The organism is Phocaeicola barnesiae DSM 18169 = JCM 13652 (assembly GCF_000374585.1).
GTDB classification, from domain to species: domain Bacteria; phylum Bacteroidota; class Bacteroidia; order Bacteroidales; family Bacteroidaceae; genus Phocaeicola; species Phocaeicola barnesiae.
In genome coordinates this window covers 173015-214473 of record NZ_KB894649.1, presented here as the reverse complement: position 1 = coordinate 214473, position 41459 = coordinate 173015, and the positions used below count along the sequence as shown (strand labels likewise).

The 41459-nt window shown below is 45.7% G+C and carries 30 protein-coding genes and 1 rRNA gene (1 of these 31 cut by a window edge); 26 read left to right on the top strand and 5 right to left on the bottom strand.

Going from position 1 to position 41459, the window contains the following annotated elements:
• Positions 1–8: 8 nt before the first annotated feature.
• The 16 genes from rrf (at position 9) to C510_RS16915 (ending at position 19302) form a co-directional block, all read left to right on the top strand.
• Positions 9–117 (top strand): 5S ribosomal RNA (rrf, locus tag C510_RS0109035).
• Positions 118–573: 456 nt separating this feature from the next.
• Entirely contained in the window at positions 574–1164 is a 591-nt protein-coding gene (locus tag C510_RS0109025) for a hypothetical protein (RefSeq protein ID WP_018711021.1), read from the top strand.
• A 9-nt stretch (positions 1165–1173) separates the two neighbouring features.
• The gene (locus tag C510_RS0109020) at positions 1174–2013 is read left to right on the top strand and encodes a DUF2764 family protein (RefSeq protein WP_018711020.1); all 840 of its coding nucleotides are present in this window, start codon (positions 1174–1176) and stop codon (positions 2011–2013) included.
• A 15-nt stretch (positions 2014–2028) separates the two neighbouring features.
• Positions 2029–3786 carry a V-type ATP synthase subunit A gene (locus C510_RS0109015; RefSeq protein ID WP_018711019.1) on the top strand — a complete coding sequence of 586 codons (1758 nt, stop codon included), beginning with the start codon at positions 2029–2031 and terminating at the stop codon, positions 3784–3786.
• Positions 3787–3818: 32 nt separating this feature from the next.
• Positions 3819–5138, top strand: coding sequence for a V-type ATP synthase subunit B (locus C510_RS0109010; RefSeq protein WP_018711018.1), 1320 nt, complete (start codon positions 3819–3821; stop codon positions 5136–5138).
• A gap of 18 nt (positions 5139–5156) precedes the next feature.
• Positions 5157–5762 carry a V-type ATP synthase subunit D gene (locus C510_RS0109005; protein ID WP_018711017.1) on the top strand — a complete coding sequence of 202 codons (606 nt, stop codon included), beginning with the start codon at positions 5157–5159 and terminating at the stop codon, positions 5760–5762.
• Positions 5759–7564: a V-type ATP synthase subunit I gene (locus C510_RS0109000; RefSeq protein ID WP_018711016.1), complete on the top strand. Its 1806-nt coding sequence runs from the start codon at positions 5759–5761 to the stop codon at positions 7562–7564. The genes C510_RS0109005 and C510_RS0109000 overlap by 4 nt, the downstream gene beginning before the upstream one ends.
• Positions 7565–7684: 120 nt before the next feature.
• Positions 7685–8146 carry a V-type ATP synthase subunit K gene (locus C510_RS0108995; protein ID WP_018711015.1) on the top strand — a complete coding sequence of 154 codons (462 nt, stop codon included), beginning with the start codon at positions 7685–7687 and terminating at the stop codon, positions 8144–8146.
• Between the two features lie 323 nt (positions 8147–8469).
• A complete protein-coding gene (locus tag C510_RS0108990; protein WP_022339770.1) occupies positions 8470–10152 on the top strand; it encodes a glycosyltransferase in 1683 nt (560 codons plus the stop codon).
• Between the two features lie 13 nt (positions 10153–10165).
• A complete protein-coding gene (gene glgP / locus C510_RS0108985) occupies positions 10166–12733 on the top strand; it encodes an alpha-glucan family phosphorylase (protein WP_025892392.1) in 2568 nt (855 codons plus the stop codon).
• A gap of 173 nt (positions 12734–12906) precedes the next feature.
• Entirely contained in the window at positions 12907–13632 is a 726-nt protein-coding gene (locus tag C510_RS0108980; RefSeq protein ID WP_022339772.1) for a NigD1/NigD2 family lipoprotein, read from the top strand.
• 162 nt (positions 13633–13794) lie between these two features.
• Complete coding sequence (locus C510_RS0108975) at positions 13795–14472, top strand: response regulator transcription factor (RefSeq protein ID WP_018711011.1); 678 nt, start codon at positions 13795–13797, stop codon at positions 14470–14472.
• The gene (locus tag C510_RS0108970) at positions 14469–15737 is read left to right on the top strand and encodes a sensor histidine kinase (protein WP_018711010.1); all 1269 of its coding nucleotides are present in this window, start codon (positions 14469–14471) and stop codon (positions 15735–15737) included. Before C510_RS0108975 ends, C510_RS0108970 begins: the two co-directional genes overlap by 4 nt.
• A gap of 109 nt (positions 15738–15846) precedes the next feature.
• Positions 15847–16284 (top strand): PepSY-like domain-containing protein, encoded by a 438-nt coding sequence (locus C510_RS0108965; RefSeq protein ID WP_022339773.1) that lies wholly within the window; start codon positions 15847–15849, stop codon positions 16282–16284.
• A 218-nt stretch (positions 16285–16502) separates the two neighbouring features.
• Positions 16503–17879 carry an MATE family efflux transporter gene (locus tag C510_RS0108960; RefSeq protein WP_018711008.1) on the top strand — a complete coding sequence of 459 codons (1377 nt, stop codon included), beginning with the start codon at positions 16503–16505 and terminating at the stop codon, positions 17877–17879.
• Between the two features lie 160 nt (positions 17880–18039).
• Positions 18040–19302 carry a BspA family leucine-rich repeat surface protein gene (locus tag C510_RS16915; protein WP_018711007.1) on the top strand — a complete coding sequence of 421 codons (1263 nt, stop codon included), beginning with the start codon at positions 18040–18042 and terminating at the stop codon, positions 19300–19302.
• A gap of 141 nt (positions 19303–19443) precedes the next feature.
• On the opposite strand, the gene C510_RS0108950 is transcribed toward C510_RS16915, so the two are convergent.
• Positions 19444–20061, bottom strand: coding sequence for a YdeI/OmpD-associated family protein (locus tag C510_RS0108950; RefSeq protein ID WP_018711006.1), 618 nt, complete (start codon positions 20059–20061; stop codon positions 19444–19446).
• A 219-nt stretch (positions 20062–20280) separates the two neighbouring features.
• A complete protein-coding gene (guaA, locus tag C510_RS0108945) occupies positions 20281–21834 on the bottom strand; it encodes a glutamine-hydrolyzing GMP synthase (protein ID WP_018711005.1) in 1554 nt (517 codons plus the stop codon).
• Between the two features lie 364 nt (positions 21835–22198).
• On the opposite strand from guaA, the gene C510_RS0108940 reads away from it, so the two are divergent.
• From C510_RS0108940 to C510_RS0108920, 5 genes are all read left to right on the top strand, one after another.
• Positions 22199–23035: an SDR family oxidoreductase gene (locus tag C510_RS0108940; RefSeq protein ID WP_018711004.1), complete on the top strand. Its 837-nt coding sequence runs from the start codon at positions 22199–22201 to the stop codon at positions 23033–23035.
• 38 nt (positions 23036–23073) lie between these two features.
• On the top strand, positions 23074–23745 hold the full coding sequence (locus C510_RS0108935) for a dihydrofolate reductase family protein (protein ID WP_022339004.1): 672 nt from the start codon (positions 23074–23076) through the stop codon (positions 23743–23745).
• A gap of 6 nt (positions 23746–23751) precedes the next feature.
• Positions 23752–24387, top strand: a complete 636-nt coding sequence (locus C510_RS0108930) for a flavodoxin (protein ID WP_025892390.1) — start codon at positions 23752–23754, stop codon at positions 24385–24387.
• Between the two features lie 236 nt (positions 24388–24623).
• On the top strand, positions 24624–25112 hold the full coding sequence (locus C510_RS0108925; RefSeq protein WP_025892389.1) for a flavodoxin: 489 nt from the start codon (positions 24624–24626) through the stop codon (positions 25110–25112).
• A gap of 55 nt (positions 25113–25167) precedes the next feature.
• Positions 25168–27072 carry a TonB-dependent receptor gene (locus C510_RS0108920; RefSeq protein WP_018711000.1) on the top strand — a complete coding sequence of 635 codons (1905 nt, stop codon included), beginning with the start codon at positions 25168–25170 and terminating at the stop codon, positions 27070–27072.
• 80 nt (positions 27073–27152) lie between these two features.
• Here the strand turns inward: C510_RS0108920 and C510_RS0108915 are convergent, their stop codons facing one another.
• Positions 27153–28058 (bottom strand): helix-turn-helix domain-containing protein, encoded by a 906-nt coding sequence (locus tag C510_RS0108915; protein ID WP_018710999.1) that lies wholly within the window; start codon positions 28056–28058, stop codon positions 27153–27155.
• Between the two features lie 182 nt (positions 28059–28240).
• Between C510_RS0108915 and C510_RS0108910 the strand changes: the two genes are divergently transcribed.
• Positions 28241–29056, top strand: a complete 816-nt coding sequence (locus C510_RS0108910) for a carboxymuconolactone decarboxylase family protein (RefSeq protein ID WP_018710998.1) — start codon at positions 28241–28243, stop codon at positions 29054–29056.
• 32 nt (positions 29057–29088) lie between these two features.
• Here the strand turns inward: C510_RS0108910 and C510_RS0108905 are convergent, their stop codons facing one another.
• Together C510_RS0108905 and C510_RS0108900 are read right to left on the bottom strand one after the other, a co-directional pair.
• A complete protein-coding gene (locus C510_RS0108905) occupies positions 29089–29385 on the bottom strand; it encodes a hypothetical protein (RefSeq protein WP_018710997.1) in 297 nt (98 codons plus the stop codon).
• A gap of 194 nt (positions 29386–29579) precedes the next feature.
• On the bottom strand, positions 29580–31124 hold the full coding sequence (locus tag C510_RS0108900; protein ID WP_018710996.1) for a carbon-nitrogen hydrolase family protein: 1545 nt from the start codon (positions 31122–31124) through the stop codon (positions 29580–29582).
• Between the two features lie 318 nt (positions 31125–31442).
• On the opposite strand from C510_RS0108900, the gene C510_RS16910 reads away from it, so the two are divergent.
• The 4 genes from C510_RS16910 to C510_RS0108880 all read left to right on the top strand — a co-directional run.
• On the top strand, positions 31443–34154 hold the full coding sequence (locus tag C510_RS16910) for a metallophosphoesterase (protein WP_154651966.1): 2712 nt from the start codon (positions 31443–31445) through the stop codon (positions 34152–34154).
• A 210-nt stretch (positions 34155–34364) separates the two neighbouring features.
• Positions 34365–37535 carry a SusC/RagA family TonB-linked outer membrane protein gene (locus C510_RS0108890; protein ID WP_022338996.1) on the top strand — a complete coding sequence of 1057 codons (3171 nt, stop codon included), beginning with the start codon at positions 34365–34367 and terminating at the stop codon, positions 37533–37535.
• A gap of 20 nt (positions 37536–37555) precedes the next feature.
• Entirely contained in the window at positions 37556–39187 is a 1632-nt protein-coding gene (locus tag C510_RS0108885; protein ID WP_025892387.1) for a RagB/SusD family nutrient uptake outer membrane protein, read from the top strand.
• Positions 39188–39320: 133 nt separating this feature from the next.
• Positions 39321–41459 carry the 5' portion of a GH92 family glycosyl hydrolase gene (locus C510_RS0108880; protein ID WP_018710992.1) on the top strand. The gene runs 792 nt beyond the window's last position, so 2139 of the gene's 2931 nt are visible here — the first part of the coding sequence; its start codon is at positions 39321–39323; the stop codon falls past the right edge of the window.

Genomic DNA, 41459 nt, shown 5'->3' with positions numbered 1-41459 from the left:
AAAGGTATTCAGGTGACTATAGCACGAAGGTTCCACCTCTTCCCATTCCGAACAGAGAAGTTAAGCTTCGTCACGCCGATGGTACTGCGCAAGTGGGAGAGTAGGTAGTCGCCGTCTTGAGGCCCCGGATTCCGCAAGGAGGTCCGGGGCTTTTTTTGTGTCCCGTCGTGCCGTCGGTCCGCCGGACGCCCCGCACGGCCTTCCGCCGTGAATCCTCCCTCGCCGGGATTTATCCTTCACGGTGAAACATCCCCCTTCACCGAAAATGCCTTGTATACCAGGCTGCTGCCTGGCTTGTGAAGGCGTGAAGTCTGTTTCCGGAAACACTTCTGTAAGAAAATCTGTCTATACATGTTCATGTATTTCTTTAAAATTGGTTGTTCAGGAAAATTGAATGGCCTCCTTCGTATTTTGTGTTAGAATTTCATCGAAAAGACTCATGGAATATATAATATGTGAAAAATCGTTGGTTGTTGTGAATTTTCTGATGGAAAATGAATTGTTTTGTTAGGTTGTTTTAGTATATTTGAGGACCTTAAAAAAGGAAAACTAAATTTATTAATAGATTTAATCATGGAAAACAAGATTCAGGAGCTTACTGATAAGATTTATCGTGAGGGTGTAGAAAAAGGTAACGCAGAGGCACAGCGACTGGTCAGTGAAGCCCAAAAGGAGGCGCAACAAATGATTGAAGCGGCTCGTAAGGAGGCAGAAGCCATTCTTGCCGAGGCTCGGAAATCGGCTGATGAAATGAAAGAAAATACGCAGTCTGAGCTGAAGCTGTTTGCCGGACAAGCACTCAATGCCTTGAAGACAGAAGTGACCAACCTGCTGACGAATGAGACAGTTACAGAAGCTGTAAAGGGCTTTACTGCCAACAAGGATTATTTGAACAAGTTTATTGTAGCATTGGCTATCCGGTGGTCTGCCAATGAACCGATTGTCATTTCCGTACAGGATGCTGACGCTTTAACCAAGTACTTTACTGCAAACGCTAAAACATTATTGGATAAGGGTGTAAAAATTGAGCAGGTGAATGGTATCAAGACTTTGTTCTCCATCGCTCCTGCTGATGGCTCTTATAAGGTGAACTTTGGCGAAGAGGAATTTGAGAACTATTTCAAGGAATTCCTTCGTCCTCAGTTAGTAAAAATGTTGTTTTAACGTAGTGTTATGAGTACTTATTATTATCTGGTGGCCGGCTTGCCTGATATATCACTTGAGGATGGCAAGTTGAGCTATACAGTAGACAGCTTTAAAACGGAACTTTATCCTGAACTTTCGGTGAAGGACAGGCAGATTATCGACCTGTTCTATCTGAAGTTTGATAATGAAGACCTGCTGAAGTTGTTGAAAGACAAAGATGCACGGGTTTCTGGGCGCGGAAACTTTTCATCCGAGGAGTTGCTGCAGCTCATCGACGCGGTTCGGGAAGGTGATACTCCCGACAGCAGATTCCCTACTTATCTCTACGATTTCATTTCCCGCTATTTTACTTTGTCCCCTGATGAACTGTACAGTGCACAGGATTTGTTGGCGGCTGCATATTATGCTTATGCGATGCAGTGCAGCAATCGCTTTGTGTCGGGATGGTTTGAGTTCTCATTGAATCTCAACAATATTCTGGCAGCGTTGTCGGCCCGTAAATACAAGTTGGATGTCGACAATGTAGTGGTAGGCGATACAGAGGTGTGCGAGCAGTTGCGGACATCGAACGCCCGTGACTTCGGCTTGAACGAAATGCTGGATTATTTTGACAGCATCCAACGGGTGGCGGAAGTGGAAGAATTGGTGGAACGTGAAAAGAAGGTGGATTTGTTGAAGTGGAAATGGTTGGAGGATGAATCATTCTTCCATTATTTCACCATCGAACGTCTGTTTGTCTTCCTTCTGCAACTGGAAATGATTGAGCGTTGGATTGCATTGGATAAAGAAAAGGGTAATGAACTATTCCGTGAACTGATTCAGAACTTGAAGAATGAAGTTCAGATTCCTGAAGAATTTAGAAAATAGAAAAACAAGAATAGAATGGCAACAAAAGGAACTGTTTCAGGTGTAATCGCCAATATGGTTACACTGACTGTTGATGGTCCGGTAGCACAGAATGAAATATGCTACATCAAGACCGGAGGCGACCGTTTGATGGCTGAGGTAATCAAGGTTGTCGGCCAGAATGTATATGTTCAGGTGTTTGAAAGTACACGTGGACTGAAGGTCGGTGCCGAGGCTGAGTTTACGGGCCACATGCTGGAAGTAACATTGGGTCCGGGTATGCTTTCGAAGAACTATGATGGTTTGCAGAATGACCTGGACAAGATGGAAGGTGTCTTCCTGAAAAGAGGACAATATACCTATCCGTTGGATAAGGAGCGTAAATGGCTCTTCAAACCGTTGGTGAAAGCCGGCGATGAAGTGGGACCGTCTGCGTGGTTGGGTGAAGTGGAAGAGAATCACCAGTTACTGAAGATTATGGTACCTTTCCAGTTGACGGGCACTTATCGTGTGAAGTCCATCGTTGGAGAAGGAGAATATACCATCGAAGATACTGTCGTTGTCCTGACAGGAAAAGATGGGGCAGAGATTCCGGTGAATATGATTCAGAAATGGCCGGTAAAGAAGGCGATGACCAACTATCTGGAGAAACCCCGTCCCTATAAATTGCTGGAAACCGGTGTACGTGTCATCGATACAGTCAATCCGATTGTAGAAGGTGGTACCGGATTTATCCCGGGACCGTTCGGTACGGGTAAGACTGTGTTGCAGCATGCTATCTCCAAACAGGCTGAAGCGGACATTGTAATCATTGCTGCCTGTGGTGAGCGTGCCAACGAGGTTGTGGAAATCTTTACCGAATTCCCGGAACTGATTGACCCGCATACCGGACGTAAGTTGATGGAACGTACCATCATTGTCGCCAATACTTCAAACATGCCGGTTGCAGCTCGTGAAGCATCTGTATACACCGCTATGACTATGGCGGAATATTATCGTGCCATGGGGTTGAAGGTGTTGCTGATGGCCGACTCCACTTCCCGCTGGGCACAGGCTTTGCGTGAAATGTCCAACCGTATGGAGGAACTTCCGGGTCCGGATGCTTTCCCGATGGATATTTCTGCCATTATTTCCAACTTCTATGGCCGTGCAGGGTATGTGCAGCTGTATAATGGCCATACCGGTTCCATTACCTTTATCGGAACTGTATCGCCGGCGGGTGGTAACTTGAAGGAGCCTGTCACAGAAAACACAAAGAAAGTAGCCCGTTGCTTCTATGCATTGGAGCAGGAACGTGCAGACCGTAAACGTTATCCGGCTGTGAACCCGATTGATTCCTATTCCAAATACCTGGAATATCCGGAATTTGAAGAATACATTACAGAACGTATCAACAATGAATGGATTGGAAAGGTAAACGAATTGAAGACCCGTCTATTGAGAGGTAAGGAAATCGCCGAGCAGATCAACATTTTGGGTGATGACGGTGTACCGGTGGAATATCATGTCATTTTCTGGAAATCTGAATTGATTGACTTCGTTATCCTGCAGCAGGATGCCTTTGATGAAGTTGATTCAGTGACTCCGATGGAACGTCAGGAAGAGATTGTAAACCAGATTATCGATATCTGTCATACCGACTTCGAATTCGATAACTTTGTTGAGGTTATGGATTATTTCAAGAAGATGATCAATATCTGCAAGCAGATGAACTATTCGAAGTTCAGATCGGAACAGTATGTCGAGTTCCAGAAACAACTGAAAGATCTGGTTGCCGAACGGAGTGTGAAATAATCGGATTTGTTTAAACTATACACAGTACGATAATGGCAACAAAAGCATTTCAAAAGATATATACAAAAATCAGCCAGATTACAAAGGCTACCTGTTCGTTGAAAGCGACCGGGGTAGGTTATGATGAACTGGCTATGGTAAACGGCAAACTTGCCCAGGTGGTGAAGATTGCCGGTGATGAAGTGACACTTCAGGTGTTCGAGGGTACAGAAGGTATTCCTACCAATGCGGAAGTGACATTCTTGGGCAAGTCACCTACATTGAAGGTCAGTGAACAGTTGGCCGGACGTTTCTTCAACGCTTTCGGTGAACCGATTGACGGGGGACCGGAAATCGAAGGAACGGAAGTCGAAATCGGTGGTCCGTCTGTAAATCCGGTCCGTCGTAAACAGCCGTCCGAACTGATTGCTACCGGTATCGCGGGTATCGACTTGAATAATACACTGGTATCCGGTCAGAAGATTCCGTTCTTTGCCGACCCGGACCAGCCTTTCAACCAGGTAATGGCTAACGTAGCCTTGCGTGCAGAGACCGATAAGATCATCTTGGGTGGTATGGGTATGACGAACGACGACTACCTGTACTTCAAGAACGTGTTCTCGAATGCCGGTGCATTGGACCGTATCATCAGTTTTGTCAATACAACGGAAAATCCGCCGGTAGAACGTCTGTTGATTCCGGATATGGCATTGACTGCCGCAGAATATTTCGCTGTGGAGCATAACGAGAAGGTGTTGGTCTTGCTGACCGATATGACTTCTTATGCCGATGCCTTGGCCATCGTGTCAAACCGTATGGATCAGATTCCGTCGAAGGACTCCATGCCGGGTTCTTTGTATTCCGATTTGGCGAAAATCTACGAAAAGGCTGTGCAGTTCCCTTCAGGCGGTTCCATTACCATCATTGCCGTGACTACATTGTCTGGTGGAGATATTACTCACGCTGTACCGGATAACACAGGTTACATTACCGAAGGTCAGTTGTTCCTGCGTCGAGACAGCGATATCGGTAAGGTCATTGTCGATCCGTTCCGTTCATTGTCACGTCTGAAACAGCTGGTAAGCGGTAAGAAGACCCGTAAGGATCATCCGCAGGTTATGAATGCGGCTGTACGTCTGTATGCCGATGCGGCGAATGCGAAGACCAAGATGGAAAACGGTTTCGACCTGACGAATTATGACGAACGTGCTTTGGCTTTTGCCAAGGATTATGCTAACCAGTTGCTGGCTATCGATGTCAATCTGAATACGACTGAGATGCTTGATGTGACCTGGGGCTTGTTCAGCAAGTATTTCAAGCCGGAAGAGGTAAACATCAAGAAAGAGTTCGTAGACCAGTACTGGAAGAAGTAATATTTTATCATTAATGCGATGGCTATAAAATTTCAATATAATAAAACTTCGTTGCAGCAGCTTGAAAAGCAACTCAAGATTCGCGTGCGTACGCTTCCTATCATCAAGAACAAGGAAAGCGCGCTTCGTCTGGAGGTGAAGCGGTGTAAGACCGAGGCTGCTGAACTGGAGGAGCGTCTGGAGAAACAGATTCAGGCGTATGAGGCCATGTTCGCACTCTGGAATGAATTCGACGCTTCACTCATCCGGGTGAAGGATGTTCATTTGGGCGTCCGTAAGATAGCCGGAGTCCGGGTCCCTTTGTTGGAGACCGTGGACTTTGAAATCCGTCCTTACAGCGTTTTCTGCAGTCCGAAATGGTATGCCGATGGTATCCATATTCTGAAGAAGCTGGCAGAGACCGCTATCGAACGGGAGTTTACGCTCGCCAAATTGGGATTGTTGGAACATGCCCGCAAGAAAACGACTCAGAAGGTGAATCTTTTCGAGAAGGTACAGATTCCCGGTTATCAGGATGCTTTGAGAAAGATTAAACGTTTCATGGAAGACGAAGAGAACCTGTCGAAGTCTTCACAGAAGATTCTGAAGTCTATCCAGGAGAAGAGAAAGGAGGCTGAGGTATGATTGCGAAAATGAAAAAACTGACTTTCCTGGTCTACCACAAAGAGTATGAGACTTTCCTGACCAGCCTGCGTGATCTGGGATTGGTTCATGTGACCACACGTGCACAGGGAACCGCCGAAAATGCAGAACTTCAGGAAGCCATCCGTCTGACCGGCCGCTATTCGGCTGCCGGAAAATACCTGCAGCAGTTGATGGTGCCTGCCCAGCCGCACGAAGGAAATGTCCAGAAAGGTGTGGAGGCTTTGGAGACAATAGAACGTCTGCAGGCAGAACTCCAGCAGTTGTCACAGCGTATACAGGCTGTAGAAAAGGAGATTACTGTCATGGAACCGTGGGGAGACTTCGCTCCGGAGTCTGTCGACCGCTTGCGTGATGCCGGTTACCGCATTGATTTTTATCAGTGCTCGGAAAAACAGTTCTCCGAGGAATGGATAGACCTGTATCATGCTACTCTTATCAATCGGGAAGGATCGAAACTGTTTTTTGTAACGGTTACTCCGGTAGGTGAAGAGGTGGAACTGGAAGTGGAGGCTGTCAAGTTGCCTGCCGGTTCGTTGAGTGCGCTGAAAAATCGTCGACAAGAGATGTTGCGCCAACAGGAGGCATTGCAAGAGCAGCTGAAACAGTTGGCAGCAACGGCTTTGCCGGATTTACAGGCTGCACAGCATGATGTGCAGACCCGGATAGAGTTCTCTAAAGTCGTGTTGAGTTCGGATGCCGTGGCCGACAACAAACTGATGTTGCTGGAAGGTTGGGCACCGGTAAAGGCAATCGATGAAATCCAGCAGTTCTTGTCAGCCCAGGAAGCTTATTATGAAGTGAGCGATCCGACACCGGAAGACGATGTGCCAATCTGTTTGGATAACAAAGGCTTCTTCCGTTTGTTTGAACCGATTATGCGTCTGTATATGCTTCCGAAGTACAATGAATTGGATTTGACTCCGTTCTTTGCTCCTTTCTTCATGCTGTTCTTCGGCTTGTGTCTGGGGGATTCCGGATATGGTCTGTTCATGGTGCTTGCTGTAGCCGTATATCGGATGGTAGCAAAGAAGATTGAACCGTCCATGAAGTCCATCCTTACCTTGGTACAGATCCTGGGCTTATCGACGATGGTATGCGGTCTGCTGACTGGAACCTGTTTCGGTTTCAATCTCTATGATATCCACATACCTTTCTTCCAGCGCCTGAAGGATGCTGTTTATCTGGATAACCAGCAGATGTTCAACCTCTCGTTGATTCTAGGTGGTGTACAGATTATCTTTGGTATGATTCTGAAGGCCGTCAATCAGACAATCCAGTTCGGTTTCAAGTATGCGGTAGCTACGGTGGGCTGGCTGATTATTCTGGTAAGTACTGCCTTGGCATTCGCTGCTCCATCTGTTCTGCCGATGGGAGGTACTGTACACCTGGTTTTCCTGGCCATTGGTGCACTGATGGCTTATCTGTACAACAGCCCGGACAAGAATGTCTTTGTCAATTTCGGCCTGGGATTGTGGGATACTTACAACATGGCTACCGGTCTGTTGGGTGATATCCTTTCTTACGTCCGTCTGTTCGCTTTAGGCTTGTCTGGAGGTATTCTGGCCAGTGTGTTCAACAGTCTGGCTGTGGGAATGAGTCCGGATAACATCATCGCCGGTCCGATTGTGATGGTATTGATATTCCTTATCGGACATTCCATCAATATCTTCATGAATGTGCTGGGAGCGATGGTTCACCCGATGCGTCTGACCTTTGTGGAATTCTTCAAGAATGCCGGTTACGAAGGCGGAGGAAAAGAGTATAAACCTTTTAAGAATTAAAGGAAAATAATATCAATTGATCAAAAACAAGGGCATGCACCTTTCTCCGGGCTGTCCGCATCGCTTGACGATGTTGAAGGAGAGAACGAATACATTGTATAAAAATTAAAATTTATAATTATGGAAATGAATCTTTTGATTGCCTACATCGGCATCGCAATTATGGTAGGTTTGTCTGGTATCGGTAGTGCTTATGGTGTAACTATCGCAGGTAATGCTTCTATCGGCGCTTTGAAGAAGAACGATAGCGCTTTCGGTAATTTCTTGGTTCTGACAGCTCTTCCGGGTACACAGGGTCTGTATGGTTTCGCCGGTTACTTCATGTTCCAAAGTATCTTTAATGTATTGACTCCCGAAATCACCGGTATTCAGGCTTGTGCCGTATTGGGTTCCGGTATCGGTCTGGGCTTGGTAGCTCTTTTCTCTGCTATCCGTCAGGGTCAGGTTTGTGCCAACGGTATCGCTGCTATCGGTCAGGGTCATAATGTATTCGGTAATACGTTGATTCTTGCCGTATTCCCTGAATTGTATGCCATCGTTGCTTTGGCTGCAACCTTCTTGATGGGTTCTGCTTTGGCATAATCGTCTTTATTCATTCATATTGCGCCGGGAAGTCTGGAAAGACTTCCCGGCGTTGTTTGTCTGGAGGGGATGTTTGGGGAAGGTATTCTGTGGCTAGGACTTTATCGGTTTGTGGGGGTTCTGGCTGGATATAGAGACTTTAGGCTGTGCAGATTTGTGTAAATAAATTATGTTGATTCGTAAATAATGTTATTTGTGTAGTGTCTTACTTTTTTTTTAGAATCAGTACATACAAAATCTTTGTGTAAGAAAATCGTCTGAATTTCTTCTTGTATTTCAATGTTTTTTGTATCTTCGCAGCCGATTAGAAAATACTATAAATGATGATGAAACAGCTTTTGAAGCCTGATTATATCTTCGAATCAAGCTGGGAAGTCTGTAATAAGGTAGGAGGAATCTATACCGTTCTTTCTACACGTGCCAAGACACTGCAGGACAGTTATCCCGACAAGCTTTATTTTATTGGTCCGGATGTATGGTCAGGTAAGGAAAATCCTCTTTTCGTAGAGGATGATGCTTTGCTGAAAGCATGGCGCGAACACGCTTTACAAGAAAGTGGGCTGAAAGTGAGGGTCGGAAGGTGGCAGGTGCCTGGTTCTCCGATTGCGATTCTGGTAGATTTTACTCCCTTCTATGCACAAAAGAATGACATCTATACACAGGCGTGGATAGATTTTCAAGTTGATTCTCTGCATGCCTATGGAGATTATGATGAAGCGTCCATGTTTTCTTATGCTGCCGGAAGAGTAGTCGAGAGTTTCTACCGTTATCATTTTACCGCAAAAGATAAAGTCATTTATCAGGCGCATGAATGGATGACCGGTCTGGGAGCTCTGTATATCAAAAAACACGTACCTGAAATTGCTACCGTGTTTACTACTCATGCCACTTCTATTGGCCGTTCCATCGCTGGTAATAACAAACCTTTGTACGACTATTTATTTGCATACAATGGCGATCAGATGGCTCGTGAGCTGAACATGGAATCCAAACATTCCATCGAAAAACAGACCGCTCACAATGTAGATTGTTTCACCACTGTCAGTGAAATCACAAACAATGAATGTAAGGAATTGTTAGACAAACCGGTCGATGTCGTTTTGCCCAATGGCTTTGAGGATGATTTCGTACCGAAAGGTCCGGCCTTTATGGCTAAACGGAGAAAGGCCCGTAAGGCCATGCTGACATTGGCTAACAAACTTTTAGGTGAGGAATTTTCTGATGATACATTGGTGATCGGTACCAGTGGACGTTATGAATTCAAGAATAAAGGAATCAATGTCTACCTGGAAGCTTTGAACAGGCTGACACGTGACAAGAACTTGAACAAGAAAGTCTTGGCTTTCATCAACGTACCGGGATGGGTAGGTGATGCCCGCGAAGACCTGGTAGAACGCTTGAAGAGCAACAAGAAGTTCAATACTCCTCTTGAAGTACCTTTCATTACTCATTGGTTGCATAACATGAGTCATGACCAGGTATTGGATATGTTGAAATACCTGAACATGTCAAATGGCCCGGAATCGAAGGTGAAGGTGATTTTCGTTCCTTGCTATCTGGACGGTCGGGATGGAATCATCAATATCCCTTACTATGATCTGATTATCGGTAATGACTTGAGCGTATATCCGTCTTATTACGAACCATGGGGGTATACTCCGCTGGAAAGTGTCGCTTTTAAGGTTCCTACCATCACAACAGATTTGGCCGGTTTCGGTCTGTGGGTAAACTCAATCTTGGGCCATGCCGGTACCTTGAAGGATGGCGCGTCTGTCATTCACCGTACCGATTACAACTATTCTGAGGTGGCTGATGCCATTCGGGATTCGATTACTGAATTCTCTCATTTGTCAGATACAGAAATCAAGAAGATTCGTGAGAAGGCGGCTGCAATAGCCGAAAAGGCACTGTGGAAACATTTTATACAGTACTACTATGAAGCGTATGATGTTGCTTTACGCAACATGCAGAAACGCATTTCTTCTGCTAATAAAGATAATGATTAACCTTTTTTGAAATATGAAAGTTAGAACTAATTATGTTAACAATCCGGTTTGGAGAGAAGTAACTGTCAAATCACGTATTCCAGAATCTTTGCAGATGTTGCAGGAATTGGCACATAACATCTGGTGGTCTTGGAACTATGAAGCTACAGATATGTTCAAATCACTGGATCCTGAAATCTGGAGTCTGGTAGGACAGAACCCGGTTGCATTCCTGGAACGCTTGAACTATGAGAAATTGGAAGCCCTTTCTACCAATAAGGAAGTATTGGATAGAATCAACAAGGTTTATACCAAGTTTAAAGCTTATATGAGCGAAAAACCGGACAGCAGCCGTCCGTCAGTCGCTTATTTCTGTATGGAATACGGCTTGACTCATGTCCTGAAGATTTATTCAGGTGGTTTGGGTATCTTGGCCGGTGACTACATGAAGGAAGCTTCCGACAGTAACGTAGATATGTGCGGTATCGGTTTCCTGTATCGTTACGGTTATTTCAGCCAGAGCTTGTCAATGGACGGACAGCAGGTGGCTAACTACGAGCCTCAGAACTTTGCCAGCCTGCCATTGGAACGCGTAAGCGATGAAAACGGTAAACCGTTGGTTCTGGATGTTCCATATCTGAACTATTATGTACATGCATACGTATGGCGTGTGAATGTTGGTCGTGTTCCTTTGTATCTGTTGGATACAGATAACGAAATGAACAGCGAGTTCGACCGTCCTATTACTCATCAGCTGTATGGTGGTGATTGGGAAAACCGTCTGAAGCAGGAAATCCTGCTCGGTATCGGTGGTGTATTGCTGTTGAAGAGACTGGGTATCAAGAAGGATGTTTATCATTGCAACGAAGGACATGCTGCTTTGTGTAACGTACAGCGTCTGTGCGATTATGTAGAAAGTGGTATGACATTCGACGAAGCATTGGAAGTTGTTCGTGCTTCTTCATTATATACTGTACACACTCCGGTTCCTGCCGGTCACGACTATTTCGATGAAGGTCTGTTCGGTAAGTACATGGGTGGATATCCGCAGCGTATGGGTATCTCATGGCAGGATTTGATGGATCTGGGCCGTATCAATCCGGGTGATTCCAATGAACGTTTCTGTATGTCTACTTTCGCTTGCAACACTTGTATGGAAGTAAACGGTGTAAGCTGGTTGCACGGAAAAGTTTCTCAGGAAATGTTCTCCGGTATCTGGAAGGGCTATTTCCCGGAAGAAAACCACGTAGGATATGTAACAAACGGTGTACACTTCCCGACTTGGTGTGCTTCTGAATGGCAGAAACTTTATGCTAAGCATTTCGACAAGAACTTCCTGAAAGATCAGTCTAATCCGAATATCTGGGAAGCTATCTACAATGTACCTGATGAAGAGGTTTGGAAGACTCGTGTCGCTTTGAAGAACAAGTTGATCGATTACATCCGTCAGCAGTTCCGCGATACATGGTTGAAGAACCAGGGAGATCCTTCACGTGTCGTTTCATTGATGGACAAAATCAATCCGAATGCGCTGTTGATCGGTTTCGCCCGTCGTTTCGCTACTTACAAACGTGCTCACTTGTTGTTTACTGACCTTGACCGTTTGTCTAAGATTGTCAACAACCCGGATTATCCGGTACAGTTCCTGTTTGCCGGTAAGGCTCACCCGCACGATGGTGCAGGTCAGGGACTGATCAAGAAGATTGTAGAAATCTCTAAGCGTCCGGAATTCCTGGGTAAGATTATCTTCCTGGAAAACTACGATATGAAGCTGGCCCGTCGTCTGGTATCAGGTGTAGATATCTGGATGAATACTCCGACTCGTCCGTTGGAAGCATCAGGTACATCGGGTGAAAAGGCGTTGATGAACGGTGTTGTCAACTTCTCTGTATTGGATGGCTGGTGGTTGGAAGGCTACCGCGAAGGTGCAGGTTGGGCGTTGACTGAAAAACGTACTTACCAGAACCAGGAATATCAGGACAAACTGGATGCTACTACTATCTACAGCATCCTGGAAACTGAAATCCTGCCGTTGTTCTATGCCCGCAACAAGAAGGGTTATTCTGAAGGTTGGGTGAAGACCATCAAGAACTCTATCGCTCAGGTAGCTCCTCACTATACAATGAAACGTCAGCTGGACGATTATTACAGCAAGTTCTACTGCAAGGAAGCTGCTCACTTCAAAGAATTGGCCGCAAACGACTATGCTCGCGCCAAGGCTTTGTCCGACTGGAAGGAAGAAGTGGCTGCCAAGTGGGATGAAATCCAGGTTCTTTCTGTTGACAGATGTGCTGAACTTCAGCAGGGTCATGTAGAAAACGGAAAAGACTATACCATCACTGTTGTAGTAGACGAAAAGGGTCTGGACGATGCAATCGGTATCGAACAGGTAGTAACTTATACCAATAACGACGGTAAAGAATGTATCTATTCTGTAACTCCGTTGAAACTGGTTAAACGTGAAGGTTCTATCTATACCTTCGCTGTTACTCACAGCTTCTCGAATGCCGGTAGCCTCAAGGTGTCTTACCGTATGTTCCCGAAACATCCGGACTTGGCACACCGTCAGGACTTCTGCTATGTACGTTGGTTTGTAGGATAATCTATACGATTTTTCTATATTGATTGGGGGTGTATCGGAAACGGTACACCCCCAATTTTTTCATTGAAAATGTGTGTACCGGGTGTGAATTTTCTTAATAAATCTGAATTTCATGCAGTAATTACAGCAATTCTGTCTTTTGGAGGTAAAGAGATAATAAAATGATTCAGACTATGAAAGGACTAAAGTTTTATGTAGGTACTTTGCTGGTGGGAGCCTGCGGCTTGTTTCAAGGCTGCGATTCGGACGACGGCTTTTCGTTGGGCGATATCGGGCGTGATTGGGTGACGGTTCATGTAGAAGGAACAGGAGCTTATAGTTTTACGGGAGATACATGGGGTACGATGTGGCCGGCAGCTACGGCAATCTGGGGATACCGTCCGGTGGAGGGGCAGCGTGCCATACTCTATTTCAATCCGTTGTATGAGAATTTCCAGTCGTATGATTATGGTATCAAACCGGAATATATCTATGATATCCTGACGAAATCGGTAGAGAAACTGACTCCGGAAAACGAGGCCGAATATGGTAACGACCCGGCATACATCTCCGATGCCTGGATAGGGGGCGGCTACTTGAATCTGGTGTTTGCCCAGCATGTCCCGCAGAAAGAACCTCATCGGGTGAGTCTGGTACAGGCCACAGAGGAGTTGACGGACGACGGATACATCCAGTTGGAGTACCGCTACAACACTTATGGCGATACATTGGATGTACGTATGATTGAGGGAGCTGTAAGTTATAATTTGAATACCTTGGATCTGGAAAATGCCAAGGGGATCAAGTTGAAGCTGAACGATGCGGTGAAGGGAAGTCGTGAGGTGACATTTACCCGTATGGACGAAGATACACCTGAAGCTGCGAAAGAGATGGATTTTTCGCAGATGAATGCCCGATAAACGAAAGATCCGTTTTTATTTAAAGAGACTGTTTTGATGGACCGTTCCTGGGGTGACAGGCCCAGGGCGGAACAAACGATAAGATTTTTGTCTGTTCGTTTGTAAGAAATCAAAACAGTTTCTTATTTTTGTAGGGTTCCGATGGATTAAAAACAGACGTTTATGAAGATATTGATTGTTGAGGACGATAATGATTTGCGTGAAATCACGACAGCTTCGCTGGAGAAGGAACGCTATGTGGTGTCTCAGGCTCCCGATTACCGGACGGCACTCCTGAAGATAGAGGATTATGATTACGATTGTATTCTGCTGGACATCATGTTGCCCGACGGATCCGGATTGGATTTGCTGCATGAATTGCAGGCGTTGGGTAAACGTACCAATGTCATCATTCTTTCGGCCAAGGATTCGCTGGAAGATAAAGTGCAGGGGCTGGATTTGGGAGCGGACGATTACCTGCCCAAACCTTATCACCTGGCAGAACTTCATGCCCGTATCAAGAGCCTGTTGCGCCGTAACCAGCGGGAAGGCGAGCGGAAGGTCCAATACGGGAACATTGAAATCATTCCGGATTTATTCAAGGTGAAGGTGGCCGATAAAGAGGTGGAACTCAACCGTAAGGAATATGATATTCTGCTTTATTTCATGTTACGTCCGGGACGGCTGGTCAATAAATCCACATTGGCTGAATCCGTTTGGGGAGACCACATTGACCAAGTAGATAATTTCGACTTCATCTATGCACAGATCAAGAATCTGCGGAAACGCCTGAAAGAAGCAGGTGCAACGGCTGAGTTGAAGGCCGTGTATGGAGTCGGTTATAAACTGATAACGGAATGAAACTGTTCAAGCTTGCCATGTGGCGGATGGCGGCTGCCATGGTTGTGATTCTCACGGCATGGGCGGCCTTCTTCTACATGGCCGTCATGGAAGAAGTGAATGACGAGGTGGATGATTCTCTGGAAGACTATGCGGAGACCCTCATGATCCGTTCGCTGTCGGGCGAAGAAATGCCCTCGTCGAGTAACGGTTCGAACAACCAATATTACCTGTATGAGGTCACTGCCGAATATGCTGACCGGTATCCGCACATTACGTATCACGATGAGATGGTTTATATTGCGGAGAAGGAGGAGTACGAACCTGCCCGAGTTCTGATACAGATATTCCAGGCTGACGATGGTATTTACCATGAGCTGGTAGTCTATACACCTACGATTGAGAAACAGGACCTTCAGCGGGCCATGTTGGGTTGGATTGTTTTTCTATATGTATTACTCTTTCTGGCTATCTTGTCTGTCAATGCCTGGGTATTCCGGCGTAATATGAAGCCGCTGTATGTTCTGTTGGAGTGGCTGGACAATTATCGGCTGGATTCTCATTCCAAACCGTTGGAGAATCCTACCCGTGTCACTGAATTCCAGACGTTGAATGAGGCAGTCCTTCGTTCGATGGAGCGCAGTGAGGCCTTGTATGAGCAGCAGAAACTGTTTATCGGCAATGCATCGCATGAGATGCAGACTCCTTTGGCTATCTGCCGGAACCGTCTGGAAATGCTGATGGAGGATGAAACACTTACCGAAAAGCAGCTGGAAGAGTTGGCGAAAACTCATCAGACCCTGGAAAACCTTACCCGGATGAACAAGTCGTTGCTCATGCTTTGTAAGATAGAGAACCACCAGTTTGTAGATGTCCGTTCAGTTTGCCTGAACGAACTGATGGCTCATTATCTGGATACCTATCAGGAGGTTTACGGTTACAAGCGGATTCGGGTGCAGATGGACGAGCAAGGGAGTTTCCGTACAGATATCAGTGAATCGTTGGCCATTGTGCTGGTGACCAATCTGTTGAAGAATGCTTTTGTCCACAGTGTAGAGGATGGCGAGATTCGGATTCTCTTTACGGAGTCTGCTTTCAGTATCTCGAACGAAGGGGAGGGGGCCTTGGATGCCAACCGTATCTTCGAACGGTTTTATCAGGGGGCAAAGAAGGAAGGCTCTACCGGTCTGGGGCTGGCGTTGGTAAAATCCATCTGTCGGGTCAGTCAGTTGGAGATTTCCTATGCTTTCGAAGAAGGCCGGCATATTTTTTCAGTGAAAAAGTGATTTTTTTCGTAATCAGGCATCAGTTTTCAGTTTCTTTTCAGATTCCCTACCGATATTTGTCGTAGAAACTTAAAACAATATTTATTTACCTTTTAAAATACGATGCTTTATGAAACGATTCTTTTTAATGCTGATGTGTGTGTTCGCAATGTCTACAGTGGTAATGGCGGATAATGAAAAACCGATTCAGGTGGGTGAATTGCCGACAAAGGCACAGACTTTTATTTCTACGTATTTCAAGTCGCATAAGATAGCGCTGGCTAAAGTGGAAACAGAACTGTTCTCGAAGATGTACGATGTCATTTTCACTAACGGTGAAAAGCTGGAATTCGACAAATCGGGTGAATGGACTGAAATCAGTTGTAAGCAGACGGGTGTTCCTGCGCAGGTGATTCCTGAGGCTATCCGTACCTATGTAAAGAACAATTATCCGGATGCCAAGATCCTGAAAATTGAACGCGACAGAAAAGAATACGAAGTGAAACTTTCTAACCGTTGGGAAATCACTTTCGACAGCCAGATGCGCGTAATCGATATTGATGACTGATACATAACGACTTTTCCCGCAATGATTGATACCCTTTGAAAACGTCCTCATATTTTATACAAACCATGTCCTCATGTTTGAAGTGAAACGTGAGGACGTTTTTTTGTCCTTTCTATCGGTTGTTGCAGAATCGATAGGGTTATTTCACTTTTGTGAATGGATATGTTATCCGATTTTACTGTAACTTTGTCGCGGTTTTTTGATTAAGGTAACTAAAGATGGATAACAATGTGAGTAAGAAGCGTTCCCAAAGCAATGAGATAGACATGCTGAACGGACCGTTGTTGAAGAAAATTCTGCTGTTTGCTCTTCCGTTGGCGGCCAGCAGTCTGTTGCAGGAACTTTTTAATTCGGTGGATGTAGCGGTTGTGGGACACTTCGTCGGAAGTGAAGCCTTGGCGGCTGTGGGAAGCAACGCACCGGTGATCGGATTGCTCATCAATCTGTTCATGGGCGTTTCTATGGGAGCCTGTGCTGTCATTTCCAATCACATCGGACAGCAGGATGACAGAAGTATACGCCACGCTATCGATACCGTGCAGCTGGTGGCGGTTATCAGCGGCTTCTTTCTGCTGATATTGGGTCAGGTAGCCGCCCGACCGATACTGACTTGGATGGGTACACCTCCGGAGGTGCTGGATGAGGCTGTGACTTACCTGCGTATCTATTTCCTGGGCATGCCTTTTATCATGGCTTTTAACTTCGGCGCGGCTATTCTGCGGAGTATGGGTGATACACGCCGTCCACTGTATATCCTGGTTATGGCCGGCGTTGTCAATACCTTGCTTAATTTGTTGTTTGTCATCTGTTTCCGTATGGGCGTGGCTGGCGTGGCTGTAGCTACAGGTATCGCCAATGCGGTGAGTGCAACTTTAATCATACGGCTTTTACGTAAGGAGAAAGAACCGTTCCGGCTGCATTTCGAGAAGTTGAAAATCCACACCGGAGAATTGAGCCGTATGTTACGCATCGGAGTTCCTGCCGGTGTGCAGGGGATGATATTTTCCATCTCCAATGTCGTGGTACAGTCGTCCATCAACAGCTACGGAGCCGATGCGATAGCCGGTTCATCGGCGGCGCTCAACTTCGAGTATTATTGTTATTTCATTATCCAAGGTTTTAACGGGGCCGCTATCAGTTTCATCGCCCAGAACTATGGAGCCGGGAAAATGGATAGAGTTCATCGTATTTTCTGGATTTGCATGGGATCCTGTGTCGCTTTCTGTGCGGCTTTCAACTGGCTTTTTGCCTGGCAGGATGATTTCTTTCTGAACTTTTTCTCCAGTGTACCGATGGTACATCATTACGGAGCTATCCGTATGCACATTGTTCTGGCATTGCAGTTCATTGCCAGCAGTTACGAGATTGCCGGTTCTTCGTTGCGTGGCATGGGTAAATCGCTGACTCCTGCTGTCCTTACGGTTTTCGGTACCTGTCTGCTGCGTATCGTGTGGGTGTACGGAGTGTCACCGGTGTGGCGGGGATATGATATCCTGATGATGGTCTATCCGGTATCGTGGGTACTGACAGGTTTGCTGGTGCTTACGGCCTATTGGCTGACGGTTCATAAAAGAGGTGTGAAAGTAAGGCAGTAGTCCTGGAAGAGTCTCTGAATTGGTTAAAGAATTCCAAAATTGAATCATTCTGTTGATTAAGTCGGCTTTCTTTTATTTCTTTGGATATCTCTTTATGAGTGCACTGTTCAGTTAACCGATGGTGCACTTTCCAATTGGTATTTACAAAGAACAAGTTACTATGATTAAAAAATACAAGCCTAATTCTCTGCAGGAACTGAAGGAACTGGTGAGCGACAAGAGCGTTCACCTCGGCGACATCGACACTTCGCTGATAACGGACATGACGGAGCTTTTTAAAGACTCAACGCGCAAAAACTTCGATGGACTTGAAATGTGGGACACATCGAACGTGACTACGATGGAACGGATGTTTCACAGGGCGAAGTATTTCAACCATCCTATAGGGAATTGGGACGTCTCGTCTGTAACGAACATGGAGTGCATATTTTGTGGCTGCAGCAACTTTAATCAGCCGTTAGGGGATTGGGATGTCTCGTCCGTAACGAATATGGAGTCGATGTTCGGCACCTGCGGCAAGTTCAATCAGCCGCTGAACGATTGGGACGTCTCAAAGGTCCGGAAAATTTCGTGTATGTTCTGCGAAGCTGAAAGCTTCAACCAGCCGCTCGACCGGTGGAATACCTCTGAAGTCCGTGAAATGTCGTGGACGTTCGCCGGATGCACCAAGTTCAACCAAGATATCAGCTCGTGGGATACGTCGAATGCCACGGTGATGGAAGGAGTTTTTGAGAGGGCGGCGCGCTTCAACCAGCCTCTGAACACCTGGAACGTCTCCAACGTGCGGGATATGTTCCGTATGTTCGAAGGGGCGAAAAGTTTCAACCAGCCTATCGGCGCATGGAATGTTTCCGCTGTCACGAATATGAGACAGATGTTCTGGAGGGCCGCGGCGTTTAACCAGTCGCTTGAAAAGTGGAATGTCTCGAACGTGCAAAACATGCGCGAGATGTTCTGCGAAGCGTCGAGCTTCAACCAGCCGCTGAACGATTGGGATGTTTCAAACGTGCAGGATATGCGCGAGATGTTCTCCAAAGCCTCGAGCTTCAACAAGCCTTTGAGCAATTGGAATGTCTCGAACGTGCAGAATATGTACTGTATGTTCAACGAGGCGAAAAGCTTCAATCAGCCACTCGACCGCTGGGATGTCTCAAATACTAAGGATATGGCCTATATGTTCTGCAAAGCGACCTCGTTCCGGCAGCCGATAACGGCGTGGCGGCTGTGCGGCCAGTCTACGAAAGGGATGTTCCTCAGATTGCCGGACTACCGTGACATGGAGTCGCGCGTCATGTGTCTCACCCCTCATGACGAGGAAGCGATGAGATATGACTTGGAAGATATGATAGGAATATTCGGTGAGGAGGCGGTTCAGGACGCGCTACGGCTTTACGGCCCGAAATACGGTCTTAAGGAAGATTAGGTTCTGCTCCGATGTTATTTACCTGCTGATAAATAACATTCTGTAATGCTGTGTCACCCATTTTAGGGTGACACGATTTCAAAATATGCTCATGCGAAAGAAATATATCCATTGGGCAGTGTCAGTATTCAGTATCGTTCCCTATTCTGGAAACGTTGTCGTATATTTGTTTGCGTATGAAATTCCGTATTTCAATAGTCTTCCATTGTCATTCCATTCTCCGTAGAGAAGCCCTTTTCGGGTATTTTCTATGAATTTGTTCAGACGGCTTTCAAAAAGTTCGGGCTGATTTCTCTTGATTTGGATGGTATCAATCCTGATTCGCTTATATAAATCAGGGAACTGACAGAAGTTGTCCCACACTACCGGGTCGGATTGTAACCTTTGCAATATGTCTTTATCTATGGTAAAACCATTAGGTGACATATCCGGCAGGACGGCTCTTCCGGCATCGGTCATCAGTCCTAACCGTTCCATTCTGCGGCATCTCTCTTTGTTGAGTTCGGACCAATTGCTTCGTGGCTTTCGTGGACAAAGTTTCTGGGCTGTTACATCATCCGTTATTTTCTTAGTAGTACTGTCTATCCAGCCAAAACATAGGGCTTCTTCTACAGCGTCAATATACCAGAAAGTATTGTCATCTGTAGGTTTTCCACGTTTCACCACTACCCAGCATTCTTTCTCTGTTTTATGGTTCTGTATTAGCCATTCACGCAATTCGGCTCTTGATTTGACATCCAGTAAATTATGAATTTCCATTATCAGTTGTTTCAATTTGCATTTTACAATGTTAGCCTCCCCGTAAGATAGATTCGCAGATTGTTACCTGAAAAGCCTTCTCTTTCCATTTCCATTACATGTAAGAAGTCAAGATTCTTGTATAGAATGCTTGTCCGGATATCTATAAAATCGCCCCAACTCGAAACCAAGTTGGGGCGATTGGAATACCTTTTAAAAGGGCTATAAATAGGATTTAACTTATTCCCATTCGATTGTTGCAGGCGGTTTTGACGAGATGTCGTAGCAAACGCGGTTTACGCCTTTTACTTTGTTGATGATGTCGTTCGAAACCTTTGCCATGAATTCGTAAGGCAAGTGAGCCCAGTCGGCTGTCATGGCATCTGTACTGGTTACGGCGCGCAGTGCTACGGCACGTTCGTAAGTACGTTCATCGCCCATTACACCTACACTCTGTACCGGCAACAGGATTACACCTGCCTGCCATACCTGGTGATACAAGGCTGTTTCGTTGCCATCGGCATCTTTGGTCTTCCAGTCGCGGAGGCCCTGGATGAAGATGTCATCGGCATCCTGCAGAATACGTACCTTCTCGCGGGTGATATCGCCCAGGATACGTACAGCCAGACCCGGACCCGGGAACGGATGACGGGTAATCAGGTGTTCCGGCATACCCAGTTCACGACCTACGCGGCGTACCTCGTCCTTAAACAGCAGGCGGAGCGGTTCGCACAGTTTCAGGTTCATCTTTTCAGGCAGACCACCTACGTTGTGGTGACTCTTGATGACTGTACCGGTGATAGACAACGATTCGATGCAGTCCGGATAGATGGTACCCTGTGCCAACCATTTTACATCCTGTATCTTGTGAGCTTCTTCATCGAATACATCGATAAATCCTTTGCCGATGATTTTACGTTTACGTTCCGGTTCGGTGACACCTGCCAGTTCGGAGAAGAACTTTTCGCTGGCGTCTACGCCGATTACGTTCAGACCCAGGCATTCATAGTCGTGCAGCACATTCTTGAACTCGTTCTTGCGCAACATACCGTGGTCAACGAAGATACAGGTCAGGTTCTTGCCGATAGCCTTGTTCAGCAATACGGCTGCTACCGATGAGTCTACGCCACCGCTCAGACCCAGCACTACCTTGTCGTTTCCGAGTTGTGCCTTCAGTTCGGCTACAGTGGTTTCAATGAATGAAGCGGCGCTCCAGTCCTGTTTACCTCCACAGATGTCTACCACGAAGTTCTTCAGCAGCTGAGTACCGTCTTCTGTGTGGAACACTTCCGGGTGGAACTGTACACCCCACAGCTTTTCACCTTTTGCCTGGTAAGCGGCAACGGCAACCTTGTCTGTAGAGGCGATGATTTCAAAGTTTTCCGGAATGGCTGTGATGGTATCGCCATGGCTCATCCATACCTGAGAGTGTTCGCGGAAACCTTTCAGCAACGGGTTCTCATGGTCGAACTTGGCCAGATGGGCACGGCCATACTCGCGCGTATTGGCTGGTTCAACGCTTCCGCCGTTGGTATATGCCATAAACTGCGCGCCGTAGCAGATTCCCAGAATAGGGTATTTGCCGCGGATGTCAGTCAGGTCTACCTTGAAAGCCTTTTCATCGTATACAGAGAAAGGACTTCCCGAAAGGATGACACCGATAACCGACGGGTCGTTGTGAGGGAACTTGTTGTAGGGAACAATCTCGCAATACATGTTCAGTTCACGTACACGGCGGCCAATCAGCTGTGTGGTCTGCGAACCGAAGTCGAGAATAATAATTTTTTCCTGCATAAAGTTATTCGGGTTAAATGAATTCGTTTCTGCAAAGTTACGGAATTTCTATGGAAAATGCTAAGAGCCTGTTTAGATTTTATGTAGAAACTTCTTTTCTGTTTCTTATACCTTACATTTGTCACCATATAATACTTCGGAAGGATATGTTCGCAATAGGGTGTAAAGTTGCTTTTAGAGAAATTGGGGTCAGTTAGGTACATGGCTTGTTTAGAATTGTAGGGTATTGTATCATTATAAAATAACAGCAATTCGGGTAAATCAATCAGCGATTCATCTAACTCGTATCCGGAAGGACTTCCGTACTTTTGCTTTCGGAACGATAAGAAAAAGGTGATGTAATAGAGACAACTGGTTTTTGAGTATGAAGAAAGATATTATCATCTGGATGGGGGCCGGTCAGATAGGGCTTGCCATTGTCCGCCGGATTGCATCCGGAAAGAAGATTGTTATTGGAGATAGAAGCCTTGTGAACGCCCGGGCTGCTGCCGATGCCTTGAACGGCTCCGGATTTGATGCTGTAGCACTGGAGGCCGACCTTTCATCGCGCGAGTCCATTCTTTCACTCATTTCCGAGGCGTGTAAGTATGGAGATATCCGCTATCTGGTTAATTCAGCCGGTGTATCTCCCAGTCAGGCTTCCATCGAGACCATATTGAAGGTTGATTTGTATGGCACAGCCGTCTTGCTGGAAGAAGTAGGTAAGGTGATTGTCAGCGGGGGAAGCGGAGTGACGGTTTCCAGTCAGTCTGGGTATCGCATGCCGGCACTTACGCCTGAAGCGGACAGGCTGTTGGCCACTACACCTGCCGAGGAGCTGCTTGCTTTGGAAATGCTTCGGCCGGAGAACATCCGGGATACGCTGCATGCTTATCAGATGGCTAAACGGTGCAATGTGAAGCGGGTGATGGCTGAGGCCGTGAAATGGGGAGAACGGGGAGCCCGTCTTAATTCGCTGTCTCCAGGCATTATTGTTACTCCGTTGGCCATTGATGAATTTAACGGGCCAAGGGGCGGTTTCTATAAAAACATGTTTGCCAAGTGTCCTGCCGGACGCCCTGGAACCGCTGATGAAGTGGCGCATGTGGCAGAGCTTCTGCTGGAAGATAAAGGTGCCTTCATTACAGGCTCTGACTTCCTGATAGACGGAGGAGCAACGGCTTCGTATTTCTACGGACCGCTTCAGCCGAAAGAGAATTAAACTTTACATAATCTACTGATTCTGATAATTGAACAACGATGAGACCTTATATCATTTGTCACATGGTAGCTTCCATTGACGGGCGCATTGATTGTGCCATGGTTGAAAAAATAAGTGGAGACGAGTATTATTCAACGCTGGAGGAGTTGGATTGTCCTTCCCTTCTTGAGGGACGTGTAACGATGGAGCATTATAATGCTGCCAAAGAACCTTTCGTTCCAATCATTAACAAACCCGTAGGAAAATTCTGTACGTTTGTTGCCGAGGAATCGGATGCTTATATGGTATCTGTCGATACTTGGGGACGTCTGCGGTGGAAGTCAAATAATATTGAAGGAGTTCCGCTGATATGTATTGTCAGCGAAAAGGCCTCGGAGGAATATCTGGAGACTTTACGTCAGCAGGATATATCATGGATTGCCGTTGGAAAAGATGGTATCGACCTGGCGAAAGCCATGGAGGTACTTTATGAGCGGTTTGGCGTTAAGCGTCTGGGATTATTGGGTGGGGGACACATCAACGGCGGTTTCTTGGAAGCCGGACTGATTGACGAAGTCAGTCTTTTATTGGCTCCAGGTATCGATGGACGTACGGGGGAAACTTCCCTTTTTGATGGTATTTCCGATAAAGGCCGTATGCCGGTACAACTTCGTCTGGAACAGGTGAAGAAACTGAAGAATGATGTATTATGGATACGCTATAAACTATAGAGACTGATGAAACATATTTTATTTACTTTCATGCTGTTGCTTGCTTCGTTGGCCGGGCATACACAGCAGACAAATGAAAAATCAACAATGAACCGTATGGAAAACAAACCGAAAATTCTTGTCGCTTTTTTTTCTCGGGCAGACGAGAACTATGCCGTTGGCTATATTGAGAAGGGAAATACGCATATTGTGGCAGAAATGATTGGTGCGGAAACAGGGGCAGACTTATTCCACATTGAAACGGTAAATCCTTATCCGGCAGCGTATAATCAGTGTATTGAGGTAGCTAAACGGGAAAAGGAATCGAATGCTCGTCCGGAAATCAAAGGAGACAAACGAATCGAAGATTATGATGTGATTTTCTTGGGCTATCCCAACTGGTGGGGTGAGATGCCGATGGCTGTCTATACCTTCATCGAGAAACATGATTGGGAAGGAAAGACAATCGTTCCTTTCTGTACCCATGAAGGTAGCGGACTCTCTGGTACGGAACGTCGTATCCAGTCGGCTTGTACGGGAGCCAAGGTGCTCAAAGGACTGGCCGTAAGGGGAAGCGCTGCCCAACATGAACAGGAATCGGTACGTAAGTCTGTATCATCCTGGTTGGAAAAGTTCATCTTTAGGATGAAAATCTGGAAATGATGCCCATGGTCAGACCAGGGTGATGAACTCTTATTGGTTATCCGATGCGATTCTGATAGAATCTGCATCTTTGTCAGTCTCCATTCAAACTTGATGGGGACTGATTGTTTTGGAGGAATTGTATCTGTAATAGGGGTAAATAATCAGAGGATTGGTATACTTTGCCGTTCCTGAATATTTCTTACCTTTGTGTCAGAAGTTAAAAGACAATTGCGTAACAATGAAAAAAGAATGATATGAATAGTCAGAATGTTTTGGTCGCTTATTTTTCTTGTAGTGGTACAACGAGAAGAATGGCCGAAAAATTGGCCGCAGCGACCGGTGCTGATTTGTACGAGATTGTACCCGAACGTCCTTATACAGCTGCCGATTTGGATTGGAAAAACCGTATGAGCCGTACATCGGTAGAGATGCGTGACCCTTCTTCCCGTCCTGCTATTGCCGGTAGTCTTCCTGATATGCGTAACTATGAGATTGTGTTTCTTGGATTTCCTGTGTGGTGGTACATTGCCCCCACCATTATCAATACGTTTATAGAAGGGTGTAATCTGGCAGGGAAGAAGGTGTTACCTTTTGCTACTTCGGGTGGCAGTGGTATTGCCAATTGCGAGAAGAATCTTCGCTTGGTCTACCCGCAGATTGACTGGAAAGCCGGCAAGCTTCTGAACGGAAGTTTGTCAAAAGCAGAGATGGACGAGTGGTTGGAAAAAATAAATATCGGTTAAGATAACCGGTTCCACAGATTTTACAGACTGGACTTAATTTGATAAACGAAAATAGATGAAGAGATTCTTCGCTGTTGTACTGTTTGCTGTCTTGGCTGTTCATGAGGGAGCAGCACAGGAACAGAAAAGTGATTCACTTCGTTTAGGGCGAATTTATGAGATAGGAGAGGTCGTAGTAACCGGAACCCGTAATGAGACGGATGTACGCCATTTGTCTCAAACGGTTTCGGTGATAGACCGTACACGGATAGACTATGCCATGCAGCCGTCGTTACTTCCTGTACTTACCGAGCAGATTCCGGGAATGTTTGTGACTTCACGGGGAATGATGGGGTACGGAGTATCGGGAGGTGCTGCCGGAAGTATTTCGCTCCGGGGGTTGAGTGGCAGTTCCGGTCGGTTGATGGTAATGATAGACGGTCATCCACAATATGCCGGAATCTTCGGCCATCCGATAGCTGATGCTTACCAGTCGTTTCTGGCGGAGCGGGTAGAAGTCTTGAGAGGACCGGCTTCGGTCCTATACGGCTCGAATGCGATGGGTGGCGTCGTGAATATTGTTACCCGCAAGATGAAGGAAGATGGTGTGAAAACCCACCTTCATGCCGGTTACGGATCCTACAATACATTGGAGACGGAGTTGACGAACCGGGTACTTAAGGGACGTTTCTCGAGCGTGGTTTCCGGTTCCTACAATCGTACAGACGGCCATCGTACGGATATGAACTTCGAACAGTATAGTGTATATGCCAAATTGGGTTATGAAATGACGGAACAATGGAGGTTACGGGGCGATGTCAATGTGACACATTTCAACGCTTCCTATCCTGGTCCGGTGGATGCTCCGTTACTGGACGGTGACCAGCGCATCACCCGAGGTATGACTTCGTTTGCGGTGGAGAATGAATACGACAAGACTTCCGGGTCACTTAGCTTTTTCTACAATTGGGGAAACCATTGGATAAACGATGGGTATACTCCTTCTAAGGGTGAAAGCCCTTTGGATAACCGCTTCCTTTCGTTGGATAACATGATGGGGGTCTCTTTTTATCAGAGTGCTCGATTCTTTTCCGGAAACCGTATTACGCTGGGTGCTGACTGGTTCCGTTATGGCGGTCGTGCCTGGAATGAATATGTCAGTGGTGAACTGGCCGGAACTATTTCCGAGTTGGTGGATAAGCACGAAGATGAGTTTGCCGGATATGTTGATTGGCTTCAGGACATCGGTTCCTGGCTTACGTTCCATGCCGGATTACGTGTAGATCATCATTCGCGTGTGGGAACGAAATGGGTACCTCAGGCCGGCTTGGCATTTCATCTTCCGAATGCCGTAGAATTGAAGGCATCGGCTTCCAAGGGCTTCCGTTATCCCATTCTTCGGGAAATGTACATGTTCCCGCCACAGAATCCCGATTTGCAGCCTGAATCGATGTGGAATTACGAACTGGCTTTCTCTCAACGGCTATTGGAAGGAAGTTTGACTTATGGTGTCAATCTGTTTTATCTGGATGGGAAGAATCTTATTCAGACACTTCCGAACCCTGACGGTAGTGGAATGTTGAACCAGAATTCCGGGGCAATCCGCAATGCCGGCATCGAGGTACAAGGGGCTTATCGCATCGATCGCCAATGGTCCGTAGACGCTAATTACAGTTACCTGCACATGGAAAATCCCGTTGTCGCTGCTCCTGAACACAAACTGTATGCGGGAGCCAACTTCATGAAAGACCGTTGGAATGTTTCTACCGGAGTGCAGTACATTGCCGGGCTCTATACGCAGACTGATCCGGTACTGACAGAGGATTTTGTGTTGTGGAATCTTCGGGCGTCGTTCCGTATTTCCCGTTGGTTGGATATCTGGGCAAGGGGAGAAAACCTTTTGGCTCAGAAATACGAAATCAATGCCGGTTATCCCATGCCACGGGCAACCGTCATGGCAGGATTCAATGTCAATTTTTAGAAATCAATCACTTGAGTACTGATACCGACGGCTACACGGGCAGTTTTTCCGCCAGATGGCTGGCTGCAGAAGTAAGTTTCTCAGAGGTGACGGTTGTCGGTCCGGTATTCATTCGGTGTGCAACCTGCTATCCGTTTGAACATCCTGTTCATGTGTTGCGGATATTGGAATCCCAGGCTGTAAGCTATTTCGCTCATCGATTGGGGAGTGGAAAGCAATAACTCCTTTGCCCGGTCGATGACCTTGTTCTGGATGTATTCGGATACGGTTTTACCAGTCTGCCTGCTGACCATGTCGCCAAAGTAGTTGGATGAAAGGCAGACTTTTTCCGCGAAATACCTGACAGTAGGCAGTCCTCTTTCTTGAGGGGCTTCGCTGTCGAAGTATTCGTCGAGCAGGTGTTCGAAACGTACAATGATATCCTTGTTGGATGCCTCACGGGTCGTAAACTGACGCTCATAGAAACGCATGCAGTAATCGAGCAGCAGTCCGATGTTGGCCGTAACCAGCCGGCGGCTGTGCCTGTCGGTATGATGCCGTAGCTCTGCTTCTATCCTTTGGAAGCAGTCCATGACTGTTTGCCGTTCTTCTTCGGATACGTGTAACGCTTCGCGGCTTTCGTAAGAAAAGAAGGTATATTTCTTGATTTCCTGTCCAAGTGCGGTACCGTGTATGAAATCGGGATGGAACAGGACGCCGTGAGCTACAGGACGGGTATCGGGGGCCATATTCACTTCGGCTACCTGTCCGGGAGCAAAACTGACGATGGTACCTTCCTGATAATCGTAAGGCTGACGTCCGTAGGTAATGTCTCCGCATTTGATGTCTTTCAGGTAAAGGGCATAGATACCGTAATTCATCTTGAAATGTGTCGGCCATACGGTTGCCTTTGACAAGTCAATGACAGCCACCATCGGGTGCAAGGTCTCCAGTCCATAAAGCCGGTTGTATTTTTCAATGCTGTCCAGTATGATCAGTTCATCCATGTCGTGAGAATTATTCGTTTCGACAAATATACTTTTTCTTGTCGGATTATTGGCTATTTCCGTTTCCTTATCTATGATTCGGGTATAAATATCTGTAAATGGTATACAAGAGTATCTGTATAATTGAAGTAAATTTGCAATAAAGAAAAATGCAAATCCATTGAAACAGAATCACTATGAGAATGAAATTTATTTTAGTGCTTTTTGCATTGGCGATAAACAGTACAACAATTATGGCACAGGAAACAATCAAACAGACAGCTGGACGCGATCAGCTTGGAGACTTTGCTCCTAAATTCGCAGAATTGAATGATGATGTACTTTTCGGTGAGGTCTGGAGCCGTACCGATAAACTTGGATTGCGGGACCGTAGTCTCGTAACCATCACTTCGCTCATCAGTCAGGGTATCACAGACAGTTCGTTGACCTATCACTTGCAGTCAGCCAAACAGAACGGGATCACCCGTACCGAGATTGCCGAAATTCTGACCCATATCGGTTTCTATGCAGGATGGCCGAAAGCATGGGCCGCCTTCCGCCTGGCTAAGGAAGTCTGGTCGGAAGATGTAAAGGGTGAAGACGCGAAAGCGGCTTTTCAGCGGGAGATGATTTTCCCGATCGGGGAGCCGAATACTGCCTACGCACAGTATTTTGTCGGTAACAGTTATTTGGCCTCTGTCTCCAGCGAACAGGTACCTGTAGCGAACGTGACTTTTGAGCCGGGATGCCGCAACAATTGGCACATCCACCATGCCACAGAAGGAGGAGGGCAGATGCTTATCGGTGTGGCCGGTAGAGGATGGTATCAGGAAGAAGGGAAACCTGCCGTTGAGATTCTACCCGGAACAGTCATTCATATTCCGGCAAATGTCAAGCATTGGCATGGAGCCGCTGCAGACAGCTGGTTTGCCCATCTGGCTTTTGAGGTACCGGGTGAAAAGACTTCCAACGAATGGCTGGAACCGGTAACGGATGAAGCATACGGTAAGTTGAAATAGTGCTTGCTTTGCGTAAGACTTTTCGTTACCGGTTATGGTTGTGCGTAAACCGGTACTAGCAAATCTTCTTCCGGCCAGTTGGGCAGGTAAAACAAGGGCAGAGGTTTTCCACCGATGCCTGACCATTCTATCCGATGTATGTGGTCGAAGTTTGGGGTACCGAAATCGAATGAACGGCCGTAGAGAAGTATTGCGCCACGGCTGTCATCAATTTTCCACAGTCCACCTCCATAGGTGCACAGCTCATCGGAGGCAAGTAAGTCTTTGTGCAGATAGACGTGACCGAATTTCAGTACGCCATCTTGAGTGATGATGAATTTGGGATACATGGCATGGGGCGTATTAAGGTTTGACTTTGAATTGAAAACTCGGTTGCAAGATACGCAATTTTCCTTGATTCCAATAGCTTAAAGGCCGAAAAATAGCCTTTAGGCTGTAGTCTGGAAGCAGGTGTTTGAGGTAAGAAAAAGGGGATGTGCCGTTTGGACATATCCCCTTTTCTGTATCTGGCAGGCAGATTGCTTTATGCCTGAGAACTCTTTTTCATTTTGACTTCGTACAAGTCGCTTCTGCGGTCCTTCAAGTTCCGTACGCTACCGTATGTATGGAGTTCGTTCAGCAAATCCAGGTCTACGTCCGAAACAAGAATCATTTCCGTATTTGGAGTCGCTTCCGCACGTTTTCCGTCGGTCGGGAAAGCGAAGTCACATGGAGTAAATACACCGGATTGGGCATACTGGATATCCATGTTGTGTACACGTGGCAGGTTTCCTACACTACCGGCGATGACTACAAAGCATTCGTTTTCGATGGCACGGGCATGGGCACATACCTTCACACGGCTATAGGCATTCTGGGTATCTGTCAGGAAAGGTACAAACAGAATCTGCATTCCTTGGTCGGCCATGATACGTGACAATTCCGGGAATTCCACATCGTAACAAATCAGCACACCGATTTTGGCACAGTCTGTCTCGAATGTCTGTAAAGATTTTCCGCCGTTCAATCCCCAACTTTTGATTTCATCGGGTGTGACATGTATTTTCTCGTACATTTCGTATGTACCGTCACGGCGGCACAGGAAACCGATGTTGTACAGTCTTCCATCCTCTTTGACGAGCGGCATACTTCCCGTGATGATATTGATGTTGTAGCTGATGGCCAGCTTGATGAAACGTTCTTTGATTTCCTGCGTATAGGTTGCCAGGCCACGGATGGCTTCCGATTCTCCCTGGTTGTTGAAGTTAGCCATCAGGGGCGCATTGAAGTATTCAGGGAACAATACGAAATCGCTCTTGTAGTCTGAAACGGCATCAACGAAAAATTCTACTTGTTCAAACAGGTCGTCCAAGGTCTTGTATGTACGCATCTGCCATTGTACCAGTCCGACACGTACCGTGGTTTTCGGAGTGACGTATTCCTGTGTAGGTGGCTGATAGTAGATGTTATCCCATTGCAACAGGCAGGCGTAGTGTTTGGACTCTTCGTCGTTGGGCAAGTAATTACGCATAACCTTGCGTACATGGAAGTCATTGGATAACTGGAATGTCAGTACCGGGTCGAAAATTTCTTTGCGGCGTACCTTGTCAATGTATTCCTTGGGACGCAGGGTGTCTGCGTATTTGTGATAGTTAGGAATACGTCCGCCGAACATGATGGCTTTCAGGTTTAATTTTTCACACAGTTCCTTCCGGTATTCGTACATACGGCGTGCCAGACGCAATCCCCGATACTGAGGATGGATGAAGACTTCGATACCGTATAGAATGTTCCCCTTGGGGTTGTGGGTGTTGAAGGTCTCTTTACCGGTTACCTGAGCATAGGTGTGGTCGTTCTTCACATCATCGTAATTGACAATGATGGAGAGGGCACATCCTACTATCTTTTCGTCGACTACTGTAACGATTTGCCCTTCGGGAAAAATCTTGATCAGTTTCTCGATTTGTTTGTGTGTCCAGAACACATCACTTCCGTCTGAATAGACACGTGTAAACGATTGTGCAAGCTGGTCGTAATCTTCAATCATCAGATTACGTATCTGTACTTTGTTAATCTTCAGTGAATCCATAAGATGTATTGTCATTTTTTATGCGGTGCAAAGGTAAGCATAACTGAAATTCCTTGTTCTCCTTATGAGTAGAAAATGTAATGCTTGCTGTAATGTTTCTTTATTCTGCTGTCTGACTGTATGGCTTTGAGTTGGAAAATGCGGCTGTTTTGTGCCTGATATTGTTACATCTCCGTTACAAGCTCTTTTTTTCTTTTTAAAAAATTGGGTTTTGGTGAATTTGTTATTAAAAAATACATTATATTTGTTTCTATATATTAAAAACTAATCGTACGTTTAACCTTGAATTTATTTCTTATCTAACAAAATGATTGATTTATGAGAAACTTATGGGCAACATGGATGGCGCTCTGTATCGTCCTGGTAGCAAATGCACAAGAGTTGCATTTTCGAGACAATGGAACCTTTAAAATAGTACAATTTACCGATACGCATTTCTGTCCGATGAAAACGGAATCGGATGTAGCTATCGATGTGATAAGGAAAACTGTAGCGGCAGAAAAACCTGATGTCCTTGTCCTGACGGGTGACGTAGTGACCGGAGAACCTGCAGCCGAAGGTTGGAAAAGAGTCTTGTCGGTTTTGGACGAAACGGAAATCCCATATATCCTCATGAATGGAAACCATGATACGGAGCAGGATTTGTCGTATCAGGAAATAACCCGTCTTATTACTTCGGCAAACAACTGCCTCAATGAGGTTAACGATAAAGGTGAACTTTCTGATAGGATACTTGAAGTAAAAGATAAGCAGGGGATTTCTACAGAAGCTCTTATCTATTGCCTGGATTCACATTCCAATTCTTTGTTGAGCCAAGTAGGGGGATATGCCTGGATTAATTATGACCAGATTGCTTGGTATCGGGACCAGAGTAATCGGTACAAAGCCCAAAACGGGGGAGAACCAATACCCGCTTTGGCTTTTTTTCATATTCCCCTTGTAGAATATACTGAGGCGTTCAATCAGCGGGAAGGAGCTTTTTCCGGTATCAGACTCGAAAGAGAATGTCCTGCTGACATCAATAGCGGAATGTTCGGAGCGATGTTGGAACAAGGAGATGTGATGGGTGTATTTACCGGTCATGACCATGACAATGATTATGTTGCTTCCTATAAAGGCATAACGCTGGGATATGGGCGTTTTTCTGGAGGCAAGACTACATACATCGACCTTCAGCCTGGAGCACGTGTCATTACTCTGTATGAAGGAAGAAAAGAATTTACCAGTTATATACGTCTTCAGGATGGCAGAATCATTGATAAACTCAATAGCAAGGCACGTCCGGAGAGGGATATCACTTTTGCGGTTGTGGCCGATTTGCACTTCGATTTATTGCCGGAATCCGATCAGTATTATCATGTACGTGCCTTGAATAACCTGGAGAATAACTTTGTCTGGCCAAATGGTACACCTTGCTTTCAGGGAGATACTTTGAAACGATTGGATTGCGTGGCTATTGCAGGTGATATTTTTGATAAAGCACTTGATGAGACCCATTCCCTTTATAAAGAAAGATACCACCAGGCAAACGGGGAGGATGACAAGAAAATAAAATATCCGGTATTCCCCGGATTCGGAAACCATGACATTGACCCTGTTTCGAAGAAACCTGCCGATAATCTGGCAGGACGCAAAATGAACCTTGCTTATATGGATTCAGTCCTGCAGGCCAAATTGGCGAAGGGGGAAATCCTGAGTGTTGACCCGGAGAGCAGAGCTTATTCATGGAATATAGAGGATGTACATTTTGTACAGATGCATACGTATGCCGGTGACGACCATTATTGCAAGGGTAACAGCCTGGAGTGGCTTGAAAATGATTTGAGGCTCTATGCCGCAGGAGGTACCCCGGTAGTCTATATCCAACATTATGGGTTTGATAAATGGGCCATCAAATGGTGGCCGAAAGATAAGCGAGAAGCTTTGTTCGATCTGTTGGATCAATATAACGTGGTAGGTTTCTTTGTGGGGCATACACATGTTCCTTCCATAGAATCTTATAGAGGTTATACCATATTCCAAGTAAATAATGCCTGGCCGGATGAAGACGGTAACGGTTCGTTTGCGGTGGCACGTCTTAAAGGAAATACTTTTGCCGTGGCTACTTGTCGGTGGACGGATGGCGAAGGAAACTTCGAGGTGATAACTCCTTATATCACTCCGGAAAATACAGTTGGAGAATGGATGAAACGGATAGACGGTAAAAAGAGAATGTGCAAGCTGTCTATTCCGGCTACACACGATAGTGGAGCTTTGGAAGGCGGTAAGCTGCTTCAGACACAGGATGTTTCTTTGGAGGAACAGCTTAACATCGGTATCAGAGGATTTGATATACGTTTGAAGGCCGAGGATGACGAGCTTCGTGTATACCATGGAACGGCCCGTCAGAACATCACCTGGGAGAAGGATGTATTGCCGTTGTTTCTTGATTTCTTGAAAAAACATCCGTCTGAGACCTTGGTCGTTTCTGTAAAGTGTGAAGGTGGAAGTAAGGAGGAATATAAAAGGTTATTGTCCGAATCTATTTCCAACGAGGCCTATCAGCGGTATTTTGTGGATAAGTTCCGTGCCGATATCACACTTGATGAATGTCGGGGCAGAATTTTCTTTGTGCATCGGGATGAGGTGATGGAAAATTATCCGGGCGTATATTGTTATGGCTGGGAAGACAATGTAACGTGTGACATGACTATCCGTGGCAGTAACGGTAAAGAGGCTCTTGTCTCTTTACAGGATGAGTATCAGCACAGGTATGCAGGAAAAGCACCCTATAAGATGGCGACAACGCTCAAGAATATGATGGCAGCCATGCATGAGGAAGAGAATTCGAATAAATGGTTCATCAGTTTTGCCAGTGCTACGGCCTTTCCGAAAGATGGTCCTAAAGATTTTTCCGATAAAGTTAATCCAGGACTAGCTCATGAAATTCAGGGACTCTATAAAGGCTTTGGTATCGTTTTGATTGATTTTGCCGGTACTTCTGACGGACAGGAGTTGGTGAAAAGACTGATTGGGTCGAACTTCAAATAAGATTGATACAATTTGAAAGTAGAGGGTTCTTGAAATACTGTTGTAATAAGATGGCGCTTAATCCATCGTTTTTACCATAAAACAAGCTATTATGATAGGATTTGTTCTTTTAAAGATATCTGATTTCTGAAAGCATTTTTTAAATTTGCAAGGATCATTTACGGTCCTGAATATTTGTTAAGTCAATGCTAACATTTTAATATACATAAGATGAAGAAAAGATTTGTGAGTTTACTAGGACTTGCATCTGTATGCCTTTCCTTATCAGCTACTGCAGGAGAAAATTCTGTTGGTTTAAGCTCGAACTATTCGATTGCACAGAACAAGACCATTCGTGGTCGGGTCATAGACAAAAACGGAGATGCTGTTATCGGTGCATCTATTGTTGTAAAGGGCACGACACGCGGTACAATTACCAATATCGACGGAGAGTTTTCCATTGATGTAGCTAAGAATGAAAAGTTGGTTGTATCGTATATCGGCTATACAAGCCAGGAGATTACTCCATCAGGAACAGATTTGACTGTTGTACTGGAAGAGGATACCGAAGTATTGGATGAAGTTGTTGTACTGGGATACGGTGCGAATGCCCGTAAACAAGACTTGTCTGCTTCTGTAGGTGTATTGAGTAATACGGAAGAACTGACGACACGTCCGGTCAGCTCAACAGAAAGTATGTTGCAAGGTCAATTGGCCGGTGTAACGGTTCAGGCAAATGGTGGTGATCCGACTTCAGCTCCTTCTATTGTTATCCGTGGCCAAGGTTCTCAGAATGGCGATAATGTATTGTGGGTAGTTGATGGGGTGCCCGGTGCTCCTATCGCTTCCATGAACGATATTGAATCAATTACCGTATTGAAAGATGCGGCTTCGGCAGCTATTTATGGAGCTCAGTCTGGTGCCGGTGGTGTTATTCTGGTTACTACCAAGAAAGCGAAGGAGGGTGCTCCGTCTGTAAGTTATGATGCAACCTTCGGTATACGTCAGGCTACCAATCTTCCGGTACCTTTGAATGCTGAACAGGAGATAGAAATGCGTAAACTTTCGTATGCGAACGCCGGTTTTACACTTCCACAGGGATGGGATGTAACCAAGAACCCTTGGATTGCCACTACCCGTACCGACTGGATGGATGAGATTTTCCGCACAGCTTTGTATCAAAGACACAATGTGGCATTCAATGTCGGTACAGAGAATTTCTCGAACAGAGTTTCCTTTGCATACGATAATGATGAAGGTACCCTTATCAATACTTTCAATAAAAATCTGTCTCTGCGTTATAACGGTAAATTCAAACTGAATAAATGGGTGACTGTCAGTGAGGATTTTGTATGGAAGAATACAGAAAGTCAGACCAGCGATACAGAAAGTGCTTATACTGGAGCCATTCTTTCGGCTATTTATATGCCGGCCAGTGCTACGGTATACAATCCGTTAGACGGTACCTACGGAGGTACAACAACTGAAGATCCGGCGTACATAGCACAATATGGGTCAAATTTCGCGGATATTCATGGTGATGCCGTAAATCCGGTGCGTACCCTGGAGGCAAATAACATTTTCAACCGGACCAGTGATATCTGGTCAACCAGCAGTCTGGAAATTGCTAATGTCATTCCTGGCCTTAAATTCATCAGCCGTTTTACTTACAACCTGAAGAACAACAATTACAAGCTTTTCAGCCCTATCCGTGATGAAGTAGGTAAACCTGATTTGTCCAATTCACTTACAGAGAGCGCTTATCGAAGTGACAGTTGGAAAACTGAAAATACGTTGACTTATGATAATACCTTTGGAAAACATACCATCGGTGGATTGTTCTCTACGACTGCCGACCATCTGGCGACCAGAGGATTTGAAGTGGTAGGTAAAGACTTCCAGGATGAAAGTGCCTATCTGCAATACTTGGCTTATGCCGGTTCTCTTTCTGCTACCGATTACATGACCGGTCCTGATGCGAATGTGTCATTGATAGCCCGTGCTGCCTACTCATACGATGACCGTTATTTTGTTACAGCATCTTGGAGACGGGATTATGCCGGACGTCTGCCGAAGGCAAATAATTACGGTGATTTCCCTGCTGCTACAGCCGCATGGAAAATTTCTAATGAAAAATTCTTCCACAAGAGTGATTTGATCAGCTTGCTGAAAATCCGTGCATCATGGGGACGTGTAGGTAATCTGGGATCTATCAACTATAACTACAGCTCACCGTTGCTGGGTACTACGTTCTGGACAGAACAGGCACAGTATGGCGTAATGTCCAATAAACTTTGGAATAACTTTGTATATTACCAGACTGCCGTGAATCCGAACCTGACCTGGGAAACGTCCGAACAGACCGATATAGGTTTGGATATCGAAATGTTCAAAGAACGCTTGTCTATCCAATTGGACTATTTCGACAAACGTACATTCAACCTGATTCAGACACAGACCATGGACTGGCCGAGTACCATCGGTGTAGATGCGATGCTTGTGAATCAAGGTGAAGTAAGAAACCGTGGTTTTGAAGCGCAAGTGAGCTGGAATGACCAGGTAAACAAGAATTTCTCTTATTTCTTGTCGGCAAACTTTTCTTACCTGAAGAACTGGGTGTCTGACATCGGTGTAAAAGATGAAGACGGTAATCCGGGAGTATGGACCGGTGACGGTAGTTTCCGTAACTTGCCTTATATGTACCAGACAGCAGAGGGTGAACCTTTGAATTCTTATTACTTGATCAGAACCGATGGTATTTTCCAAAGCGATGCAGAAGCTGCAGCTTATGTTGATAAGAACGGTAACCGTATACAGCCTGAGGCTAAAGCCGGCGACCTGAAGTTTGTTGACTTCAACGGTGATGGGACCATTGATGATCTGGACCGTCAGTATTGTGGAAGTGCGACTCCTAAGACTACCTTTGCCTTGACAGGTGGTTTTACTTACAAGAAACTTTCTGTCAGTGCCATGTTCCAGGGAGTAGGTGGCGCGCAGGCTCTGAACGTAGCGAAATACATGACTCTGAGTGATGTGGAAGGAAACTTCAACCGTGATAGTGAAATTCTGAATGCATGGAGCCCGACAAATACTTCTTCCGATATCCCTCGATTGTCGAAGAATGACCCGAACGGTAACTTCAGTACACCGTCAGACTGGTATCTGGAAGACGCTTCATACCTCCGTCTCAAGAATCTTACAGTTTCATACGACTTGACGGATATCTTGCGTAAGATTTCACACTTGAAGGAAAGAAATAGCCGGATGTCTGTATATTTCAGCGGTGAAAATCTGTTTACGATAACCAGTTACTCCGGAATTGACCCGGAATGTGGTGGATACGATGCCATGAAATATCCGGTATCCAGAGTGTTGTCTGTAGGATTTAAATTGACTTATTAAAACAATAACAGTAGATGAATATGAAAAAATATATATCAATAATCGCATTATCCGGACTTGTTCTCAGTTCGTGCAGTGATTTCCTGGATGTACAGTCTGAGGGAAATCCTACTACCAATGCTTATTTTACCAATGACCAGCAGGCAATCGATGCCATCGACGGTCTTTATGCTCCTATACATCAGGAGACCGGATTCGGACGTGAATTATTCTGGGAACAGGGTGCTGCCTGTGACATCGTTTGGGGACGTACCAGAGGATACAATACATTGGCCACTTTCGCCTATACCGGTGATGAAAGTCCGATTAGCGATACGTTCAATATGTTCTATCAGAACATGTCGCGTTCCAACTGGATTATCAAGCAGTTGTTGAACAAGAAGAAAACGACTCAGCTGACCGATGTGGAAACCAGAAGCTTGGGAGAAGCATATTTTATGAGAGGTATGGCTCATTTCTGGATAGCTTATCGTTATGGAACAGACGAACAAGGAGTTCCATTTGTGCGATATGAAGACTTTGAAGGAGATTATGACAATTCAATACCTCCACAGTTGGCTTCTGTAACCGATAACTATCAGGCTATCATTGACGATATGGATCAGGCTATCTCATACCTCCCTAAATTCGAAGAGTATTCGGATGATGATAAAGGTAGAGCGCACCAAGCTGCAGCTGTAGCCTATAAGGCGAAAGTCTATGCATATTGGGCTACCTGGGATGAAGGTAAATGGAATGATGTCATTGCCATGGTGAATGAGCTGGAGAATACGTATGGACGTGATTTGGCTCCGACTTTTGCCGAAATCTTCTCTTCTGATTTTGCTGATTTCTGGAACGCCGAATATATCTGGTCCATTCCTTCTACCGGAGGTTCTACCGGAGGTGGTGTAGAGTTCCCGGGTATTGTTCTCGAAAACAAAGGTTGGGGTATCTATAACGGTTGGGGACAGCTCAAACCGTCTTATGACATCTATGAAGAGATGGCCAAAGATGGAGCCGGTAACGACCGTCTGGTACGTTCCATTCTGGAATACAATCAGGAGTTTGAATTCTTCGGTGAAAAACGTCGCTTCTTTTCTGTCTCAGATTTGGAAGCAGGTTTCCAGATTAATAAATACATGGACCCGTTCAAGCATAAAGATGCTACCAATGAAGGTTATGTCAATACAAACGGTGACTGGCCTACGGCACGTATCAATTTCCCGTTGATTCGTTTTGCGGAAATGTTGCTGTTCCGGGCCGAAGCCTATCTGATGACAGGTAAGCCGGAATTAGCTAAAGCTGATTTGAACAGAATCCGTGTCCGTTCCAATCTGCAGCCGTTGGAAGGAACTCCTACCATGAAGGACCTGTATCATGAACGTCGTTGTGAATTGGCCTTTGAGTATACGGACCATCTGTTCGATTTGAAGCGCTGGCATCGTTCCAGCAATGCGGAAATCAAGGAACTTGCAGCTAAAGAGTTGAATGCTCATCCGCGTGTACGTATTTATGAGGACCGTTCTAATCCTGAATCTACTTTCACTATCGGTGATTATGAAGATTATAAGGAAAAGAAAACTTACGAAGATTACATGATGGTATTCCCTTATCCGTCTAACCAGATTACGAAATCAAACGGTAAGCTGAAACAAAATAAGGGCTATTGATAGTTCATGTTCCTTCATAAATTCTTATATTTGTCATTCCTAATTCAGGGTGTTTCTAGAAATATCCAGGAATTGGGAATGACATTTTTTTAATATAGCGTGCTTTAAAATCATCTTACACTATCTTTTTATTATGAAGACACCTGTATTTCTTGCTGCCTGTTTATGTGTATTGAGCGCATGTACAGTGGCTGGCAATAAGACTACTGCTATAGATTATGCAGACCCGTTTGTCGGGACAGGGTTTCACGGGCATACTTATCCTGGAGCAACACTTCCGTTTGGCTCTGTACAGCTAAGTCCGGACACCAGAAAGGGAAACTGGGATGCTTGTTCCGGATATCATTATTCCGATTCTACCTTGTTCGGATTTTCTCATACACATTTGAGCGGTACCGGATGCATTGATTTGGGCGATGTTTTACTTCGGCCTACGAGCCGTCCTGTTGCGCTAGGAGATAAGAGTCAACCTGTTTATTCACCGGCTGTGTTTTCGCATCAGAATGAAACGGCAAGGCCTGGATATTATGCGGTATACCTGGAGGATGAAGATATAAAGGCCGAACTGTCGGCTACTGCCCATGCGGGTATACATCGGTATACGTTCCATTCGGGGAATCAGTCATCTGTCATCGTCGATTTGGCTCATTTGCTGGATAATGAATTCATATACGAAGCGCAAATCAAGAGAACCGGTGGGAATGAAATTTCTGGTATGCGGAGAACCCGTGGATGGGTGGATAATCAATATGTATTCTTTACGGTCAGATTTTCGGAACCTATCCAGCAACTTCAATTGATAAAAGAGGGAGAACCGGTCAGTCAGAATGATTCTGTTGCAGGAACTCATCTGTTGGCTGTTGCTTCGTTCGGGGAAAAGAAAACTGTTTTGGCGAAGGTCGGCATTTCGATTGTGAGTGAAGCAAATGCCAGGGAGAACCTGGAAAAGGAAATTCCAGCGTTCGACTTTGAAACAGTAAGGAGTAACGCCGAAAATACCTGGAAGAAGGCTTTGGCTGTAGTTGAGGTAAAAGGTGGAACCGAGGAACAGCGGAAGAATTTCTATACGGCCTGGTATCATGCAATGGTAGTACCGAATCAGGTGAATGATGTCAATGGTGAGTACAGGCGCCATGATATGACAATCGGAAAGGTGGCAGAAGGCAGGAAGATGTTTTCTACTTTCTCTACCTGGGATACGTTTCGGGGGTGGCATCCATTGATGACGCTTACGGATACGGTGTTGGTGAATGACATGGTGAATTCGTTTATCAGGATGTATGATGCTTCGGGAGAATTACCATTATGGCCGCTTTCGGCCGGTGAGACCAATACGATGATTGGTTATCATTCTGCTTCTATCATAGCCGATGCTTATTTGAAAGGAATCAGAGGATTCGATGCGGAAAAGGCATTGGCTGCCATGGTGAAATCGTCGGAAATTAATAAGAAGGGAGCAGATTATTACATCAAGTACGGATTCATACCGGCCAATATCAAGAAGGAATCTGTATCTTGTCTGCTGGAATTTGCGTACGATGATTGGTGCATTGCCCAAATGGCTAAGGCAATGGGAAAGAAAGAGATTTATGAAACTTATATCGCCCGTTCCCAGAATTACATCAATGTATTCGACGGACTGACCAAATTTTTCAGGGGAAAACGCATGGATGGAAACTGGATGGAGCATTTCAATCCCTATGAAGTGGGTCGGGACTATACGGAGGCGACTGCCTGGCAATACAGGTTCTTTGTGCCTCATGATATCAACGGGATGATTCAGCAGTTCGGTGGGGTGGAAGCCTTCGGAGCCAGTCTGGACTCCTTGTTTGTCGTAAGTTCAGAAATGGATGGTGAGCTGTCGGACATTACAGGACTGATTGGACAGTATGCGCACGGTAATGAGCCCAGTCATCACATGGCTTATTTATATAACTACATCGGAAAACCGTGGCTGACACAGGCCATGACCCGGAGACTGCTGGATGAAATGTATGCTCCGACTCCGGAGGGTATTATCGGTAACGAAGATTGTGGACAGATGTCTGCCTGGTATATCTTGTCGGCCATGGGCTTTTATCCGGTATGTCCGGGCAGCAACGAATTTGTACTTACGACTCCATTGTTTGATGAAGTGAAGCTTTTGTTGGCCAACGGTAAGCAACTTCTGATTAAAGCTGAAGGCAGTTTGAAGAAGGTTTATGTTGATGAAGTCAGACTGAACGGGCAGGTAATCGATAAAAATTACGTGACCTACAATCAGCTGATGGAG

Coding starts and splice junctions, on each gene's coding strand:
- C510_RS0109025 (WP_018711021.1), top strand. CDS start 574: ATGGAAAACAAGATTCAGGAGCTTACTGATAAGATTTATCGTGAGGGT.
- C510_RS0109020 (WP_018711020.1), top strand. CDS start 1,174: ATGAGTACTTATTATTATCTGGTGGCCGGCTTGCCTGATATATCACTT.
- C510_RS0109015 (WP_018711019.1), top strand. CDS start 2,029: ATGGCAACAAAAGGAACTGTTTCAGGTGTAATCGCCAATATGGTTACA.
- C510_RS0109010 (WP_018711018.1), top strand. CDS start 3,819: ATGGCAACAAAAGCATTTCAAAAGATATATACAAAAATCAGCCAGATT.
- C510_RS0109005 (WP_018711017.1), top strand. CDS start 5,157: ATGGCTATAAAATTTCAATATAATAAAACTTCGTTGCAGCAGCTTGAA.
- C510_RS0109000 (WP_018711016.1), top strand. CDS start 5,759: ATGATTGCGAAAATGAAAAAACTGACTTTCCTGGTCTACCACAAAGAG.
- C510_RS0108995 (WP_018711015.1), top strand. CDS start 7,685: ATGGAAATGAATCTTTTGATTGCCTACATCGGCATCGCAATTATGGTA.
- C510_RS0108990 (WP_022339770.1), top strand. CDS start 8,470: ATGATGAAACAGCTTTTGAAGCCTGATTATATCTTCGAATCAAGCTGG.
- glgP (WP_025892392.1), top strand. CDS start 10,166: ATGAAAGTTAGAACTAATTATGTTAACAATCCGGTTTGGAGAGAAGTA.
- C510_RS0108980 (WP_022339772.1), top strand. CDS start 12,907: ATGAAAGGACTAAAGTTTTATGTAGGTACTTTGCTGGTGGGAGCCTGC.
- C510_RS0108975 (WP_018711011.1), top strand. CDS start 13,795: ATGAAGATATTGATTGTTGAGGACGATAATGATTTGCGTGAAATCACG.
- C510_RS0108970 (WP_018711010.1), top strand. CDS start 14,469: ATGAAACTGTTCAAGCTTGCCATGTGGCGGATGGCGGCTGCCATGGTT.
- C510_RS0108965 (WP_022339773.1), top strand. CDS start 15,847: ATGAAACGATTCTTTTTAATGCTGATGTGTGTGTTCGCAATGTCTACA.
- C510_RS0108960 (WP_018711008.1), top strand. CDS start 16,503: ATGGATAACAATGTGAGTAAGAAGCGTTCCCAAAGCAATGAGATAGAC.
- C510_RS16915 (WP_018711007.1), top strand. CDS start 18,040: ATGATTAAAAAATACAAGCCTAATTCTCTGCAGGAACTGAAGGAACTG.
- C510_RS0108950 (WP_018711006.1), bottom strand. CDS start 20,061: ATGGAAATTCATAATTTACTGGATGTCAAATCAAGAGCCGAATTGCGT.
- guaA (WP_018711005.1), bottom strand. CDS start 21,834: ATGCAGGAAAAAATTATTATTCTCGACTTCGGTTCGCAGACCACACAG.
- C510_RS0108940 (WP_018711004.1), top strand. CDS start 22,199: ATGAAGAAAGATATTATCATCTGGATGGGGGCCGGTCAGATAGGGCTT.
- C510_RS0108935 (WP_022339004.1), top strand. CDS start 23,074: ATGAGACCTTATATCATTTGTCACATGGTAGCTTCCATTGACGGGCGC.
- C510_RS0108930 (WP_025892390.1), top strand. CDS start 23,752: ATGAAACATATTTTATTTACTTTCATGCTGTTGCTTGCTTCGTTGGCC.
- C510_RS0108925 (WP_025892389.1), top strand. CDS start 24,624: ATGAATAGTCAGAATGTTTTGGTCGCTTATTTTTCTTGTAGTGGTACA.
- C510_RS0108920 (WP_018711000.1), top strand. CDS start 25,168: ATGAAGAGATTCTTCGCTGTTGTACTGTTTGCTGTCTTGGCTGTTCAT.
- C510_RS0108915 (WP_018710999.1), bottom strand. CDS start 28,058: ATGGATGAACTGATCATACTGGACAGCATTGAAAAATACAACCGGCTT.
- C510_RS0108910 (WP_018710998.1), top strand. CDS start 28,241: ATGAAATTTATTTTAGTGCTTTTTGCATTGGCGATAAACAGTACAACA.
- C510_RS0108905 (WP_018710997.1), bottom strand. CDS start 29,385: ATGTATCCCAAATTCATCATCACTCAAGATGGCGTACTGAAATTCGGT.
- C510_RS0108900 (WP_018710996.1), bottom strand. CDS start 31,124: ATGGATTCACTGAAGATTAACAAAGTACAGATACGTAATCTGATGATT.
- C510_RS16910 (WP_154651966.1), top strand. CDS start 31,443: ATGAGAAACTTATGGGCAACATGGATGGCGCTCTGTATCGTCCTGGTA.
- C510_RS0108890 (WP_022338996.1), top strand. CDS start 34,365: ATGAAGAAAAGATTTGTGAGTTTACTAGGACTTGCATCTGTATGCCTT.
- C510_RS0108885 (WP_025892387.1), top strand. CDS start 37,556: ATGAAAAAATATATATCAATAATCGCATTATCCGGACTTGTTCTCAGT.